This is a genomic window from Pseudomonas sp. IT-P74, assembly GCF_949768175.1.
Lineage (GTDB): Bacteria > Pseudomonadota > Gammaproteobacteria > Pseudomonadales > Pseudomonadaceae > Aquipseudomonas.
This window is the reverse complement of the sequence record NZ_CATKQD010000009.1, coordinates 1-57,671: the sequence shown is the minus strand read 5'-3', so window position 1 is coordinate 57,671 and position 57,671 is coordinate 1. Positions and strand designations below refer to the sequence as shown.

Genomic DNA, 57,671 nt, shown 5'->3' with positions numbered 1-57,671 from the left:
CAAAAACCCATCGAATTCGAACCCCGCGAAGTGCTGGCGCGGGTGCTGGACCGGCTCAAGCACAAGGGCATTTTCCCGGTGGTGGCCTTCGAGTTGGAGTTCTACCTGTTCGACAGCCGCCTGAAGGACGGCTTGCCGCAATTTCCCCGTGACGAGCTGAGCGGCGATGCGGATGATCAGCCGAACATGCACATCGAACGCTTGTCGCGATTCGCCCCGGTGCTCGATGAAATGGTCGAGACCGCGCGTGAGCAAGGCGTCGATGCCACGGTGATCACCGCCGAGCTCGGCCCGGGCCAGTTCGAAATCAACTTCGGCCATTGCGATGACGGCCTGCGCGCCGCCGACTGGGCGGCCCTGTTCTGTCGCAGCACCCGAGGCGTGGCGCTCAAGCACAACTACCGCGCCAGCTTCATGGCCAAACCCTACCTGCAGCACCCGGGCAGCGGTATGCACGTGCACGTCAGCCTGTATGACCAGGCCGGCAACAACCTGTTGGCGGCGAACGGGCAGCGGGCGTTGCGTCATGCCGTGGCCGGTTGCCTGGATGTATTGCCGCACTGCATGCCGATCTTTGCCCCGAACCACAACGCCATGCGCCGTTTGAGCGGCACGGTGAACGTCGCGTCCCGCGCCAGTTGGGGCTTCGAGGATCGCGATGCCTGCTTGCGTATTCCAGAGTCGGACATCAAGAACCTGCGCATCGAACATCGCCTGGCGGGCGCCGATGCCAACCCTTATTTGGCGTTGGCGGCGATTCTGGTAGGGCTGGAACAGGGTCTTGAAGGGGAGCGCGAGCCGATTGCACCGCTCAACGAAGACCGCGGCAGTGGCATCGATTTTCCGCTGGAAATGCTCGAAGCGGTGCAGTCCATGCAAAATCATGCATCGCTGCGCGAAGGCTTGGGGGCGGAGTTCGTGGACGTCTACTGCGAAAACAAACGTCAGGATCATCTGGCATTTCTGCATGACATCAGCGCGCGGGAGTATCGCTGGTTTCTCTAGTCTCCCTTAGAAAATATGTGGATATTGAAGGGGTTAGAAGGATTAGTAACTGGATAGTGAATAAAAATATCTTGTTACAGGCCGAAATATTCCGTAATATCCGCGCCGCGTTCACCACCACGGTTTATGCATTTTTAAATCCCAGGCGTCCATCAGCTGCCTGGGATTTTTTTTGTCTGAAATTTAGTCGGCCGCTGACTCCATCATCGGCGCTCGCTTGCCGAGCTTCATCAGCCAGTAATAACTCAACCCCGGCACCAGCAACCCGACCACCCATGCCAGATCCACTCCGTCCAGCGCCGTGGCTACCGGGCCGACGTACAGCGTGGTGTTCATGAACGGAATTTCCAGGGCAATCGCCAGCAGGAAACTGCCGCAGGCGATCCAGTTGATGCGTCCGTAGATCCCGTTCAGGTCGAAGATGTCGTCAATCCGGTACTGGCCTTTGCGCAGGCAGTAGTAGTCCACCAGATTGATCGCCGTCCACGGGATCAGGAAATAGCTCATGAAGAAGATGAAGTTGAGGAAGAAGTTGATGAAATCGTCCTGACTGATGGTGCACAGGGCCGTGGCCACCAGGCTGATCAGCAGCATGAACACACCGCGTACTCGCGGGGTCACCTTGAGTCGGGCGAAAGGCTCGATCACGGTGATGGTCGACATGAACGCGCCGTACAGGTTGAACACGTTGATCGACACCTGACCGTAGACGATGAAGGCGAACAGCAGCACCGCGCCAGCGCCGAACAGACCGGCGACATGCCCACCGACGTTGCTGGAAAAGTCGCCGATGCCGACGCTCAGGATCGCCCCGAGAATCATCATCCACGCGCCGCCGCTGACCGTGCCGGCGTAGCTGTACCAGAACACCTGGGCAGTCGGCGTGCTGCTCGGCAGGTAGCGCGAATAGTCAGCGACATAAGGCGCGTAGGACAGTTGCCAGGTCACGGCAATGCTCACCGCCACCAGGAACTTCGACAGCGAGAAGCCGGTTGGCAGCCATTGTTCGGCCGGGATCGGCAACTGCAAGGCGAGCACCGTGGCGGCCACGAACACCACCAGCGACAGAATCGACAGCAGCTTCTGCAAGCGGTGGATCAACCGATAGCCATAGAGCGCGACGACGAAGCACAACGCGCCGATCAGGTAGATATTGCCGGACATCGACAGCGGGCTGACCGACTCCAGCGCCTGGGCCGCGAGCAAGGTGTTGCTGACGAAGAAGCCCAGGTAGATCAGCATCACGAACAGCAGCGGCAGCACCGCCCCCAACACGCCGAATTGCGCCCGGCTCTGGATCATTTGCGGAATGCCCAGCTTCGGTCCCTGGGCCGAGTGGGAGGCCATGAAGATCGCCCCCAGCAACGAGCCGATGATGATCGCCAGCGCACTCCAGAACAGGTTGAGCCCCATCACCACCGGCAACACGCCGGAGGCAATGGTGGTGATGTTCATGTTGGCGCCGAACCAGATATAGAACAGCGAACCCGGCTTGCCGTGGCGTTCAGGCTCGGGGATGAAATCGATGCTTCTTTTTTCGACTTGCATGGCGATCACTCCTGAGTCCGGACGAGACGGGATTGCAGACGGGCGATGGTGCTTTGCAGCTCATGGGGCTGGTGGGCGAACAGGTCTGGGCGCTCGGGAATCAGGCTGATGTGATCTTGTTGTTGCAGGGCGCGCTGGCACTCGGTCGTGGTGAGGATTTCCAGCGCGTAGACCCAGTTGGCCATGATCAGCAGGGCCGAGTAATGCCCGGCCTCGGTGGTCGTGGTGCAGGCATCGCTGACCAGGCGCACGCGATAACCGAGGGCGAAGGCATCGAACACACTGGTCAGCACGCAGACGTCGGTCAGCACACCGCAGACGATCAGCGTGTCGACCTCCATTGCCTTGAGTCGAGCGTCGAGGTCGGTGCGGTGAAAGGCGCTGTAACGGCCCTTGTCGATGATCAATTCACCGGGCTGCGGCGTCAGCGACTCGATGATTTCCACTTGTCGGGTGCCGGCGCGGTAAGTGCCGGGGCCACCGTCGGCGGCCAGGGGTTCGCCGTAGGGCAGGTCGCTGCCGTCGGCCTGATTGATGTGGCGGGTATAGAAGACAGGCATCCGCTGACGGCGGACGGTATCGAGCAGGGCGGCGGTATGGGCGACCACTCTGTCGAGGTTTTCCAGGACGAAGCCGTCCTCCTGCTGCATGTCGATGATCAACAGCGCGTTGTTATTGTTCATTGGGCAAACCTGATCAAGGCGAAACACGATGCACCGTACGCGCCATGCAGTGGCGAGACGCGGGGTGCGTGATTGGCTGTTCGGGTGGGCTCAGTGAACTATTTGCCAGAAGCCGTTCTGCTTGGCCGCAACGCTGGCGCGCAGGCGCTTGAAATGCAGGTGCGAAGCGGTCCATCCGCCGCGCAGGTAAGCCCGCGCGGCGCCGCAGGGAAGGGCGAGTGATGGGAGACGACCAGTCATCATTGGAATCGACCCTTGTGGGAACGCCTGCTCCCACAGGACAAATGCGTACCTGTAGGAGCGAGCTTGCTCGCGAAAAACTTCGGGGCAACGCAGTCATTCAGATGGCGCGCGTTATCGTTGGCGTCCATCGCGAGCAGGCTCGCTCCTACAGTTGATGTCGCAGGGCGCCGCAATCAGCGGAACGCTGGCACCACGTGCTTGATGAACAGCTCCAGGGATTTTTTCTTCTCCGCGTGGGGCAGGCTGTTATCGCACCAGAAGCTGAATTCGTCGACCCCCAGTTCCTGGTAGTACTTGATGCGCGGAATGATTTCTTCCGGGGTGCCGATCATGGCGGTCTTGTGCAGGCTTTCCAGTTCGAACTCAGGGCGACCGGCGAACTTCTCTTCCGGGCTCGGCGCGAGGAAACCGTTAACCGGAGTGGTCTTGTTGCCGAACCAGGCATCGAAGGTGCGGTAGAACTTCGAGATCGCCTTGGCCCCGACTTCCCAGCCCTGCGGATCGTCGGCGGTGTGCACGTGGGTGTGACGCAGCACCATCAATTGCGGGCGCGGTACGCCAGGGTTGTTGTCGAGCGCGGCCTGGAATTTGTTCTTCAGGTCGAGGACTTCTTCGTCGCCTTTCATCAGCGGCGTGACCATGACGTTGCAGCCATTGGCCACGGCGAAGTTATGCGAGTCAGGGTCACGGGCGGCGATCCACATCGGTGGGTTGGGCTGCTGGATCGGCTTGGGCACGCTGGTGGAGGTGGGGAATTTCCAGATGTCGCCGTCATGGGCGTAGTCGCCGTTCCACAATGCCCGCACCACCGGAACCATTTCCCGCAACGCCTGGCCGCCGGAGGAGGCAGGCATGCCGCCGGCCATGCGGTCGAACTCGATCTGGTAGGCGCCACGGGCCAGGCCGACCTCCATGCGTCCATTGCTGATCACGTCGAGCAACGCGCATTCACCGGCCACCCGCAGCGGATGCCAGAACGGCGCGATGATGGTGCCGGCGCCGAGGTGAATGGTGGTGGTCTTGCCCGCCAGATAAGCCAGCAGCGGCATCGGGCTTGGCGAGATGGTGTACTCCATGGCGTGGTGCTCGCCGATCCACACGGTGCTGAAACCACCGGCCTCGGCCATCAGGGTCAGTTCGGTCAGGTCTTCGAACAACTGGCGGTGGCTGACGCTTTCGTCCCAACGCTCCATGTGTACGAACAGGGAAAACTTCATGACGCTTACCTCGGATCTTTTGTTATTGGCCCGTCGGCGCAGGGCATTGATGATTGTTGGTATACCATAATACTGGATAGCTGCAACTGAAATGTCAAATCAGGCCAGAACGGGCAGGGCGCCCATCTTGCCGTGGCAATACACCAGCGGGCCGGCATTCTGGTTGGGCACGATCAGGTTCTTCACCGCACCTACCATGATCGCGTGGTCACCGCCTTCATACTCGCGCCACAACTCACATTCGATGACCGCCGTGGCGTTGGCCAGAATTGGGTTGCCCAGTTCGCTCAACGTCCACTCGATCCCCAGGGCCTTGTCCTTGCCTTTGCGCGCGAAGGCATAGGCTTCGTTTTGCTGGCCGCCAGACAGCACGTGGATGGCAAAACGTTTGTTCTTGATCAACACCGGGTAGGAATCGGAGCTGTAGTTGGGGCAGAACAGCACCAGGGCCGGGTCCATCGACAGCGAGCTGAAGGCGCTGGCAGTCAGGCCGACGATTTGCCCGTCGTCATCGAGGGTGGTGATCACGGTCACTCCGGAAGGGAACGAACCCATGACTTGTTTGTAGATGGCGGCATCGATCATTGGACGGTCCTCGGATGGTGTGACGCATTTTTATGTGTTTGTAGGTCTGATGGTATACCGTAATACATCTATTGCAAGGTCTTTTTAGGTGAACCGATAAACGTATGGTTTTCGTCGGAAACTCAATGATTACGGGGCTTTCAGCTGGAAAGTGCTGGCGTGAATCGGGCAGGATGCCGGCTCAGATGCTTGTTCAAAGACCGGATCAGTCTTGTTTAAAGTTTGGAATACCATAATATGGTAGGCATCTGAGGGCGGCCAGAGAGTCCCCCCGGTTTGACTTCATACAAAGATAAGAACAGACAAACTCGAGTTCATGCACATGTCCCAGATGTCCCGGCAAGATCCGTTGATCGAGAACCATACGGTCGACTACGTTCCACTCGCAGAGCGCCACGGGAAGGCCCGCGATCTTTTCACCCTGTGGTTCAGCACCAACATCGCGCCACTGCCCATCGTCACCGGCGCCATGGTGGTCCAGGTGTTCCACCTCAATCTGTTCTGGGGCTTGCTGGCGATTGCCCTCGGGCATATGGTCGGCGGCCTGGTGATTGCGTTGGCATCGGCTCAGGGGCCGTGCATGGGCATCCCGCAGATGGTGCAGAGTCGTGGTCAGTTCGGCCGCTACGGCGCGCTGCTGATCGTGTTCTTCGCGGCGTTGATCTACATCGGTTTCTTCATTTCGAACATCGTGCTGGCCGGCAAATCGATTGTCGGCATTGCGCCGTCGGTTCCGGTACCGGCCAGCATCCTCATCGGTGCCCTCAGCGCCACGGCCATCGGGGTGATCGGTTATCGCTTCATCCATACCCTGAACCGCATCGGCACCTGGGTGATGGGCAGTGCCTTGCTCGCCGGTTTCCTCTATATCTTCGCCCATGACCTGCCGGCGGACTTCTTCACTCGCGGCGGATTCAACCTGTCGGGCTGGTTGGCCACGGTGTCGCTGGGCATCATCTGGCAGATCAGCTTCTCGCCGTACGTGTCGGACTACTCGCGCTACCTGCCAGCGGATATCGGTATCACCCGGCCATTCTTCGCCACCTACCTGGGGGCGACCCTGGGCACGATCCTGTCGTTCACCTTCGGTGCCGTGGCGGTACTGGCAACCCCGGAAGGCACCGAGGCGATGGCGGCGGTCAAACAGTCCACCGGCTGGCTGGGGCCGATCCTGATGGTGTTGTTCCTGCTCAACATCATCAGCCACAACGCCTTGAATCTGTATGGCGCGGTGCTGTCGATCATCACCTCGATCCAGACCTTCGCCAGCCAGTGGACACCGAGCATCAAGGTGCGCGTGGTGTTGTCGAGCATCGTGCTGGCGGGCTGCTGCGTGGTGGCGCTGGGTGCCTCGGCGAACTTCATTTCGCAGTTCATCGGCCTGATCCTGGCGCTGTTGCTGGTGTTGGTGCCGTGGGCCTCGATCAACCTGATCGACTTCTACCTGATCAAGCGTCGTCGCTATGACATCGCCTCGATCTTCCGTGCTGACGGCGGTATCTACGGTCGTTTCAACCTGCACGCGATCGTTGCCTACTTCATCGGCATCATCATGCAGCTGCCATTTGCCAACACGTCGTTGTACGTCGGGCCGTACGCCAATCTGGTGGAGGGCGCGGACCTGTCGTGGCTGGTAGGGCTGGTGGTGACGTGCCCGTTGTATTACTGCCTGGCTACACGCAATCAGTCGCAGGAAAGTCGTTCGGCAGCGCTCGGCTACACCGACTGAGGCAAAAACCTTTCATGTTCGTCTGAAAATGCCCGGCGCGTCGCCATAATGCTGTTCGGTTAAGGATTCTGTAGGAGCGAGCTTGCTCGCGATGGACTCAAGAGCGCCGCGTTTAGCCAGTAAATACGCGTAATCGTTAACGACCATCGCGAGCGAGCTCGCTCCTACAGTGAAGGCGATGTGCCGGGCATTTTTGTTTTCGCTGACCGCTCAGGATTGCTTGAACGCATTCAGGCCGCGTTGTACCGCCGGCCTGGCTTCGATGGTGTCGAACCAGCGCGATAGCTGTGGAAGTTGCTTCCAGTCCAGCCGATCACGAAACGCAGTGACGATGGTGAACGCCGAAATGTCGGCCATGGAGAACTGCGCACCGGCCATGAATTCGCCCGTCAAAAAACTTTCCGCGTAGGTCAGTTGCTCGATCACCCGCAGATCGATGATCGCCGCCGCCTTGTCCTGCCCCGCCTGGTGCAGAAAAAACGCGGCATGGCTGGGGGCGATGACATCGGTCACGAAAAAGAAATAGCGGTCGATCACCCGGGTGCGTGCAGGTCCTGGCTGCGCCGGTGCAAGCTTTCCGGGGGCAATGGAGTCGGCGTACTGGATGATGGCATTGGACTGGTTGATGACCAGCGCCGGTGTCGTACCGTGATCGATCAGGGTCGGGACTTTCCCGGCCGGGTTAAGCTCCAGGAAGGCCGGCCCACGATGCTCCTGTGCATACAGGTCGAGCCTGCGTGCGGTGTAGGCGATGCCTGACTCTTCCAGGGCAATCGCTGCCCGCAGGCTGTTGCCGGTGTTGGCGCCGTACAGTTCGATTTGATTGTTCATGGGCCATTGCTCTTGTCGGGACAAACAGGCAGCCGACGAACGCTGCCGATGATCTCAGTATGATGAAAATCCGCCGCACCGATATGCAAAAACAGTGATCGTCCATACCCCTGCGCGACAAGCCTTATCCCTGCACGAAAACTACTTTCACCGCGTTTGATAATAGCCTCTCGAAATGTTTTAAGAGTTTCACAAGCCAGTCAGCCAACCTTCACCTCGAACGTCCGATGCTCATGCCACTCATCGAGCGCGCCTGTTTTCGCGCCCGTGTTGAGCGTTGCTGCGTGGGCGGCAATCGGGTCCTGGCTGGCGGTGAAACCTTCAAATAACGATAAGAAACACCCAGGAGCACCCTATGTTCAAACGAGCGATTCCCACCGCAGTCCTGCTGGCCGCCGGTTCGGTGTGCGCACAGGCGGCTGACACCGCAGCCCATGGTTTTCTCGAAGACAGCAAGGCCAGTCTCTCGATGCGCACCCTGTACTTCAACAGCGACAATCGCGATGGAGGCGCGGCCCCTTCGAAAACCGAAGAGGCGGCCCAGGGTTTCGTGTTGCGCTATGAATCCGGATTTACCCAGGGCGCGGTGGGGTTCGGGCTCGATGCCCAGGCGCTGCTCGGCATCACGCTGGACAGCGGCGCGGGGCGCCACGTCGGTAGCGGCATGATTCCTTCCGACGGCGACGGCGCGGCCCCCGCCTGGAGCAGCTTCGGCCCTACGGCGAAGATGCGCCTGGCCAGGACGGAATTTCGCTACGGCACCTTGCTGCCGAAATTGCCGATCCTTCTGGCGAACGATGCCCGTGTGTTGCCGCAATCGTTTACCGGCGCGCAGGTCACCTCGAACGACATCGATGGCCTGACGTTGACCGGTGGTGTGCTGGAGCACGCGGTAGGGCGCGCCTCGACGGACCGCACAGGCCTGTCGGTGGCCGGTAGCACGCAGGACAGCAACAAGTTTTACTACGCCGGCGGTGACTACAACCTCACCAGGAATCTCAAGACCCAGTATTACTTCGCGCAGCTGGAGGATTTCTACAACCAGAATTTTCTCGGCCTGACGCACATCCTGCCAATCGACAGCGCCAGCTCTCTGACCACCGACCTGCGCTACTTCCGCACCACGTCGAGCGGCGCCAACAGCTCTGCCTCCGGCCGCGCGCAAGGCTATCGGGTATCGGGTTACACCGACGACAACGACGGTGAAATCGACAACAGCACCTGGTCAGCGATGATCACCTACACACACGGTGGTCACGCGGTATCGGTGGGGCATCAACGGGTGGGCGACGGCAGCAACTTTGTCCAGCCCAACCAGGGCAGCCTGGTGGACAAGGGGGCGGGTGGCGGCAGCGTCTACCTGCCCACCGACAAGATGATCCAGAACTTTGCCCGGGCCGGTGAGCAGACCAATTTCGGGCAATACACCTACGACTTCGCGCCCCTGGGCGTGCCGGGCCTGAAAGCCTCGATCGTGTATCTGAAGGGCACGGACATCAAGGCGCAAAACGCCAGTGACCAGTCCGAGTGGGAGCGCGACATGACCCTGGACTACGTGCTGCAATCGGGCACGTTCAAGGGGGTGGGGTTCACGCTGCGTAATGCCAAGTCCAATACTGACGCCGGGCGCAATGTGGATCAGAACCGGTTCATCATCAATTACACCTTGTCGTTGTTGTAATCACACCACAATCCCCTGTAGGAGTGAGCCTGCTCGCGAAGGCGGTATGTCAGGCGACATCGATATTGAATGTGCCGGCCTCTTCGCGAGCAGGCTCGCTCCCACTGTGATTTGGGTGGTTCGCAGATTTTGCGTACAGCCACTGGACCTGTGGGAGCGAGCCTGCTCGCGAAGGCGGTATGTCAGGCGACATCGATGTCGAATGTGCCGGCCTCTTCGCGAGCAGGCTCGCTCCCACAAATCAAGGTTGGCCGCTGCTTGCGCTCACGCGTGGTTGCTCCTTGTCCCAAAGCGCAACCAACCCACCGAAAGTCCCGACATAAGCCGTGCCATCCGGCGCCAGGGTGATCGGCGACCAGTTGTTGTCGAAGGCCTGGCCGACCCCGCTCAGTGCCTTGAATCGGGTCTGGCCGCTGGCGAAATCCAGCGCCATCAGGTACCAGGCGTTCTCGCCGTTGGCTTGCGGTTCGAGGGTGTAGAAGTACAACAGGCCGTTGCCTACCGAGAGTTTGGGGACCACCGAAGGCGAACGCTCTTTCGATTCCCAGATCCGGTCGCAGCCCGACTCATCGGTGCGAATGTCGATGCGGCTGATGCCGCCATGCACGGCCTGCCAGTCCTTTTGCGCGAAGGCGCTGGTGTAGCCGGCGTTGTTCTCGAGGATGATCGAGCGACCCCAGCCGATGGCCGAGTTGTCGGTGGCCGAGGCGTTATGGTCGAACACCGGCAGTTTGCAGATCAGGCGGTTGCCGGCGTAGTCCTGCTCGCGGCGGTAGACCAGCAGGTTGATGCGCCCGTCGCTGTTGTCGGTGATGGTGACGTAGCGCTCGCCCAGCAGGGTCGGTGTGGTGCCGCTGCCCTGATTGATCGCGCCGACCTTGCGCCTGGTGCCACGGTCGTACACTTCGCGCCAGTCTTGCACGGGCTTGCCCTCGGCATCGGCGGCAAAGCGGTACAGGGCGTGGTCGGACACCAGATAGACACCGTCGGCCGCCACCGACATGCCGTTCTGGATTTCTTCGTTGGTCAGTTGAATGCCCTGGACCTTGCCGGAGTCCGGGTTCAGGGTGCCGATGCGGCCGCGTCGAGTGATCCACCAGATCAAGCCCTGATGATCGGGCATGACCCCGGTGATGGGGTCGCATTCACCTTTGGGAAACCAGTTGGTGGGCCTCACGCAATCGTGGGGAACCTTGTCGCTCAGGTCCCAATTGCCGACTTCTTCGAACGACCACGCACCGGATTCATCCTGACGATGCACTACGCGCCGGATGTGCTGCTCGGCATCGGCGATGACCACGCGATTCTGTTCGTCGACATAGAAATAGGCGCCGGAGGTGTCGGCCATGATCTTGTCCGGGTCCAGGGTAATCAGCGCGTGGAAAGTCGACGGACGCGGCGGCAGCGGGTAGCGGGCCAGCAGTTCGAGGGTGCGTGGTTCGAGCAGTTGCAGTTCGAACTGCATCAGGTTGGCGCACAGCACCACCAGGCGACCCTGCTGATCGAAGGTATGGATCGGGCACATACCACCTGGTTTGCGGCTGCCGTCGCGGCTGCTCGTTTGCATGTCGCGGCCCAATGGACCGGGGCCCGGGTGCGAGTCGGAACTGTAGCCGTCGGAATGCATGTAGCTGCTGCCATTGCTGGCCATGTAGGGGTTGGCGGGCACGGCACCGCTCAACGGTTGCGCGACAGCGGCACTGCCGATCAGTGGCGGGGCATTACCGGAGCTGGCCAGCGGTTGCGGGTCATAGGGTTCGGAACAGGCACTGAGCAGGCCGAGCAGGGGCAGGGCAAGCAGGAGTGGAGCACGCATCGAAGCCTCGCGATCTTGTTATTGGTGTAATGCGTAATAAGCAGCAAACAGGCTGCGCAGGCATCGGCAGTTTGGACTAACCGGGGATTGATTTGCGGACTGTCGCTGCTGGCCAGCGCGGTGCATGCCGAACAGCGCGAATTGCGGGTGTACAACTGAGCGGATTACATCCTGCCGTCCGTGCCCAAGGATTTCGCCAAGGACAGCGGGATCGTTAACGATAACGCGTGTTTACTGGCTAAACGCGGCGCTCTTAAGTCCATCGTCGGAACGCCGCCCGGAGCAGGCTCGCTCCCACAGTTTGTTCTGTGTAGGGCTTATCGAAAAAACTCCCCCGGTGTTTCGCCGAACTGCTGGCGGAAGGCCGCGATAAACGCCGACGTCGAGTCGTAGCCACAGGCCAATGCGACGTCGGTCACTCGCTCGCCCTGTTCCAGTGGCGTCAGGGCGCCGAGCAGGCGCAAGCGCTGGCGCCAGGCGCGAAAGGTCAGGCCGGTGTCGCGCAGGAACAGGCGACTGAGGGTTTTCTCGGTGACGCCGAATTGGTCGCTCCAGTGGCTGAGGGTGGTCTGTTGCTCGGGGTGCGACTCCAGGCTTTGGGCGATTTGCCGCAATCGGCTGTCCTGGGGCAAGGGCAGCATCAAATCGATCTGTGGCGCCTGCGCCAACTGATCCAGAATCACCTGGGCCAACCGCCCGTGCGGCCCGCTCTGATCGTATTCCACCGGAACCTGACTGAAGGCACGGATCAACTCGCGCAACAGATCGCTGACCCCCAGCACATGACAACCCGGCGGCGCCCAGGTCGAGACGCTGCAATCGATGTACAGGCTGCGCATTTCCGTGCGCGGCGAACTGAACACCCGGTGCGGCATGCCCGCCGGTATCCACACCGCCCGCTCTGGCGGGGCGACGAAACGCCCGACGCCGGTCTGTATTTCGAGCACGCCCGCAATCGCATAGGAAAGCTGCACCCACGGATGGCTGTGGCGCCGGGTCAGGGCGCGATTGGGCAGCGATTCGGTACGGCCGTAGAGCGGTCGTGGCAGGCTGGAAATCCCGGGAACACTGCGTCGAACACTCTTGTCATGTCCTTTAGGCGGCATCGGCTGGCTCATCGGCGTTAGTCGGTAATTCCCAGTCACGTTAGAGTCGCTTTCACGTACTGGCAACCCCCGGATGATCAACCCCATGACTCGCCCCCGTCTGTTACCCGACAACTTCACCCTGACCCTGATCGGCGTCGTGACACTCGCCAGCCTGCTGCCCGCCAGCGGTCAGGTCGCGGTCGGTTTTGGCTGGTTGACCAACATCGCCATCGCGCTGCTGTTTTTCCTGCATGGCGCCAAGCTGTCCCGCGAATCGATCATTGCCGGTGCCGGGCACTGGCGCCTGCATCTGCTGGTGTTCAGCCTGACCTTCGTGCTGTTCCCGCTGCTCGGCCTGGCGCTCAAGCCGCTGCTGTCGCCGCTGATCGGCAATGACCTGTACATGGGCATGCTCTACCTGTGCGCGCTGCCCGCCACGGTGCAGTCGGCGATTGCCTTTACCTCGCTGGCACGGGGCAACATCCCGGCGGCGATTTGCAGCGCGGCGGCGTCCAGCCTGTTCGGGATTTTCCTCACGCCGTTACTGGTGACCCTGTTGCTCAATGTGCACGGCGAAGGCAGCTCGACCCTCGACGCCATCCTCAAGATCAGCGTGCAGTTGCTGCTGCCGTTCATTGCCGGGCAGATTGCGCGGCGCTGGATCGGCAACTGGGTGGCGCGCAACAAGAGCTGGTTGAAGTTCGTCGACCAGGGTTCGATTTTGCTGGTGGTCTACGGCGCGTTCAGCGAAGCGGTAATCGAAGGCCTCTGGCAGCAGATTCCGTTACTGGATCTGGTCGGGCTGGTGGTGGTCTGTTGCATCGTTCTGGCGCTGGTGTTGGTGGCTTCGACCGTGCTGGGCAAGGCATTCGGCTTCAACCAGGAAGACCGCATCACCATTCTCTTCTGCGGTTCGAAGAAAAGCCTGGCGACCGGCGTGCCGATGGCGCAGGTGTTGTTTGCCGGTAGCACCATTGGCTTGCTGATCCTGCCGCTGATGCTGTTCCACCAGATTCAACTGATGGTCTGTGCGGTGTTGGCGCAGCGCTATGCCAAGCGGCCGGAATCGATTCCGGAACTGATGGCCCAGGTCGATCCCTGATTGGCCAGCCGTGGCGGCCCGAGTGAGCCGCCACGGTTTTACCGGTCAGCGCTTGTCGGCGACCAATGGCGGGGTACGCGGCGGGATCATGCGTTTGTTGCCGGTCGACTCGAACGCCGACGCCAGGTGCAGCAGCGACGAGTCGTCATAGGCGCGCCCGGCAAACGTCAGGCCGACCGGCATGCCGATGTCCGGCATCACGCCCATCGGAACGGTGACTGTCGGCACGCCGAGGTGACGGATGGCGAGGTTGCCGTTGGCGACCCATACGCCATTGCTCCAGGCGATGTCCGCCGATTGCGGGTCGACATCGGCATTCGCCGGGCCTACATCGGCAACCGTCGGGAACAGCACTGCGTCGAGCCCCAGGCGATCCATCCAGTCTTCCAGATCGATCTTGCGGGTTTTCTCCAGCCCGCGCAGGCCGTCCGGCACCGTGCTGATCTGGTCCCATGGGGTGATGCCGCGCTCGGCCATGCGCACGTATTCGTCCATGCCGGCAGCCAGGTCGCCCTCGCGGTTGGGCAGGGTGCCCGGGTCGTGAGGAAAGATCTGCGGGCCGTCGACATCGACGAGGCGATTCAGTTTGGGATCGCCGTTCGCTTGCAGGAAATCATCGAACGCCCAAGCGGTCAGGTCCCACAGTTCATGGTGCAAAAATTCTTTGGAGACAATGCCGCGATTGAACACGGTCGGCGCGCCAGGGCGATCGCCCTCGCAATTGGAAACCAGCGGGAAATCCACTTCGAGTACTTCGGCGCCAGCGTCTTCGAGGGCCTTGCGTGCCTGCTCCCAGAGCCCGATCACCGTAGGGCGGGTGTTGATGCGCTGACCGGTCGGCCCACCGATGCCTGGGGCTTCGGAGGTGCCGGCTTCAGGGTCGGCATTGATGTACATGCGCGGGATGCCGAACTTCTTGCCTTTGAGCGCATCGCTGTTCGCAGCCAGCGCGGCATAGGATTGCGGGCGTACCTCAGACGATTTCGGGATCGGCACCCAGGGTTGCAGGCGCCACAGGTCGCCACGGGTGTCCGGGTCATCGGCCACCACCACGTCGAGCACTTCGAGCAGGTCGGCCATGGTCCGGGCGAACGGCACGACCACGTCCATGGTCGGGGTCAGCGGCCAGTTGCCGCGCACCGAGATCACCCCGCGAGAAGGGGTGTAGGCGCACAAGCCATTGTTCGAGGCCGGGCCACGACCGCTCGACCAGGTTTCCTCTGCCAGGCCGAAGGCTGCGAAGCTTGCCGCAGTGGCAGTACCCGCGCCGTTCGACGAGCCGGAGGCGAAAGGGGCGGTGAGGTAGTCAGCGTTATACGGGCTCTCGGCGCGGCCGTAGACACCGCGCTGCATCCCGCCGTTGGCCATCGGCGGCATGTTGGTCTTGCCCAGGCAGATCGCCCCGGCGGCGCGCAGGCGTTCGATGGTGAACGCATCGCGATAGGCGACCAGGTCCTTGAAAGCCGGGCTGCCGGAAGCAGCGGTGAGCCCCTTGACCAGATAACTGTCCTTGGCGGTGTAAGGGATACCGTCCAGCGCTCCCAGCGTCTGGCCCTTGGCGCGACGGGCGTCGGACGCCTGCGCTTCGGCGAGCGCCTCGGGGTTGCGAACCACGACCGCGTTCAGCGCAGTCGGCGTTTCGGGGCCGTCAAAGGCGTCGATCCGCGCAAGATAAGCCTGGACCAGTTCAACCGAGGTGGTCTGGCCGGACTCGAGCGCCGCGCGCAACTCGGCAATGGAAACTTCGGTTACTTCGATCATGCTGCCACCGCCGCTTGCAGGTGGAGGGTCCCAAACACTTCACTTTTCTCGAAATGGACTTTCATATCGTTATTCTCGTTGCACTGTGTGGCACGACAGGGTCGGGTGTTAAAAATACTGAGCACTATTTAGCATTAAACCGGGATTTTAGGAATCCGTTGTCCAATTTATCTTACAGGCGACAGAAAAAAGGCCACCACAACCCGACGTTGTGGTGGCCCGAGGGTGACTCATTATAGTGGCCCGCGCGCGCAGGCCAATGGATCAGTGAGCGCCGGCAGCCTTGTTCAGGTCGCTTTCGACCCATTCGGTGTAGACGCAGGCATCGGCGGTGGCCCAGCGCACCCGCACCGGATCACCGGCCTTGAGCGGCATGCCGGCGGCGGACAGTGCCTTGACCGTCATCGAGGTGCCGCCAGCGGTGACCACGCTGCAGGTCTGGCTCTCGCCGAGAAACAGCACTTCCACGACCCTGGCCGAGACTTCGTTCCAGCCGGCGGCCAGCGTTTCGGCAAGGGCTTGTTCAGTGCTCAGGGCCAGGGCTTTTTCCGGACGCACCATCAGCAGCACGTCCTGATCGGTTTGCAGGCCGGCGGTGAGTCGGATCGACAGCGGCTGCCCTTCGAAGGTCGCCACTGCATTGCCCTGGGCCTTGAGCTTGAGGAAGTTCGAATTGCCGAGGAACGAGGCGACAAAGGCGTTCGGCGGGTTCTGGTACAGGTCAAAGCCGCTGCCCAGGCCGACGATCTTGCCGTGGCTGAAAATCGCGATGCGCTGGGACAGGCGCATGGCTTCTTCCTGGTCGTGGGTCACGTAGACGATGGTGATGCCCAGGCGCCGATGCAGCTGACGCAGTTCATCCTGCAAGTCTTCACGCAGTTTCTTGTCCAGCGCACCGAGGGGTTCGTCCATCAGCAGGATGCGTGGCTCATAGACCAGCGCCCGGGCGATGGCGACCCGTTGCTGCTGGCCACCGGAGAGTTGCGAAGGGCGACGATGGGCAAATGGCTCAAGCTGCACCAGTTTGAGCATCGCATCGACCCGGCGCTCACGTTCGGCCGTGGCCAGTTTGCGGATGGCCAGCGGGAAGGCAATGTTGTCGCGCACCGACAGATGCGGAAACAGCGAGTAGCGCTGGAACACCATGCCGATGTCGCGTTTGTGCGGCGGCACGTTCACCAGTGACTGGCCGTTGACCAGGATCTCGCCGCTGCTCGGGGTTTCGAAGCCGGCCAGCATCGACAGCGTCGTGCTTTTGCCCGAGCCGCTGGAGCCGAGGAAGGTGAGGAATTCGCCGTCCTTGATGTCCAGCGAGATGTTATCCACGGCGGCAAAGTCGCCGTAGTGCTTGTTCAGGTTACGCAGGCTGACCAGGGGTTTGTCATTTTGCTGCGCGGAATCTTTGATCACTGCACTCATGTCGTACTCCTGGCGCTCAAGCGCTGATTTCGTTGCGCCGGCGCAGAGCGGCGGCGATCACCATGACCAGGACCGAGAGGCCGATCAGCAGCGTCGAAGCGACGGCGATCACGGGCGTCAGGTCCTGGCGCAGGGTGGTCCACATTTTCACGGGAAGGGTTTGCAGGGTCGGGCTGGCCATCATCACGCTCAGCACCACTTCATCCCACGAGACGAGGAAGGCGAAGAGGGCGCCGGCCACCATGCCCGGACGGATCGCCGGGAAGGTCACCTTGAACACCGCTTGCAGACGCGAGGCGCCGCAGATCACCGCCGCATCCTCGATCGACTGGTCGAACAGCTTCAGCGAGTTGATGATCGAGATGATGGTGAACGGCAACGCGACAATGACGTGACTGACCACGAAGGCGAACATGGTCCCGGTGTAACCCAGTTTCAGGAACAGCGCGTACACCGCCACGGCGATGATCACCAGCGGCACGATCATCGGCAGGGTGAACAGGCCGTAGAGCATTTCCCGGCCGGGGAAGCGGCCACGCACCAGGGCGAACGCGGTGGGCAGGCCCAAAGCGACGGCGAAGAACGTGGTCAGCACCGCGACTTTCAGGCTGGCCATGGCGGCGTTCATCCAGTCGGCGTTGGAGAAGAACTGGCCGTACCATTTCAGCGTCCAGCCCGGTGGCGGGAACACCAGCCACTGGGACGATCCGAACGACAGCAGCACGATGAACACGATCGGCAACAGCAGGAACAGACCGATCAGCCCGGTGGTGGCATACAGGCCGAAGCGCATGCGCCGGCTCATGGCATTGGGGGTCAGGAGCATGACGGCTTACCTCGCGTTGCTGGCGCCAACCGGGGATTCCGGCTGGAGCTTCAGGTAGAAGTAGAACAACACCAGCGTGATCACGATCAGCAACGCGGCGCCTGCGCTGGCCAGGCCCCAGTTGAGGAACGACTGCACCTGCTGAATGATGAACTCGGGCAGCATCATGTTCTGCGCGCCGCCGAGCAGCGCCGGGGTCACGTAGTAACCGAGAGACATCACGAACACCATCAGACCGCCGGAGAACAGCCCCGGCCGACACAGCGGCAGGAACACCCGGAAGAAGTTGGTCCAGGGGCTGGCGCCGCAGATGGAACCGGCCTGGAGGATCATCGGGTCGATGGCCTGCATGGTCGCCTGCAACGGCAGCACGATGAACGGGATCATGATGTAGCTCATGCCGATCACCACGCCGGTGAGGTTGTGCACCATCTCCAGCGGCTGATCGATGATGCCCATGGCCATCAACGCCTTGTTGATCACCCCCGAGGCTTGCAGCAACACCAGCCATGAGTAGGTGCGGGCGAGCAGGCTGGTCCACATCGACAGCAGCACGATGTTGAGGATCCAGCGACCCCAGCCACGGGGCACCAGGGTGATTGCCCAGGCCAGCGGAAAGCCCAGCAGCAGGCTGAACAACGTCACCAGGCCGGCCACCGAGAAGGTGTTGAGCAACACCCGGGCATAGGCCGAGTTGGCGAACAGTTGTTCATAGTTGCCCAGGCCCGGCACCGGTTCCAGCACCCCGCGCAGCAGCAGGCCAATCAACGGTGCCAGAAAGAACAGACCGAGGAACAGCAGGGCGGGCACCAGGTTGCTCGCGCCACGCCAGCGCTGTGCCAGACTCGGCGATTGCGTCATCGCAACTGCCTTGCCGGCAGCGCCAGGGGCGCTCCCGACTGACGTGGATGGACGGGATGCGGTTACCGTCATTTTCATTTGACCAGCCATTCGTTCCACCGTGTCGCGATGGCCGGACCGTTCTTGGCCCAGTACGCGAAATCAAGAGTGATCTGATCCTTTGCGTAAGCGGTCGGCAGGTTAGGGGCCAGCACCGAGTCCAGGCGCTGCACGCTGTCGACGTTGACCGGGGCGTAGGCGGTCAGGTTGGAGAAGTCCGCCTGGCCCTTGGCACTGCTGGCGTTGGCCAGGAACTTCATCGCCGCGTCCTTGTTTTTCGAACCCTTGGGAATGACCAGGATGTCGGCCATGACCAGGTTCTGCTTCCAGCTTACGCCCACCGGGGCTCCGTCTTCTTGCAGGGCATGAATCCGGCCGTTCCAGAACTGGCCCATGCTCGCCTCACCGGAGGCCAGCAGCTGCTGCGACTGCGCGCCGCCGCCCCACCAGACGATGTCTTTCTTGATGGTGTCGAGCTTTTTGAACGCGCGATCCAGGTCCAGCGGGTAGAGCTTGTCCGCCGCTACACCGTCGGCCAGCAGCGCCAGTTCCAGCACGCCAGGGCTTGGCCATTTGTAGAGGGCGCGTTTGCCGGGCCAGGTCTTGGTGTCGAACAGCGCGGACCAGTCCTGAGGCTTGCCGGCGCCAAGCTTGCCTTCGTTGTAGCCGAGGACGAAGGAGAAGAAGAACGAGCCGACGCCGTGATCGCTGACGAAGCGCGGGTCGATCTTGTCGCGTTCAATCACTTTGAAGTCGAGGGGTTCGAGCAAGCCTTCGGCGGCGGCGCGCAGGGCGAAGTCGGCTTCGACGTCGACCACGTCCCACTGCACGTTGCCGCTCTCGACCATGGCCTTGAGCTTGCCGTAGTCGGTCGGGCCATCCTGCACCACGGTGATGCCGCTGGCCTTGCTGAACGGGTCGGCCCAGGCCTGCTTCTGCGCATCCTGGGTGCTGCCGCCCCAACTGACGAAGTTGACGCTTTCAGCCGCCAGCAAGGCCTGACTGGTCACGCTCAGCAGTCCCGCAAAAAGAACCGCGGTCGCACGTTTGTTCAACACCATTTTCACGCCCTCATTGTTGTGTTTATGAGCGGGGCTTCGAGTGCCCGCCTATCGGGAGCATCAGTCCGTCGAGTCAGTGCTGACTGTCCGGTCTATGGAATATCATATTATGGTATTCCAGACTTTGTGCAAGCATTTTGCCGTACCGGCTATCAGCCAAAGGTGGATTTTGTTGCCCTGGAATTTGCCTTGAAACGCAATTCCCTTGTAGGAGCGAGCCTGCTCGCGATGAGGCTGTGTCAGTCGCTAACCATGTTGACTGTCATGCCGCCATCGCGAGCAGGCTCGCTCCTACAGGGGGCATCACTCGGTAAATGGAATACTCTCCACCACCTCCAGGTCATACCCGGTCAAGCCCGCATACTTCAGCGGCGGGCCGAGGTGGCGTAACTTGCCGACACCCAGGTTCTGCAGAATCTGCGCACCGGTGCCTACTTCCGAATAAATCCGTGACTGCGAACGGCTGAACTGCCGGGGCGGCTGGGTCAATTGCGGCACCCGCTCGAGCAACGCCTGGGAGGATTCATGATTGGCCAGCACCACCACCACGCCGTGGCCTTCGGCGGCGACACGCTGCAAGGCGGCCCACAACGTCCAGTTGCTCGGGCCGCTGTACTCGGCACCGACCAGATCGCGCAACGGGTCAATTACATGCACCCGCACCAGTGTCGGTTGCTCGCGGCGCAGATCGCCCATGACCATGGCCATGTGGACACCGCCTTCGATGCGATCCTCAAAGGTGATCAGACGAAAGGTGCCATGCACGGTCGGCAGGTCACGCTCACCGATGCGCACGATGGTGTGTTCGGTGCTCAGGCGATAGTGGATCAGGTCGGCGATGGTGCCGATCCTGATCCCGTGCTTGCGCGCGAACACTTCCAGGTCCGGGCGCCGGGCCATGGTGCCGTCATCGTTCATCACTTCGACGATCACCGAGGCGGGCGTATGGCCGGCCAGGCGCGCCAGGTCGCAGCCGGCTTCGGTATGGCCGGCGCGGGTCAGCACGCCGCCTTCGCGGGCGCGCAACGGGAAGATGTGGCCCGGTTGCACGATGTCGGCGGGGCCGGCGTTGGCGGCGACGGCGGCGGCGACGGTGCAGGCGCGATCAGCAGCAGAGATACCGGTGGTGACACCGACGGCGGCCTCGATGGACACGGTGAAGGCGGTGCTGAACACGCTGCCGTTGCTCGGCACCATCTGCTCCAGGCCCAGGCGCTTGCAATGCTCGTCGGTCAAGGTCAGGCAGATCAGGCCACGGGCTTCGCGGGCCATGAAGCTGATCGCCTCGGGCGTGCAGCAGTCGGCGGCCAGCAACAGGTCGCCTTCGTTTTCCCGGTCCTCATCGTCGACCAGCAGGACCATTTTGCCGAGGCGATAATCTTCGATGATTTCTTCGATGCTGTTGAAGGCCATGCTGGAGTCTCTGTGTTTGTTGGATTGGTAATGTGGTATACCATAATACAAAACAAAGCGAGAGGTCACTATGAAGGCGTACTGGATTGCTCATGTGGATGTCACTGACCCTGATCAATACAGCCAATACACCCGGCGGGCGCCGCAGGCGTTTGCGTTGTATGGCGGTCGGATTCTGGCGCGGGGTGGGCGTAGCGAGGCGATGGAAGGACGGTCTACGCCGCAACGCAGTGTGGTGATTGAGTTTGATTCCTATGAGCAGGCGGTGGATTGCTACCACTCGGCGTTGTATCAGGAGGCAAGGGGTCACCGCGAAGGTGTGGCTAAGGTTGAGGTGATTATTGTCGAGGGCGTGGCGCCGCTCTAACCAACCGCTTGACCCTGTAGGAGCGAGCCTGCTCGCGAAAAACGTCAGAGCAACGCGTTCGGTCAGTCAGCACGCGTCATCGTTGACGACCATCGCGAGCAGGCTCGCTCCTACAGGGGAATGGGGGATTTTTCAGCGGATGAAATGGATTTTGCCGCTATCGTCATTACCCATGTAAATGCCATAAACCCCAGCTTGGCGCTCCTCGATATAGCGCTCAAGAATCTGCCGGATCGCCGGGTAGTAAATGCTGTCCCAGGGAATGTCCTCAGGCGCGAAGAACTTGTAGTCGAGGGTTTCCGGCCCGTACTGCCCGGTGATCTCCAGCGCGATGGCGCGGAAGATGATGTACACCTCGCTGATCTGCGGCACGCTGAAAATCGAATAGGGCGAGACGATTTCCGCACGCACGCCGCTTTCTTCCCAGACCTCGCGCAAGGCCGCCTGCTCGGTGGTCTCGCCGCTTTCCATGAAGCCTGCCGGCAGGGTCCAGGTGCCCGGGCGCGGTGGAATCGCGCGCTGGCACAACAGATACTTGCCGTCCTGCTCGATGATGCAGCCGGCAATGATCTTCGGATTGATGTAATGGATGTAGCCGCAGCCGCGGCACATCAGGCGCTCGTGCGTACCGCCCGGCGGCATCTGCTGACCGAGATCAGCGCTGCCGCACTTGGGGCAAAAGCTCGGGCTGAACATGTCAGCGACCTATGCGCGGTTCTTTCAGCGCGATGGGCTGGGTGATTGCCGGGATGTCGCCGGTTTCTTCCTGCTTGCGCTTGAGGTAGTCCAGGGCCACGGCGGCGGCCGCGCGCACGTGGTCGACGCACGCCTGGTGGGCGGCCAGCGGGTCGCCGCCCTTGATCGCCTCGACCATGCGCTCCATTTCCTGGTTACTGGCGCCGCGACGGTTTTCCTGGGACACCGAGGTCGCGCGCAGGTAGCTGATGCGTGCCTGCAACTGGCGCAGCTGAGTGGCCGCGACATGGTTGCCCGAGCCTTCGAGCAGCACGTCGTAGAAACCCTGCACGGAGTCGATGACCTGTTGCAGCTCGCCGTCTTTGAGCGCCTTGCGGTTCTCTTCCAGGGCTTTTTCCAGGGCCTTGATGTCCTTGGCCTTGGCGCGCAGGGTGAACAGTTGCACGATCAGCCCTTCGAGCACGCAGCGCAGCTCGTAGATGTCCACGGCATCGGCCAGGGTAATGATCGCGACACGCGGGCCCTTGGCATCGGCGAATTCCACCAGGCCTTCGGATTCCAGGTGACGCAAGGCTTCGCGCACGGAGGTACGGCTGACGCCCAGGCGATCGCACAGATCGCGTTCGACCAGACGGTCTCCCGGCAGGAGCTGGAAGTTCATGATGGCGCTTCGCAGTTTATCCAGCACGATTTCGCGCAGGGTAACGGGGTTGCGATTGACCTTGAAGCTGTCGTCGAGTGGCAGGCGTTTCATGGGGTCCGCTCTGATTGTGGCTGTCCATGCAAAAAGAGCACTTCGATTACGGGAATCTGGGTGCCCGGTCGGATCAAACAGCCAAGGGTTAACTGGAGGCCTCGGCATCGGCTTCGGCGAAGGCTTCACGGGCGAGCCGGAAACTGTCTACGGCAGCGGGGACACCGCAATAAATGCCGACCTGAAGCAATATTTCGCGTATTTGCTCACGACTCAGGCCGTTACGCAAGGCGCCGCGCACATGCAGCTTGAGTTCATGGGGCCGGTTGAGGGCCGAGATCATCGCCAGGTTGATCATGCTGCGCTCCTTGAGCGACAAACCCTCACGACCCCAGACATGACCCCAACAATACTCGGTGACCATTTCCTGTAAGGGCCGGGTGAAGTCGTCGGCGTTTTCGATGGAGCGGTTGACGTAGGCTTCGCCCAGCACCTGGGTGCGGATCTTCAGGCCTTTTTCGTATTTTTCGTTGTTCATTTGCGTAGCTCCCGTGGGCTCAGAGGCCGCCCATCAAGGTGTATTTGAGTTCCAGGTAATCCTCGATGCCGTACTTCGACCCTTCGCGACCCAGCCCCGAGGACTTGATGCCGCCAAATGGCGCGACCTCGGTGGAAATCAGCCCTTCGTTGATCCCGACCATGCCGTACTCCAGCGCCTCGCTCATGCGCCAGGCGCGGCCCAGGTCGCGGGTGTAGCAGTAGGCGGCCAGGCCGAATTCGGTGTCATTGGCCATCTCGACGGCCTGGGCCTCGGTGTCGAAACGGAAAACGGCGGCCAACGGGCCAAAGGTTTCATCCCGGGCGACTTTCATCTGCGGGGTGACGCCGCTGAGCACGGTCGGCTGGAAGAAGCCGTTGCCCAGCGCATGACGTTCGCCGCCGCACAGCAGTTGTGCACCGTGCTCCAGCGCGTCTTGCACATGGTCTTCGACCTTGGCCACGGCACGCTCATTGATCAACGGCCCTTGGGTGACGCCATCCTCGAAACCGCTGCCGACCTTGAGCTGCGAAACCCGCTCGGCCAGGCGCGCGACAAAGGCGTCGTGGATGCCGTCCTGCACCAGGAAGCGGTTGACGCAGACGCAGGTCTGCCCGGCGTTGCGGAATTTGGCGATCAGCGCGCCATCGACGGCACGTTCCAGATCGGCGTCGTCGAAGACAATGAACGGCGCGTTGCCGCCCAGTTCCAGCGAGACTTTTTTCAGGGTCGGCGCGCACTGGGCCATCAGCAGCTTGCCGATGGCGGTGGAGCCGGTGAACGACAGTTTGCGAACCTTTGGACTGGCGGTTAGCTCCCCGCCGATGGCGATGGCATCGCCGGTAATTACGTTGAAAATCCCCGCTGGAATCCCGGCCTGTTCCGCCAGTGCCGCCATGGCCAGTGCCGAAAACGGTGTTTCCGGGGCCGGTTTGACGATGCACGGGCAACCGGCGGCCAGCGCCGGGCCGGCCTTGCGGGTGATCATCGCCGCCGGGAAGTTCCACGGTGTGATGGCCGCGACGACGCCGATCGGCTCCTTGCTGACCACGATGCGCGCATCGCCCTTGTGGCTGGGAATGGTGTCGCCGTAGATGCGCTTGGCCTCTTCGGCGAACCACTCGATGAAGCTCGCGGCGTAGAGGATTTCACCCTTGGCCTCAGTCAGTGGCTTGCCTTGTTCCAGGGTGAGGATTTCAGCCAGGGCGTCGGCGTTTTCCAGCATCAGCGCGTGCCAGTGCTTGAGGGTGTTGCTGCGTTCCTTGGCGGTCAGTGCGCGCCAGGCTGGCCAGGCTTTGTTGGCAGCCTCGATAGCCAGGCGCGCGTGCTCGGCGCCGAGGTTCGGCACCCGGCCGATGAGTTCACCGGTGGCCGGATTGAAGATGTCCTGACAGGCGCCATCCGGCGCGTCCAGCCATTGGCCATTGATGTAGGCCTGTTGGCGGAACAATAACGAGGCTGCTGGGCTCATGCCGGCTCCCAAGAAAAAAGGGTGGTTATCTGTAGGAGCGAGCCTGCTCGCGAAAAACCCGAGAACGCCAAGGGCTGTCAGGCAGCACGCGTTATCGTTCACGACCATCGCGAGCAGGCTCGCTCCCACAAGGTTTTGTGTATGGGCATCAGGCCAGTGTGGGCAGCGGCCCCAGCTTGCCTTTGTGGTAGATCATCGGTGTGACCGGTTGCGCGGGCAGGATCAGGTTCTTCACCGCGCCGACGATGATCGCGTGATCACCGCCATCGTATTCACGCCACAGCTCGCACTCGATGATCGCCGTGGCCTTGGCCAGAATCGGGTTACCCAATTCGCTCAGGTGCCACTCGATGCCTTTGGCCTTGTCCTTGCCTTTACCGGCGAAGGCATAGGCTTCGGCGGTCTGGTCGGCGGACAGCAAATGAATCGCGAACTGCTTGCTGTCGCGCAGCACCGGGTAGGTGTCGGAGCCATAATTGGGGCAGAACAGCACCAGTGCCGGGTCGATCGACAGCGCACTGAAGGCGCTGGCGGTGATGCCGACGATGCCACCTTCCGGGTCCAGGGTGGTGACCACCGTGACCCCGGAAGGGAACGAGCTCATCACGTCTTTGTAAATGCCGGGTTCGATCATTTTCCAGGACTCCTAGCGCATCACGAAGGGATCAGGCATCGGTGCCTGGGACAGGTTGATCCACACCGTTTTCAGCTCGGTGTAGGCCAGCACCGAATCGATGCCGCTTTCGCGTCCATAGCCGCTGTTCTTGAAGCCGCCGATCGGCGCCATGGCCGAGACCGCGCGGTAGGTGTTGACCCAGATGATCCCCGAACGCACGTCCCGGGCCAGGCGATGGGCGCGGCCCAGGTCGCGGGTCCAGATGCCGGCGGCGAGGCCGAACTGTGAGTCGTTGGCAATCGCCAGGGCTTCGGCTTCGTCCTTGAACCGGATGACCGAGGCCACCGGGCCAAAGACTTCTTCCTGCATGATCTTCATCGAGTTGCGGTCGCACTCGAACAGCGTCGGCTCGTAGAACCAGCCATCACCCAGATTCTCTGGACGCTTGCCGCCCAGGCGCAGACGCGCACCTTCGGCGATAGCGTCAGCCACCAGCCCTTCGACCACGGCCAGTTGCTGCGCGGTGGCCATCGGGCCCATTTCGCTGCTGTCGTCCTGCGGGTTGCCGATGCGGATGCGCTGGGCGCGTTCCACCAGACGACCGACGAACTCGTCGTAGATTTCGTCCTGCACCAGTAAGCGCGAACCGGACACACAACTCTGCCCGGAGGCGGCGTAGATCCCGGCGATGGCGCCGTTGATCGCGCTGTCGAGGTCGGCGTCGGCGAAAATGATGTTCGGCGATTTGCCCCCCAGTTCCAGCGACAGTTTGGCGAAGTTCTCCGCGCTGCTTCGCACCACATGCCGCGCCGTCGCCGCGCCGCCGGTGAAGGCGATCTTGCGGATCAGCGGATGGCGGGTGAGGGCGGCGCCGGTGCTCGGGCCGTAACCGGTGACGACGTTGACCACTCCCGGTGGAATCCCGGCTTCCAGCGCCAGGCGTGCCAGTTCGAGGATGGTCGCCGAGGCGTGTTCCGACGGCTTGATCACGATGGTGTTGCCTGCGGCGAGGGCCGGGGCGAGTTTGATCGCGGTCAGGTACAGCGGGCTGTTCCACGGAATGATAGCGGCCACCACGCCCATGGCTTCGTGCACGGTGTAGGCAAACAGGTCCGGCTTGTCCAGCGGCAGAGTGCCGCCTTCGAGCTTGTCCGCCAGGCCTGCGGTGTAGTGGAAGAACTCCGGCAGATAGCCGACCTGGCCACGGGTTTCGCGGATCAGCTTGCCGTTGTCGCGGCTTTCCAGCTGCGCCAGTTGTTCTTTGTTTTCGGCGATCAGGTCGCCCAGGCGTCGCAGCAATTTGCCGCGCGCGGTGGCGGTCAAACCGCGCCATGCCGGGCTGTCGAAAGCGGTTTGCGCGGCCTGTACGGCGCGCTCGACATCCGCTTCGTCGGCGTCGGGCAATTCGGCCCAAGGCTCGGCCAGCGCCGGGTTGAGGCTTTCGAAGGTCTTGCCGGACAGGGCATCGACCCATTCACCGCCGATGCACATCTGGAAGCGTGCGAGTGTCATGCAACGATCCCCTTGATCTGGTTTTGTTGGGAGTGCGCGGTCTGCAGAAACTCCAGCAACAGCTGGTTGACCAGGCGCGGAGACTCTACGGGCATCATATGCCGTTGCTCGGCGAGCACGGCAACGGTCGCACCGGGAATGCGTTCGGCCAGTTGCCTGGCCATTTCCGGGGTCGAACCGGGGTCCAGCTCGCCGGTGGCGATCAGCGTCGGCACCTTGATGCTGGCCAGGTCGTCGGCGCGGTACATGTCCTGGGTGGCGAACAGTTCGTAAGTGGTCAGGTAACCCTGCGGGTCATTGCCGGCCAGGGTCTGGCGAATCGCGGCGATCTGCGCCGGGTTCGCGGCCTGGTATTCACGGCTGAACCAGCGCGACAGTGCCGCTTCGGCATTGGCGTCCGGCCCGTGTTCGGCGGCCTGGCTGGTGCGGGCGATGACCCCGGCGCGCTGTTCGGCGCTACGGTTGAACACGCTGTTGAGCACCACCAGGCCTTCCAGGCGTTGCGGGTAGTGCAGGGCAAACGCCCGCGCCACCAGCCCGCCCATGGAAAAACCGATCACCGTTGCCTTGGGCAATTGCAGGTGGTCGAGCAGCTCCAGCAACTGGTCGGCATAGCCGAGCAGCGGCGTGCCGCTTTCCGGGCGCGGGCTGGCGCCATGGCCGAGCATGTCGTAGGCGATGACGCGGTATTTCGTGGCCAGGCCAACGATCTGGCCGCCCCACATTTCTTTGTTCAGGCCCACGCCGTGGATCAAGACCACGGGCTGGCCTTGGCCGGTCGCCAGGTAACTGGTGCCAGCCGGGGTGAGTTCAGCGGTGAGCCGAATCATGGAGCGCTCCTGCAATGCCTTCTTGTTGTCGTTCTGCTGGCCGGTTACTGGGCTTTTTCGGCGGCCAGTTCTTCCAGGTCGATGTAGCGGTTGCCGATGCGCGGGTGCAGGCGGCCGCCGTCGGCGCAACCCAGGACCACGACGATTTCGTCGGCACGGGGTGCGTCTTCGATCTGCATTTCCAGGGTGATGTAGTGCGAACGCAGGCCTTCGTCATCCTTGTGCATCATCGGGATCTGGATCGAAGTGCCCGGGCCGCCGCGCTTGTTGGTGAAGCTCAGGTAGCTCTTGGCCTTGACCGCTTCGCGGTAATGGTTGCCGAAGCGCAGGGTGTGGATCACCGCCGAAGCGTGCTCGATCTCGCCATCGGCGCCGACCACCGCAGCCTTGCCGTAAGCCTCGATTTTCTCGGCACCGCCAATGATGCCCACCAGACGCTCGACCATCAGCGCGCCGAGGTCGGAGCAGTTGGCGCGGATCTGTGGTTTCAGGTCTTCGACGAAACCGTTGCCCACCCAGGGATTCTTCATCACCACGGCCAGACCGACCATGGTCACGGGCTTATCGGTGGCTTTGCCGCCTTCAATAAAGGTTTCTTCGACATAGCTGACGATCTTGCGGATTTCGAAACTCATGAGCTGCTCCGTAGAGGTTTTGGGTGTTTGTGCGTCTGATGGTATACCATAATACCGGAAGCACAAGACCCTGAACGGAGTTTCTGGCTGGATGGCACGCAAAAATGTGCGTCACGGGCAGCAGCGGACAAACGGCAGGCACAGGCTTACGCCGGGCACAGGCCCGGCATGGGGGAGGAGAGAAGGGTAAGGAAGGGGATCAGCGGTGATGCGGCGTCAAGCGGTGCGTCGGGTTTGCTACCGGCTGTCCATCAGGACTTCGCCTCCTTCGTCCCCAGCACATCACGGATGTTGTCCACCACATTGCTGTCTTTGATCACATCGTTGAGCCAACCCTCGAGCGGCATGTTGCCCCATTTGATCGCCCGTTCGATCAGGTAGGGGACAGGGCTCTGGGGTTCGGTCTGCTTGAAGAACTGTGCGATGCCCGCCAGCAGGGTGAATGCCTCGTCGCGGGTTTGCGGCGTGGTGCGCAGCGGTGTGACGGGGATGTCTTGCTGGGTCTGGGTCATTGCGGCACCTGTGGGTTGTGCGCCAGCGCTTTCGGAGACGGTAGGGGTGGGAGCGACAGGGGCCGGGTTCAGTTCGATGCCGCGATCCTTGAGCAGTTTCTCGGCCAGTTGCCCGGCGCGGGACAACACGTCATGGAGCCCGGCAAAGCTTGGCGCGTCATGGCCGAACAGCCTGTCGGCAGTGCTCTGCAGTTGCTGGCAGGCCTTCAGGCTGGCGGCGATTTCGCCGGCTTTCTGGCGCAGGTGATCGGAGTCGGTCAGCACCACCGAGCGCTGGAACACCTCGGCGTTGATCTTGCCTTCATCGAGGGCGGCGCGCATGGCCTGGGGATTCTGCAAGCCAAGGTTTTCGACATGCCGGGATTCGTCATAACGCAGCAAACTGTACTGTTGGCCCTGGGTGATGGGCAGTCCGCCCACGACATCCGCCAGCGAGGTTTTCATCCATGCCAGCCGGGCTGCGCGTTCATCGACCCCATCCTCGAGGGAGGGGAAGAGGTCGGTCCAGAAATTGTCCAACAGGCGTTCGGCCAGGGTCAGGCCGAAGGTGATGCCGGTGAAATGGTACTTGTGCGCCAGGGCTTCGCTGAGCCAGGCGACGAGCATCAGGTCCTTGCTCTGTCGAGCCAGGCCCTGGGCAGCCAGGGTGAGGGTCAGATCCCAGTCGGATGACTTCAGATCGGTTTGCCAGTCACCCTGGGTCAGGTAATCGGGGTCTGCTCGCCGTGCTTCTTTCACCTGATCGAACAAGGTGGAAAAGCTCAGGTCTTCGCCGCTCCCCTCATTGATGGGCGCGGTCAGTTCGGCCAGTGAAAGGTCGTTGAGAAATTCAGACATGGGAAACTCTGATCAGACTAAAAGAACACCGCGCCCGCCGGGCAGGCACGGTGCCGAAAACGAGCCGCGTGCGCGGCCCGTCATTACCACGGTGTTATGCGAAAGCCTTGTTCGCGATGCGATCCCAGCCACCGGTGACGTTACCGCCGCCCTGACCATCTGAACGGCTCTGTTGGGTGTAGGTGGTCTTGATGCGGGCGAAGTTGAAGCTGATTTCTTCGATCGGCAGATCGCCAACCGCTTTGTCTTCGCCGTTCTGGCTGCCGCCAGCGACTGCTTTGACCGACGACACCACGACTTCTTCCAGGTTGATGGTCAGGTAGGTCACCTTGTCGCCACCGGCGCGGTTTACGTTCAGCTGGATCTTGGCGATGTGCGTGCCTTTGCAGCAGGCTTCGAACAGCTTGGCAGAAGCCTTGTCCACGGCTTTGCGGATGCTGAAGTCGCTCAACGCAACACGCTCCGACGAAGCACCGCCCGAAGAGCTGGCCGTCGCGGAAGTCGCCTGGGTTGCGCCGAACTCGTAGCCCAGTACTTCGATCCAATCCTTGTGTTTGTCGTCCAGAACTTCACCAGGAATGCCGTCGATCTGGATGTATGCGTCAAATGCCATTTCTATTTTCTCCTTACCTTCATTTAAAGGGATGTCACCTGCAAACAGGTCGCAGCCCTTCGCTTTAACCTCTTTGAATCGATCAACAGAGGTGTCTTATGCCGGCCCGGGCCTTTCGTCGAGATGACCCGGGTACCGGTATTTCTTCACAAGGCGCGCATGCTCAGTTGAGTGCCCGCACTTCGATTTCTACCCGCCGGTTAGGCTCCAGGCAGCGGATCAGCTGCGCTCTTGGCTGTTGCATATCGCACTTGACCAAGGGCTTGTTGCTGCCTTCGCCGACGGCTTCGACCAGCTCGCCGGGCACGCCTTTGCCCACCAGGTAGGTCTTGATGGTTTGTGCCCGCTGTTTGGAAACCTGCAAGTTGCCTTGGGGATCGCCGAGTTGATCGGCATGCCCGGCGATGATGATTTTTCCGATGTTGGGGGTGCTGAGCAGCTTGCCGGCAATCGCGCTGAGCTGGCTTTGGCCTTCGGTCTTCAGGCTCTGGAAATCCGCACGGGCGAAAGCGAACAGGGTGTCCGACTCCAGCGTGATGGTTTCGATCGAGCGCAACGACTGGGTCAGCAGGCTGTTGATGTAGTTGCGCGAGCTGGAGATCAGGAACGCGTTATCGAGGATCCGCGGCACGTCCGGCTGGTGGATTTGGTCGCTGTAGAAATTGATCTGGCGGCTGGCGAATTCATAGTCAGAGGCGGCGATACTGGCATTGCCGACCTGACGGGCAATCGCCGGGTACCAGTAATCCGGGATTTTCGCTTTCAGGAACCCAGGGTCGGCCTTTTCCCGTTGTGCACGGGACAGCATGACGTAGGTGTCCAGCGTCGCCTTGCCGAAACCGGCGATGGACTGCGCCCGGTTGTCGTTGGGCAGGGCCTTGGGCTCGACGCTGTCCACGCCGGTCACGGGCATCAACTCTTTGGCGTTGCGCTGATAGACCTTGAGGGTGGTCAGCAAGTACAGCGAGCGGGTCAGGTTGTCGGCCGTGGGCTTGAGCATCACGCTTTCCAGCCGGTCGAAATAGCGGCTGCGCACCAGTGGCTCTACCTTGTGGCCTTGATAGAGCCCCAGGCGCATGCGCAGCGGCACACCTTCGTCGTGGTGTTGCGCGTAGTAGTGCGCGGTCCAGAAACGCAGGCGGTCCAGGGTTTGCCAATCGGTGTACTGAGCGGGTACTGAACGGTCGTCGACGCCAGCCTGGGTCAGTTCTGCCGAGAGGCTTTGCAGGGTGTTTTTGTTGTTGACGTACGACCAGCCCAACAGGCTGCACAGCAGTACCGCGACCAGTCCGGCGCCGCCGATCCAGGTCGCCCGGCGCCGACGCTCGCGGTGGTTGGTGGTGTACAGCGCCACCAGGTGCTGGTCGGGAATGATGACTTTGCGGAACAGACTGTTGATGAACAAGGGGCGCGGTTGCGCGTGACCGTTGGCGATCTCCCGATCGCCCTCCAGGGAAAAGCGCTCCGTCACCTGCCGTGCGTGTCCGCCCATTTCCGGCTGGTCTGCGTCCAGCGCACTGGTGAAATAGAAGCCGCGCAGCAGTTCCGCACTTTGATAAGGGTTGGCGCGCAACAGGGCATCGACGAACAGTTGCAGCCGTGGTTTGAGGGCCGCCAGTTCCAGCGGGAACCGATACACCGCCGAATCCTGGCGGGTGATCTGGATGTCCTGAGTGACCAATTGCTGGCTGGCCACCTGGTGCCAGTAGCTGACCAGTTCGTCCATCGCGACGCCGAAGCGCTGGCCCCAGTCGGCCTGTTCGTAACCTTTGTGGGAGAAGGTCTTGCCCATCACTTCGCCGCGCGCGGTTTCATCGAGTTGGCGATAGAAGGGCGCGAAACCCGGCACCAGGTCGCACTTGGTGAACACCAGGTACACCGGCAGCCGCACTTCCAGCAAGGCATGGGTTTCCTGAATGCGTTCGCGCAGACGCTTGGCGATGCGCTCCTGATCTTCGAGCGAGGCTTGCAGGATGTCGTGGATGCTGACGGTGACGATCAGGCCATTGAGCGGCCGACGCTGGCGATGCTGGCGCAGCAGCTGGAGGAACGCGCGCCATTTGCCGGCCTCTTCCTGGTTGTTCATGTAGCGGCCGGCGGTGTCCAGCAGCACGGCTTCGGAGCTGAAGAACCAGTCGCAGTTGCGCGTACCACCCAGACCGGCGACTCGCACGCCCTCACGCTCGGCATAGGGGAAGTTGAGTCCCGACTGGTAGAGCATGGTGCTTTTGCCCGCTGCTGGCTGACCGACCACCAGGTACCAGGGCAGGGCATACAGCGCATCCTTGGGGTTGCTGCCCCGTGGCTTGTTGCTGTGCAAGCGCTCGATGCTCTGCAAGAGACGCTCGCGCAACAGGCTGACTTCCTCGCGATCCGCCGGGCTCGCGTTCAATACCGCCTGATCGGCATCCTCGCGCAGCAGGCCTTCGAGGTCGTGATGCCGGGACACGCCTCGATTAAGCAGCAGCACATAACCGGCGGACAACACCAGGAACACACCGATGCCGGTCAGCAGGCTGTTGAGCGAACTGAAGCCGAACGCACGCCCGATGCCCCACACCACGAAGATCGCGAGGAAAAAACACACCCCCAGGATGTAGGGTTGATAGCGCAAGAAGTAATACTTGATCTTGTTCATACAGGCTTCGAATCCAGGGCATCGACAAAACGGTCGATAACGTCACCCAGAGGGCGGTCGATTTCGGGAAAGGCGTGTGTGCGGTGGTGCTCGTCAAAGGCATCGAAAGACGCCAGCACGTCATAGCTCTGCGAACGGTCAGCGATGCCGGTCAGCAGGCGATAGGCATCACTGGTATTGCGTGAGGCAAAACAGATCAGCCGGGGCCGCATGAAGTCGTCCGCCAGCAGGCTGATCTGTGGCACGGCACGCTCCGGTGTCATTTGCGTCAGCCAGCTGACCCACAGATCAGCGGTCGGATTTTTCAAGCCCCGTTCCGCCGGCAAGGGCAGGGCGATGCCAATGGGCGTCGCGTGAACCAGGTGTCGTCTGAGGGCCTGAAGCCGGGTCAACACGGCGTTGGTGACGAACTCCGGGTAGGTGCCTTCGAGCGCGGTACTGATATCGCGCAGGTTGAAGTTCACCAGGAACTTGTCATGCACGCGCCGGAACAACTCGAAGTCCTGGCCTTGCAGCGGGCGCAGGGCCTTGATGCGGTCGAACAGCACTGAAGTGCTTTCGCCCTGGACGGCCATGTGCAGCAAGGGCCTGATCTGCCCGCTGAACAATTCGCCCAGGGTGAACGGATTGACCAGAGGCTCGGCTTCGCTGGCCTTGAGGGTCTGGAAAATGAAAAACGGATAGCGCCGCCCACTCGAATCCTTCGAGCTGATCAGCCCGCCCAGCAGCCAGTTGCCGCTGCGCGCCCGGTAACTGAAAAAGCACAGCGGCAATCCGTCGAACAGCTTGCGCCAGTCTTCGCGATGCTGCAGGGCGGCCAGCGCCCCTTGCAGCCAGCTATCGAACTCGCAGACGTCGTCGCCCGCACCTTGCAGGCTGACGAAGTCCGGGCTCGCGGGCACCTTGCCGAAGCAGCCGATCATTGGCCAAAACCCTGCTTCAAGGTTCGGCGGCTCACAGCGCTTGACCTTCTTTGGCGTTGAGCGCGCTCAAGGCCTTGACGTTGGCCAGGTCTGTCAACTTGACGCCGCCGTAGTTGCGCACGGCGAGGCTGACCGGGCCACTGCTGGTGTTCCAGCTGAAACGTTGCTGGATGCCGTCAAGATCGCTGACCCGCGCGCTGTCGTTCATGCGCAGCAGGCCCCAGCGGCCCGGGTAGTCGAACACCGTGATGCGTTCGCCGCTCAGGGTGACCACATCCAGGCGTGCGCCCGGCGTGGTGGTCGTGCCCGGCCACGAGAAGCGGCTCCAGCTGGTCTTGCCGTTGCGGTAGTGCTGCACCTGGCCGTCGAGGGTGAAGATGATGTCGGTGAGGTTGGCGGAAGGTTCGAGCATGATCTCGAAGCCGTTGTCGCGGTCCGACAGGCTGGCAATCACCTGGCCCAACGAGCTGGCCTTGTCGATGCTGTTGACCATGTTCGGGTTGACCAGCGGCGTAGCCTTGCTGTTGCTGCTCATCCCCAGGCCTTCGCCACCGGACAGGTTGCCGATTTCGTTGCGCTTGAAGTTCGGCAGCAGCCCGGATTCCGGGTCGACGAAACGCTGCAGATCCTTGACCGAGGCTTCATTGCGGCTGCCGGGTGCAATCGGGTAACGGTGCGCCATGACCTGCTCCCAGGGCTTGGCAATCTGCTGTGCCCAGGCCTTGGCAATCTGTTGGCCGGCCGGGTCTCGCAGGGTTTCCCAGGCAAACTGGATCGGCAGGCTGAACAGGCCCTGCAACGAATCGGACAGACCGCCCTGGCTGGTGTCGACGGTGGTCTCGACATAGTTGCGCACGCTGGTCACTTCACTTGGCAGCCCTTCAAGGGTTTCACTGATCAGCTGCTTGCTGCTCTTGCCAACATCCTGTGAGCGCTGGATGTTGTTCATCCGCACCTTGAGCTTGCGCAGGGCCGCGAGGTAGCGGTCCATGATCGTGCTGTCGGCACCTTCGGCGTTCTGCACCGCGAACACCCGCGATACCGGTTCGAAGCGCTTGGCCAGGCTGCCGTCGTCGACTGCTGGCAAAGGCGAAATCAGCGCGCCTGGCGAGGTGTTCTTGCCGTCGATGATCCCGGTGACGCTGCTCCAGAACCCGTCATCGGGCTTGATGCCCGCTGGCAGTGTTTCGCGGGGGGCAGGGACATCCCATTGGGTGTTGTCGTTGACAGCCGCCAGGAGAATTTTCACCGGCGAGTTCTGCACGTCGCTGAGCAGCGACAGTTGCTGGGTCGCATTGGCCATGTCGGTGAAATGACGAACGCCAATGCTGTCGATGAAGGTGTACCAGGCCTGGGTGTAGTCACGCTTGTAGCGCGTCATGAACTCACGGATGAAGTTGGCTTTCTGCACGATGCTGTCGCCGCCTTCGCCATCGAGCACCCAGTCCGATTCGTTTTGCAGGTTGCCCGACACCAGCTTGATCAGCTCGGGCTTGACGAACTGTTCCCAGCCCTGACGGGTGAAAATCGCCGGGACCGCTTCGGAGCCGTACAGCAACTGACGGCCCGGCATTGGCACCAGGTCGCTCAAGCCGACGGCCGGGAACTGTCGGCTGGATTCCAGTTGCAGACGCAGGTATTCACGGTCCACCAGCGAGCTGGAAATCATGAAGGACTTCAGGCTATTGCGGGTCTCGTTGATGAGTTGCTCGTTGCGCGACAAGGTCGGTGCCTGGCCATTCTTGAGCAATTGCACGTAGACCGGCGCGTTGTCCTCAATCACCGCTGTACTGACAGGGTTGTCGGCACTGGCGGTATTGGCCCAGGCAGCCGGCAACGCAGCCGCCACGAACTCCGGATCCGGGTGAGTGGTGGGTTGAGTCAGCATCAGGTAGAGCTTGAGCGCGTTATAGGATTCGATGATCGACGCCACTTGGCGCTCATCCAGTCGGCCCAACATTTCTTCGGACAACGACAGCCCGCCGGTGGTCGCCGACAGTTCAGCGGCATCGCTCGCCGTGGCAGGGTTGCGCAACGCTGTCAGGGCTTCGCCACGAGCCTTGTTGGCGGCGCCCTTGGCCGCACCGCTCAGCCGATTGGCCACATCGCCGGTGCTGCGCGGCACGTTATTCAAGCCGGTAGGCAGCTTCTGCCCCAGTGCCCGCGCCTTGGCAGAATTGGCCTTGGAAGGCACAGGCGCAAAGCTGTTCTGCGCATCCATGGTCTTGGCGAACTCATTGAATGCGCGCATCTGCAATTGCAGTTGCAAGGTGACAGGTTCCAGCGCCTGGGTGCGCAGTTGCTGCAAATAGGCGGCCTGCGCGGCGCGGTAGAGGTCGTCGCCACGATAGAGGCCAGCGCCGAGTTGCAGCGGCACACCTTTGGCCCGATGCTTCTCGATGGCCGAGAGTTGTTCGCGCAGCAGTTCCAGGCCCTGGCCCGAGGCGAGCAGCCCGGCACGGTCCGCAGACTGTTGCAGCTCAGTCAGTTGCTCGCGCAATGTGGCCAGCCACTGACGGTTGTTCTGGAACGACAGGGCTTGCCAGCCAATGAACGCAACCCCGGCCAGTACCGCCAGGCCCAGCAGGGCAGGGCTGGCGGAGGTGTTCTTGCCCAGGCGCGACTGATAGAGGGTCAGGTCACGGTCCGGGAAGATCACCCGACGGAACGTATCGGTGATGAAGTAGCTGCGGTCACTGATTTTCTTGCCGCTGCTTGGCTCGGGCTGCTCTTGTTCCGATTGCTCCTGCTCCGCTTGCAGGGCGAACGACTCGGCCAGGGCGTCTTCGTACACCTGAGTCAGTTGCTGGTCAGTCTGCAAGGCGCTGGTGAAATACAATCCGCGCAGCAATAGTGGCGCGCCGCTGCGACGGATCTCGGCGAAGTGCTGGAGAAACTGTTCCAGCACCCCCGAAATCTCGGTGAAATAGTTCGGGAAGTTCAGCAAGGCACTGTTGGCATCGGCACCCAAGGCAATCATCTGGGCGTCGACGTGACGACGAATATGGCCGTGCAGGTTGGCCAGCTTGGCATCCAGCACCGGGCGCAGGCCCTGGTTGCGGATCTCGGACAAGCCGAAGGTCATGCCCAGCGGTTGCTGGCGCTCGTTCAGGTCAAGGCCTTCAAACGCCTGGCTGAAGCCTGGCAGTTGATCGGTCTTGCTCAGCATCAGGTAGATCGGTGGATTGGCGTCCAGGCAATCGTTGTATTCCTCGATGCGCGACACCAGTTGCGCGGCGAGTTCGTTGCGCTCGGCCGCGCTGTTCGCCAGCAGTTCAGGCAGGCTCACCACCAATACCAGACCGTTGACCGCAGCCTTGCTGCGCTGCTTTTTCAGCATGCGCAGGAAGGCGGCGAATTCGCTGGCCGACGGGTCGTCCCGCAGGTAACGGCCGGCCGTATCGATCATCACGGCCTCGGGGCTGAAATACCAATCGCAATGCTGGGTGCCGCTTTGTGTGTCGTTGGCGCTGCTGGCAATGCTTGCGGACAGGCCGGAGCGGGTCAGCAACGAGGTCTTGCCCGCTGCCGACATGCCGATCACCAGGTACCACGGCAAATCATAAAGCGCCGACGAGCCACCGCCGCCGGCCGAACGGTCGGCGCGCAGCATGGCGATGGCGTGCTTGAGGCGTTCATGTAATACCTGGCGGTCACGGAATTCGCCGCTCGACTTCAACGAACGATCCACTTCACGCTGCACCAGATTCTCAAGGTGTTGTTCAGTCCGGATACGCTTGTACTGACGCATTACGATGATCAGCAAGTAAAAGGCGCACAGGATCGCCATCGCCTCCAGCGTATAACCGCGCAACCAGCTCACGTGCGGCGCAACGAACCAGCAAACCGCCAGGCTCGCCAGCCACAGGACGGTGACGAGGAACCAAAAACTTTTCAACGAGCGCAATAATGTCTTCATGTCTTCCTGACTCGATTACCTGACCTGTTTTCAGGCACTGAACAGCTGGCTGATTTGTTCGGACAATGCGGCCAGGTCTTTGCCCAGCAACCAGTCCAGCGTCAGGTAGACACCCGTGCAGACCAGCGCAATCAGCGCCAGGTAGAGCCAGAGGGGCACCTCATGGCGCAGCATCTGCGAGACCTGGTCGGGCAACGCCCAGTCAGGCGAGTGGGCCTTGGGCGTCTTGCGAAAACGCGCGATGTCCTGGCCCAGGGTATTGGCCAGGTAGCGCAGCTGGTCCTTTTGCCCGAGGCTGAACTTGCCTTCGAAACCCAGGGCCAGGCACAGGTGGTAAACCTCGAGCACGTCCAGGTTGTGTTTAACGTCGCCACGCAATGCATCGATTTTTTCGAAGAAGCCTTCGCCGGCCAGGTGCACGCCGAAATAGCGGAACTGCAAGGGCTGCAATTCAAATTGACTGCGCAAAGGGTTGGCTTCAACACCCGGTTCGAGGGGGCGCAACACGCTTTCATCGAGGAACGCACACAGGGCGTACTGGGTGTCTTTCACCTGTTCAACGCTGTAGTCGGCGCTGCGGGCATTGCGTTCCAGCGCCTTGAAGAAGGTGTCGACGCTCGCCTCGAAGGCGCTGACCGACGTCACCTGGCGACCCTTGCGCACGATCAGCGCCATGCTGATGAAGTCCTGCACCAGGTCTTTGAGGGTCGGTTTTTCACGGGCGGCCGCAACGGCGCCTTGCAGTACGGCTTCGGTCATTTGAGTACCGCCATCAGTTCAAGCTTGAGGTTGGTGAACGCGCTGGGCGCATAGAAAGAGATGGCCTGGGCACTCATCATTCGCTCGTACACCCGGCCATGGGGTTCGATGGAGAAGTAGTGATTGTCCAGTCGCACCGGAATCGCATTGGGCAGGCGCGTCGAATGATTGAGGGTGACCCCCGGCATGGCGCTGTTGACCACCACTTCGATGTCTTCCGGCGAGCCGACCTTGAACGCCCGTGGCACCAGTTCCAGCAGGCTCGCGCCCGGCATGTCGGCGTGCACGGAGATGTAGAAGTCCGCTTCCGCCAGCCGTGGGTCGTGCAATTGCCCTTGCCAGTACGAGGGTTTGGTCTGGGTCAGGTTGATCACCACACACTGGTTCGGCACCACGTTGTCGAGCAGCACGCGAATCATTTCGTCGAGCTTGACCAGCGAGGCCGCCGGGTCGTGGTGGTCGTACTCGGGGATGTCGTTGAGCTGGGTGTCCAGCGAAAACGTCAGCAAGCCGCCGGCGAGTTCGGCCAGGAATAGATACAAGCGCTCCGGGTGCAAACGCGGGTGTGCAAGCAGGTGCGCCAGGGCCGGGTGGGCACGGTTCACCGTGTTCAATAGCCAGAACAGGGTCACGTCGCTGGAGCCGAACTCGGCGATCTGGTCCGCGCGCTCGCGGCGACGGCCGGACAGCGCCTTGCTCTTGGATTGCAAGGCACCGAGCAAACGCTTGCCCAGGCCGATCAGGGTGTCGTGGGTGCCCAGGTGTAGCGTCGGGTGCACGAAATGTCCGTCGAGGTTGAAACCGCCGATGTTGTTGCGCGACAGCCGGGCAATCGGGCACCAGGTGTAGCCATCGAGGGTGTCGCCGTCGATCAGCATCACCACGTTCAGGCGCAGGCTGGTGATTTCGTTTTCCAGGTCGCCTTCGTTGAGGTCCGGCAAGGTGTCGAACTGCTTGCGAAAGCGCCGCCCGGTCTTCTGCTCCTGGCCGTCTTCGACGTAGTTCAGGCCGAAGGGCTCAGGCAGTTTCAGCGCGGCGTAGACCTTCAGGTCATTACCCTTGAGCAAATCCTTCAAGTCCCGGGCCGCCGGCAGCGGATCGTGCTGCGGCGCGTCGAACAGGCTGCCGTCGGGAAACACCAGTTTCAGTCGTTTGAGCTGCAGGGAACCGCTGGCGAGGGCTTCCTCGTCCACTTCCAGCAACTGCACGCCCCAGTGAAAGGGTGTGTTGCGCAGGGTCGCCTGCGCCAGCTGATGCTGGTGGAACTCATCCTGATACTGGAAATGTTGTGGCAAAAGGAACATGCCTTCGGACCACATCACCCGGCTTTGCTTACTCATTGCGCGCTTTCCAATAATGAATTCAATTTCGAGTCCACGGCTTTTTGCGCAGAGCCGACGGCTTTGTCCTGGGCCTTTTGCACCACGGCGTCCTGAACTCGTTCGGTCAGTGTCGGTTCGGCAGACGGGTCGGGCTGGGCGGTGGCTTTGGCCAGTTGTTCCTGGGTCTTGGGTTTGTCCAGGACGTCGACACCACTGACGGCGGACACGGTGTTGTTGTCCACCAGCACCCGCAGGCCGTCGGAGGAGAACCAGATGCCGTCCTTGCGCAGGGAGTTGGCGTCGAACGCGACCTTCCAGCGGCTGTTCTCGTCGGTGCGGAAAAAAGCCGCGACGCCGACATAGCCCGCCGCCTTGTTCAGCGGCCACTTGTCGACTTGCCCCATACCCGGCAATAAGGTGATTTCGCGGTTTTCCAGCAAGGTATTGCCGAGGGCCTTTTGTGGGTCGTCCCACAGCGAGTCGGCGTCCACCGAGGCAAAACGCTCCAGCGATGTCAGCTGGTACACGCGCAGCACCACCGAAAGTGGCTGGCCGGACGCATCGGGATTGAGCTGGTTGCCGCCGTCGGACGTCAGGATGATTTTCTCGTTGTCCTGGAACAGCATGTCGCCGGCCCAGGTGTTGTCGACCCGCTTGCCGACCCGGTCGGTGACGCCACAGGCGCTCAGTACCGCCATCATCGCCACCGCCGTCAGGCATTTAGCCAACGCTGTCTTTTCGGGACGCTTCCCTGAATATCTCTTGTCCATGACCACTACCTGTAAATGCCCGATCAGTTCAGGCGATAGGCGAAATCGCCGTCGCTGCCCAACTCGATGTTCAGACTCTGAATCGGTTTGTCCTGCGCCATGCGCTCCAGGACCCGCTGGGCCAGCTCCGGCATCAGGGTCTTGGACAGAATGTTGTCGATGTTGCGCGCGCCGCTGTCGACTTCAGTGCAGCGCGAGGCAATGACCTTGACCAGTGCCTCGTCATAACTCAGTACGGCCTGATGATTGCGTTCGAAGCGCTGGCGAATACGCGCAAGCTTGAGCGCGACGATGCGCTCGAGAATCGCGTCCTTGACCGGGTAGTAGGGGACGATGGTCAGGCGGCCGAGGAAGGCCGGCTTGAACACCTGGTTCAACTCGTCACGCAGCCCTTCGACGATGTCGTCCGGCGTCGGTTGCGGCTGGGCATTGAGGCACCACTGCATGATGCGGTCGGTCCCGGTGTTGGACGTGAGGATGATCACGGTATTGCGAAAGTTGATCTCGCGACCTTCGCCGTCATCCAGCACGCCTTTGTCGAACACCTGGAAAAACAGTTCGAGCACGTCCGGGTGGGCCTTTTCCACTTCATCGAGCAGCACCACGCTGTACGGCTTGCGTCGCACGGCTTCGGTCAGCACGCCGCCCTCGCCATAGCCGACATAACCCGGAGGCGAACCCTTGAGGCTGGAAACGGTGTGGGCTTCCTGGTACTCGGACATGTTGATGGTGATGACGTTACGCTCGCCGCCGTACAGGGTGTCGGCCAGCGCCAGTGCGGTTTCGGTCTTGCCGACGCCGCTCGGGCCGAGCAACAGGAACACGCCGATGGGTTTGTTCGGGTCTTCCATGCGTGCGCGGGAAATCTTGATGCGTTTGCCGATTTCGTGCAGTGCGTGGTCCTGGCCGAGCACCCGCTCGCCCAGCAGTGCCGGCAGGCGCTGCACGGTTTCGATTTCGTCGCGCAGCATCTTGCCCAACGGAATGCCGGTCCAGCCGGAGATCACTTCACCGATGGTGCCGCCATCCACCAGGGCATGCACCAGCGGTTGTTCACCCTGGACGCTGGCCAGTTCGGCGCGTACCGCGGCAATCTCCTGGGTATCCGGTGCCTGATTCTCCGGGTGGCTGAGGGCGCCGAGTTGATCCACCAGTTGCAGCTCGCGTTGCCACTGTTGTTCGAGGGCATCGCGGGTCTGCTGTTCGCTCAGCAGCTCGGTGTTGAGGGCGGTCAGGCGGCGGGCATGGTCGCTGCCTTTGGCGGCTTCCTGTTGCAGTACCGATATTTCCGCCTGCAGGTTGTCGATCTGGCGCTTGCAGTCCTCCAGCGGCCCCGGTTGCGCCGATTGCCCCAGGGCGACCCGGGCGCAGGCGGTGTCCAGCACGCTGACGGCCTTGTCCGGCAGTTGGCGCCCGGTGATGTAGCGATTGGACAGGCGCACGGCCTGCACCAGCGCTTCGTCCATCACCGTGACCTTGTGATGTTCCTGCATCTTGGCCAGCAGGCCGCGCAACATGTGGATCGCCTTGTCTTCGTCCGGCTCTTCGACCTTCACCACCTGGAAACGGCGAGCGAGGGCGGCATCCTTTTCGAAGTACTTCTTGTACTCGGCCCAGGTGGTCGCCGCGATGGTGCGCAATTCGCCGCGAGCCAGGGCCGGCTTGAGCAGGTTGGCGGCATCGTTCTGTCCGGCCTGGCCGCCTGAACCGATCAGGGTGTGGGCTTCGTCGATGAACAGAATGATCGGGTGCAGGCTGCGCTTGGTTTCTTCGATCACCGACTTGAGGCGGTTTTCGAATTCGCCTTTCACCCCGGCTCCGGCCTGCAACAAGCCCAGGTCCAGGGTGTGGATGGCAACGCCCTTGAGCACCGACGGCACGTCACCCTGAATGATGCGCAGGGCCAGTCCTTCAACCACTGCGGTTTTGCCGACGCCGGCCTCACCGGTGAGGATCGGGTTGTTCTGGCGGCGGCGGGTGAGGATGTCGACCATCTGCCGCACCTCGAACTCGCGACCGAGCACCGGGTCGATCCGGCCTTCGCGAGCACTTTGCGTGAGGTTGATGGTGTACTGATCGAGGGCCGGGGTTTTGCCGTTGCCTTTGATCGGGTTGGCGACGTCGACAGTGCCCAGCGGTTTGCTCAGGGCTGACTCGGCGCTGCTTTCCACCAACGCGTTCAGATTCACGCGCAAATCGTCGGCGTTGATTTTCTCCAGTTCGGCGGCGCCAGCGATCACCACCCGGCGCAGCTCATCGTCATCGAGCAAGGCTTGCAACAGATGGCCGGTGCGGATCTGCGCCTGGCCGAACTCGATTGAGGCCAGGACCCACGCCTGTTCGATCAGGCGGGTCAGGTGCGGCGACAGCGCCGGGGTGCGGGTATTGCCCTTTTTGAACGTCCCCAGTGCCGTCACCAACTGCGCCTGCAAGCGTTCAGGCACCACGTCGTAATGACGCAGGATGGCCGGCAGGTCGTTGTCGTGGCTATCGAGCAATTGCAACAACAGGTGCTCGATTTCGACATCGTAGTGGTGTTCCGACAGGCACAGCGCCGCGGCGCTTTCGGTGGCGGTACGGCTGGTGTCGTTCAGCTTGGCGAACAGGGACTTCAGGTTCACAGGGAGACCCCATCAAAAGGAATGTGGAAGAGCGCGCAACGGGAAGGCTCCACGTCGACGCCCGGTCGTTTGAGCCAGCCGAGCCGGCCCAGGGAAAGGTTGCCCTGGCGACCCAGGCGGGCGACGGGTACGGACTGCGGTTTGAGCTTTGGCGCCAACTGGAAGTCGAGTTCCGCACCGACGTAGAAACGCACCAGTTCCACCAGTTTTTGGTAGTCCTCGGTGCCTGGCTGGAAGCGTTGATAGTCGGCCAGTTCCAGTGGTGCCGTTTCGATGCGTACGCACGACTGGTAATCCCAGACCCGATTGCCGGCGACGGCGCTTTGCCCCAGCACCGCGTTCTTGCGACCCAGTTGCGTGCATTGGGTGGCGTCGAGTTTCAGCCAGCGACCGGCAAACGGCTTGACCTTGAACGGCAGGGAAAAATAGAAGCTGAGCATCACTTCCAGGTTCAAGGCGTTGCGCGGTTTCTGGGCGAACAGGCCGGAGAAATAGCTGAACAATTCGCGGCGCAGGGGCGAGCCTTGCCTGTCGAATTTCTGCTTCTGTGCCTCGGGACCGAAACCCACCAGGTTGAGCAGGTAGCGGTCGAAGTCCGAGGTGCCGTTGCGTTCGTACTCAATGTAGAACTTGTACTTTTGCCAGGCCTCGTAGAAGAGCGTGGTCATGCGGTGCGAAAAGATGTCGAGGAACGCGTGGGCCGCGTCATCCCGGTACTGGATGTGCCGCTCGATCAACAACTCGGTGTACGGGCGCGGCAACACGCCTGACGGCCCGACCAGCCCCATGAAGGTGACTTGCATCTCGGACAGCGGCAGGCCAGCCACGGACACCTTGCCTTCACGCTCGAACTGCAGGTCGCTGACTTCACTGGCCGGGAAGTTGAGCGACAGCTGTGAGCGAAAACGCAAAGGGTCTTCGTGCGGTCGGGTTTCCAGGTCCATGCGCCCGGTTCTGCTGTAATGCAGGCGAAGCAAGCGCACCAACTGGAAAAACTCGAATCGGTGCGGCTCAGCCCGTGCCTGGTCGATCAGACCAGGGGTTGATCGCCGGTTCGCGGTGGCCATTGGACGACTCTCTTTTCGCGCTGCAAGGTGCGAAGGGTTAATTGGGTAAAACTGTTCATCGAGCAGTACTGACCAAAGAAGTGATCGAGCACCATGCCGAACAAAAACACACCGCTACCGGTGTACTGGCTTTCATCGAAATTGAGGGTGATGCCGACGCCGCGAACGAAGTTCGGCCGCGGGTGGCCGATGCGTGCGACTACGGGTTCACTGCTGACCGAGACGATGCCGTTGATCTGTTTGCGGATCGCCGACACGTTGCGGTAGTTGTAGAGCGACAACAGCTCCAGCAGCACCTCGCGACCACGGGCCACCAGCGACATGTGGTTGAGCGACAGGTGCGAAATCAGTCGCCAGATCACGCCGTTGCCCAGCGGCACCCGGGCGGTGGCGGTGGGCTTGCGCAGGCAACGGATGTCCTGGATCACCGAGTTGCCCAGGATATGGAAATCGCCGCGTTCGCCACCGAACGGCAGCATCAGGGGCAGGTCGCGGTTGCTGCAGGTCAGGCGGATGCTCAACGTATCGTTGTTGGCCTCCATCAACCCCAGCTCACGATCCACCACCCGGATAAATACGTTCGAGCCGTCGCGCTGGCCGCTGTGCACCGCGCGGCGCCGGGCAATCCAGAAGCTTTGCCCCGGGCCCTGATCGCCACGGGGTTCGAAAAACGGATGACAGGTGCCGACCTGATCGATACCGCCGACCTTGCGCACCCGTCGTACGCGATCGATGGACACCACTTCGGCCGAGCCTTGCAGGCGCACATCCGGCGTCACCGCGTACTCGTGCTGGGCGTGGGTCAGCTTGATCGGCTCGGCCTGCTGGCGGAACAGGTTGATGATCGGCGTGCAATTGAGCTTGAAGTTATTGCGCCCGATATTTTGCGTCAGGCGCGCCAGGCGGTCGTTCAAGTCGTAGTCGGAGAAGTAGAAATTGACTTCGATTTTCTCGAGGTTCTTGCCAGCCAGAATCCGTGCAAAACCCGACAGGTCGAAGAACATGAATTTGTCGGGGAAGGTGAAGTACTCGTGCAGCAGTCGATAGCCGAGGAACGAGCGCTCGGAGTAGTCCACCAGGCCTTCGTCCAGGCCGTAACCGACGGCTTTCAACGCGTTGGCCGGCAAGACGACCTCGCGGGTGCGCCCCTGATCTTCGAAGGTCAGCGTGGCCTTGGCCAGGTTGTTGAACAGCAGTTCGTAGAGCTGCAGCATCAACGTGCTTTCGCCGTCGAGGAAGAACCGCAGGCTGTCCAGCTCCAGCTTGCCGAACATCACGTCGGAGGTCGCCACCAGGCCGATGCGCAAGCGCGCGACCAGGTCGGCGCTATGCCCATTGAACGCCGAGCGTTCCATCTCGATGAACGACGCTTGTTGCACCGCCACCTGCCATAGCTCGACCGGGTAGCAGGTGCGGAATTTACACACCACGCCATCGATCGGGTTGGCATTGAGTTCGGTATGCCGGGGCACGCGGAAGGCTTCGGTGACTTTTTCCTGCTTGCCCAGGTTGAACTCGACGATCGACATCGACGGGGTAGGGCGCAGGTAATGCGGGTACAGCACTTCGAGAAACGACTCGACGATTTCCGGTAGCTCGTCGTCGAGTTTTTTATGCACCCGCGCCGACAGGAACGAGAAGGCCTCGATCAAGCGCTCGGTATGCGGGTCTTCGCAGTTATCGCCCTCGATGAGCAACCGCGAAGCGATCTTCGGATACTGGCTCGCGAACTCCTGGCCCAAAAAGCGCAGGTGCGACAGTTCCTTTTCGTAATAGGGCAGCAGATCGTCGAGCATCAGTTGAGGTTCTGTACTTTGTATTCCTGGGTGTTGACCTGCAGCACCGCGTCGAAGGACACCTGACGGGTGACGTCTTGCAGACGCAGGACCGCGTCCACGCGAAAGGTCAGCATGCGTTGGCCGGTCTGTTGGGCGAGCAGTTGCACTTTGACGCTATGAAAGCGCCGGTCGCCGACCGTGATCGCTTTCTCCAGCTGTCGCTGGATCAGCAGGCGATCCTTCGGATCAAGCACGCTGCGACTGGTGAAGTCCGGCATGCCGTAATCGAGGATGCTGCCGCTCAGGTTGACGAACCCTTCCAGCTCGTTGGCGACCAGGGACTGGCGGGTGTTGACCAGGATTTCCAGGTCGCGAACGATGCTGGCCTTGTAATCGGCCAGCGAACACAAGCGCTGCGATGACGCTTCGATGGACTGATGTGGACGATCGTCCAGCAATCGGTCCAGCAGTGATGGCAACAGCTTGTGTTGACTGGTCATGGTGCCTCCCTGGCAATGTGCTCGATCAGCCGCGGGTCGATTGCGGCAATTCAGCGACCAGGCGCAACGAAGCGGTCAGCTCGTCCAGTTGGTAGTGCGGGCGCAGGTAGGTCACGGCCTTGTACACCCCCGGCTTGCCCGGCACTTCGAACACCTCGGCGCGGGCTTCGCGCAACGGGAACTTGGCCTTGGCTTCCTGGCTCGCGGTGTCGTCCAGCAGCACGTAGCTTGACAGCCACTTGTTGAGGAACAGTTCGACGTCCTTGCGCGAAGCGAAGCTGCCGATCTTGTCGCGCATGATCGCCTTCATGTAGTGCGCGATGCGCGAGGTGGCGAAGATGTACTGCAACTGCGCGGAAAGCCGGGCGTTGGCGTTGGCGATGTCGGTGTTGTACTGCTTCTGCTTCTGCGCCGACTGGGTGCCGAAGAACGCGGCGTAGTCGGTGCCCTTGCAGTGCACCAGTGGAATGAAACCGAGGTCAGACAGCTCTTTTTCACGGCGGTCGGTGATGGCGATCTCGGTCGGGCACTTGAGGGCGATTTCACCGTCATCGGTCTTGAACGTGTGGGTCGGCAGGCCTTCAACCAGGCCGCCACCCTCGACACCTCGGATCGCCACACACCAGCCGTAGCGGGAAAACGCATCCGTGACCCGGGTGCCCAACGCGTAGGCGGCGTTCATCCACAGGTACTTGTTGTGGTCACGGCCATCGACGCTTTCGACGAAGTTGAATTCTTCGACCGGCGTGGTATCCGGGCCGTAAGGCAGGCGGCCGAGCACGTGGGGCAGGGTCAGGCCGACATAGCGCGAGTCTTCCGAGGCGCGGAACGACTTCCACTTGGCGTATTCGACGGTGTCGAAAATCTTCGCCAGGTCCCGTGGGCCGGACATGTCGGTGAACGAATCCCAACCGAACAGCTCAGGCGAGGCCGCCGAGATGAACGGCGCGTGGGCGGCCGCGGCGACGTGGGAAATCTCTTCGAGCAGGTACATGTCTTCCGGGCTGCGGTTGAACTCGTAGTCACCCAGCAGCATGCCGAACGGTGCGCCGCCGAAGGTGCCGTATTCTTCTTCGTAGATCTTCTTGAACAGCGCGCTCTGGTCGAATTCGGAAGCGGCCTTGAGGTCGCGCACCAGGTCTTTCTTCGACGCATTGAGCAGGTGAATCTTCAGCGTGGTGCTGGTCTCGGTCTGGTCGACCTGATACTTCAGGCCGCGCCAGGACGCTTCCAGCTGCTGGAACTCACTGGCGTGCATGATCTCGTTCATCTGCTCGGAGAGCATCGCGTCGATCTCGGCGATGCGCGCATCGAGCACGGCGATCAGGTCCTTGCTCGGCGTCATTTCGCCTTCCAGGATCTGGTTGACCAGTTCGCCGATCAGGTCGCGGGTGCGGGTGCGCTCGGTCTCGGAACGGGCCACGCGGCTTTGCGAAATGATGCTGTCGAGCAACGAGGATTGCGCGGTGAAGCTGTCCACTTCGACCAGCGTGCTGTCCTGCTGAGTCACGGTTTGCTTGTCGTTCATCGTCAGGCTCCTACGCTTTGCCGTCGGTGGCCGGAACGGCGGCTTCGCGGCCGAATTCCTTGCCAAGGGTTTTCAACTTCTCGGTGTTCTGCAACACGTCCATGAGCAGCTCTTCGAGCTTGTCGTTGCCGCCCATCTTGTTGCGCAAGTCCGCCAGCTTGTTGCGCACTTCCAGCAGCTTGCGCAGCGGCTCGACCTGCTTGACCACGTTCTGCGGTTCGAAGTCTTCGAGGGCGTTGAAGTTGAGCTCGACCCCCAGCTGCGTGCCGTTCTTGGCCAGGGTGTTGTCGACGCGGTAGGTCAGGCGCGGCTTGATGCCCTTGAGCACGCCGTTGAAGTTGTCGCGGTCGATGAAAATGAACTTGCGGTCCTTGAGCTTCGGCAGCGGCTCCAGCGGGTTGCCGGCGAAATCGCCCAGCACACCGACGACAAAGGGCAGCTCTTTCTTTTCCTGAGCGTCACCGATATCCACGTCGTAGGTGATGTGGACCCGAGGCGCGCGAACGCGGTCGAGTTTGTGCTGGGTACTTTCCTTCTTCGCCATCGTGATCTCCTGTGCGAACAATTCGCTGCAAGTCGTTTGCGTGTCGGTTCAATGGGTGGCCGAGCGCGTTACATTCCTTCGATCGTCAGCAGCAGGCGCTGACGGATTTCATCGTTCATTTCCATGATGTTCTCAAGGCCCACCAACTCTTCGAAGCTGGTGTTGCCGGCGATCTGGGTGCTGCTGCGGATCACGGCCTCGTCGGGCAACTGCGAGCGAACCGGCGAGCCGATGACGCAGAAGGGCAGGTCGCCGAACTCCTTCAAACGTTCGAAACTGACGGGAAAACGCAGGCCTTCGAGCAGGCGGCTGATGCCGGGCGACTTGCTCAGGCAGTAGAACAGCACCAGGTAATGCACCACGAAGCGGTACAGCTCGGCGCTGCTGCGATTGGGGTCTTTGATGACGGTGCGAAAACGGGCCAGGTCGAACGAACTGAAACCCACCACCCAGCGCACGGGGCTGGTGATGCGAATGGATTGGCCGCTTTGGGACAGCACCTTGTCGTATTCCAGCGCAAACAGTTGCGGGGTGGTACTGAGCAGGTTGAGGGGCACTTCGAGTTCGTTGACCAGCTGGAACGGCGCTCCAGAACCGATGCGGTCGTAGAGCTCCTTGAGTTCCTTGAAATGGTGCTGGGTCTCACGCCCGCTGCTGCGTTGCGCACCCTGCAGGTACTCACCGAAAAACGCTTGCGGACGGATCAGCAAAGCAAGGGTCGCCAGATAATCCGAGGCCTGCGCCTTGAGCGCATCGGAAATGGCCCGGGTCTGGCTTCGCAGCTTGATCAGTGCTTCAACATCAAAAAACGTTTGGGTCATCGGTACTTCGTCCTTGAACACTTCACGATCGCTACCCGGATTAACCTGGGCGTGAAGAGCTACTAATTTCTCGATTGAACATCTGTTCACGAGTTGTGCTTGCTGATGTTTGACATCAGAAAATCACGTTGCAAGGGATTTTTTGGAGTGTGATGCTGGCATATAGATATTGAGTTGCCAGTAACCTCGTCTATGGCAATACCGATGTCGAGAAGTTCACATGGGGCCGAATTTTTTCTTGTTTTTGATACGGGCCGCAATACTGTCTGTGTGCCACTATGTGTAGGAAATTACTTACAAATTATTCTGAAACCCAGCAAGAGTAAGGGTTTGGTTAGTGTGTTGGATCCAATTTCTAGCTTAATTTAAATTGTAAATAGGTGAACCGGTTCACCAGCCAGATGGATTCAGTCTCGCAAGGAAACACATTCAGCGGGAAGTGAGAGGCTTTGCATTGGCGAAAGTGATGGCGTTGACACAGTCGGCAAAATCCTTCAACAAGAAAAACCGGGTTGACACCGAGTGTTGTGTGGGTGTTTCCTTTCGCACGTGCTCGGATGGCGATTTGAGAAGTGTGACGCAGTTCTATTTTTTTGAATTCTATTGGCAATTTTTTAGAATGATGGTTGTTGCAGCCACGAGTCATTTTCCGTCGTTCGTGATTGAGGAAGGCAATCACATCAGCGGTTGTTTTTCGTGGTAGTTGGTAGAGTCATGCTCTTTCAGTAGAGCATTGTCCATGAAAAGTGGGTCGGTTGTTGCGTGGAGCCGGTATTGCCGAAGATCTATTCGGTAAGGCGGTATCAGGAGAAAGGACATGGATGAAAGATTTTTACCCTGCACAGTGGCTAACCCTCGTGGATCGCGCCAACAAGCCGGTTTGATGGGTAGAGGTAATCTTCCCTTTCCCAGCGAGATTGCCTCACGGGCATTTCCTGCGCCGCCAAATTTTGCCGGTTACTACGCGACCAATGATTACAATGCGGCGATGTTTTTGGCCCATGAACTGGCCTCGCCAGACTCCGATATGTCCCCGACGGAGGCGCAAGAGTCATTACAGTTACTGCGTTCGCTAATCAGGAGTTTGTCTTCGGCGCCGGATGTTTCAGTCGAAGCGCTGAAAGAATTGCAGAAAACCGCCGAGGCCATCCCGGAAATAGGGCCTTTGATGTTCTCTCCGGCCAACTTGCCTGGCACGTTGGTCAGTGCCGGTACCAGTGTCGCTGCGTTTTCCAGATCGAAGTCGGTTATAGACTTGCTGGACCTCTCCGCGGCCGACAAGAAAAAACTGATCAAGTGGGCCAATAGTCGTGGAACAGCGAACTCAACCTCAGCAAAAAAAGCCTTCAAAGGCAGGATAAAACTGATTCGGGTTGCAGGGCAGTTGCACTTTGAAGTGCCGATTACTGCTCAGGCACAAAGTTATAAGGTGCTGGGGGCAGTTGGGCAGAAAGTTGCTCATGTTCCGGCCTATGGAACAAAGAATGCATTGAATAAGCGTGCAACTTTGCATGCCGAAGGAGCGACAGGCGGGCTCAAATTTATGACGGGGAATACGGTGGGGGTGGCATTAGCCATTGGGCCGCAGGCTTATCTCGATTATTCAAGCTCGACATCGATGGGTGAATTCTATAAAAAGTCTGTTTACACTCAGCCTACTAATCTTGCAGCGTTTGCTGGTGGCGTATTAGTGAGTTTTTTTATGGGATCTTCTCTGGTTGCAGCTCCATTGGTAATTGTGGTGTTGGCCGGTTGGGGTGCCGGTATGGCGGTTCAATATTATATGGGCAAGTCCGGCACTGATAAAAAAGCTGGTAATTTCATAGAAAAGTTGATTGATAATGCTTTTTGATCCTGCTGTAGATACCGTGAAAACTGGCCCATGGGTTGTTTTTTTAATGGTCGTGTTTTTTGGTTTGTTTGGTCCGCCAGGGGTGCCATTTTATTGGTCAATTTATTGTGTAGTAGTGGTGGTTTTGTTGCTCGTAACTCTTTTTTTGGTTGGGGCTTGTGAGCGATATGTGTTTTTCGTTGTGATGGTATTTTTTACTGGTGTCGGTGTTATGGGGTTTTTATTCTCTAGTGTGTTGTATTTGATTGTCTCGGATTTTTTCGGGGGCGGAAGTTTTAAGTCGATCGCTATTGGGTTGTCGCCCTTGTTTTTGATTTTTTTGGCAGTGGCGATTGCTGCTTATGGAGGGAAATCTTTATCCACATTTAAGCTAGTAGGTAATAGGGTTTCTTTTAAGGTAATAACTCAAGCGAAATATAGTGCGGGTTTCCTGGCGGGGCTTCTCGTTTTGGCAGGTGGGGGGACATTGAAGTTAATAGGGTCATTAAATGGTGGGGCGCTTGGGGTTTTAGCAGGTACATCCGGTTGTGTGGCGCTAATACTTTACTATCGGCATATTATTCGTGACCTTCGCGCGCTGCGATCCCTGGAGCGTACAATGCCTATCCCATTCACCTTTATGAGAATCGATGAAATTCGCGAAGCCCGCAGCCGCTGGTGGCTGGGTCGATTGTTTAAATGGATAAGTTCCCTGCGTCAGTCGACAGGTTCCTGACGGCGCCAGAGGGTATTGCGGCAGTAGTCCGAATATAGATTTCCAGGAGTTGCACATGACAATGGATCTTTCATCCCTGTTTACCGCGCAGAACCGGCGCCTGTTCAAACTGACCATGCCGCTCAAAAGTGGCCAGGAACTCCTGCTTGAGTCTTTCGTTGGGCACGAAGGCTTGTCGATGGAGTTCGGCTTCCAGCTTGACCTGTTGTCCGATGATTCTAGCGTAAAACTCAAGACCGCCATGGGGCAGTCTGCGACGATCGAGATTGAACTGTCTACGGGCGCAAGTCGCTACATCAACGGGCATGTATTGCGATTCGGCAGTAATGGCAGCGACGGCGGGATGTGTCGTTATTCGGCGCTGATCGGTTCTTGGCTCAGTTTGCTTGAGCAGCGGTTCGACTCGCAGATTTTCCAGGACCAAACGGTCGAACAAGTGATTACCAAAGTGTTCAGCCGTTATGAAGGGCTGGCCAAGTTCGAGTTTCGCATCAACCGCACGCTCAAACCCCATAGTTACATCACTCAATATCGGGAAAGTGATCGGCATTTTGTGATGCGCCTGCTGGAGCACGAAGGACTGTTCTTTTACTTCGAGCACACCGCTGATAGTCATACGTTGATCATCATGGATGACTCAACCCAGTTGCCTGCGCTGCCAGAGCAGCCGCAAGTGCGTTTTCATACGGCGTCCATTACTGAATCAGCGGACTCGATCACTCACTGGAGCGCAGAGCGGGAGTTGCAGTCGAGCAAGATAGCAGTTCAGACCTTCGACTACCGTCAGCCTCAAAACCGCCTTCCAGTAACCATGAAAAGTCTCAATCAGCAGGGCGATGTACCTGCGTTCGAGATTTACGACTTCATGGGGCAGTACACCCATGGAACGTACGACGACGGCGAAGTGCTGGTGCGCAATCGTATCGAGGCACTGGAACTCAAGGGTAAGGAGTTTTCAGGGGCGAGCAACTGCCGCGCGATGCGCCCCGGCTACACGTTCGAACTCACGCAGCACTACGAGCACGATAATGGCTCGGTCGAAGATCGACAGTTTCTGCTGATGAGCATCCAGCATCGGGGTAGTAATAATTATCTGTCCGGCGGACAGGCGGGTTATGTCAACAACTTTTTTTGCGTACGCAAGAAAATCAAGTTTCGACCTCAACTCGATACCCTGACGCCAACGATTTCCGGCCCACAAACCGCCATCGTCGTCGGCCCACCCGGCGAAGAGATCTACACCGACGAACTCGGCCGGGTAAAAGTGCAATTCCACTGGGACCGCTACGGCGAGTTCAACGACAAGAGTTCCTGCTGGGTCCGCGTCGCGCAGTCCGGTGCCAGCGGCGGTTTCGGCAGCATCCAGATTCCCCGTGTGGGCGATGAAGTCGTGGTGGTGTTCCTCGACGGCAACCCCGATCGCCCGCTGATCATGGGCAGCCTCTACAACAGCCAGAACACCCCGCCGTGGTCGCTGCCGGCGAACAAGACCCAGAGTGGGTTTTTGACGCGATCGATGAAGGGTGACGGCGGTACGGCGAACTTCTTTCGCTTCGAAGACAAGTCCGGTGCCGAGCAGATCATCGTGCATGCCGAGCGCAACATGGACACCGAGATCGAGGTCGACGAGACCCACAGTGTCGGCAGCAACCGCACGATCACGGTCGGCGGCACGCACACCGAAACGATCAAGAAAGACACGGTGATGAATGTCCAGGAAGGCTCGCTGACGATTCAGGTCGACAACCAGTTCATTCAGGTCAGTGCCAAACAGCACATCATTCTTCAGGTGGGAGACAGCAGCATCACCCTCACGCCAGACGGCATCGAGATCAAGGGCAAGGCGATCACCACGACGAGTACCGGCACGACCCAGATCACCGGTTCCGAGGTCAGGGTCAATGATTGAGGTAACGGCGCCATGACCAGAGTCAGTCTCTACGATCGTATTTCCGAAAAGCGTATTGCGCGGGAAGAAGCCGAACGCCTTGCCCAGCAGAACGCGCTCCTCGTTCAGCCTGAGCCCGAGCCGGAACCCGAACCTGTGGTGGCGCTGCAAGACACGCCCAGCAGTTTCAGCTTCGGTGGCTTCAACCTGGCATTCCCGACGGGGTTCAATTTCCGCGAGGTCCAGACCACCCTCGAGCACGAAGGCGAGCCGGTCAGCCTGATGATCAAGCGTCGAGATGTGCAACAGGGGCAGACGCTGGAGCAGCTTTTCGAGGTCGCGGTGCAGGCGTTTCGCGAGGAACACCCGGACCTGCGCATCATCCGCCAGCGCGATGTCAGCGTGGCCGGCAGTGCGGCGAAAGCCGTGGATCTGCATTTCAAGTCCGGTCATGCCGATCGCCACGCGCGCCTTGTCGGTGCCCTGGTGCCTGTTGCCGGGCGTGACGATGCGCAATGGCTGAGCATTGCTTGCGAGATTGATCCGGTCCGGCCTGCGCTCAGTCTGTGGCTGGTTGATTTTGACGGCATGCTCGATGGCCTTACCGTCCGCTGAACACCCTTTTTTTGATTCAAGGAAGTTACCCAAAATGGATTATGAGTTGCAGGAAGGCAGCATCGCGTTGCCGCAAGGTTTTCAGGACCGCACGGTGAACATGTTTGTGTTGGGGGCGAGCATTCCGGCGCCGTTGAGCATCACTATTTCCCGGGACACATTACTGCCCGGCGAAGCGCTCAAGGCCTACGTCGAGCGTCAGATCAAGATGCTCGCGTCCAAGTTGCGCGGCTATACGCTGCTGGGCAAGAAGGCCGTTGCGTTGTCGACCACGACGCCGATCGAGGGCGTGCAGATCGATGCGTATTACATGACCGATGGCCGACCTTTCTATCAGCGTCAGGCGGCGTTTCTGATCGAGCCTGGACGCGCGATCATTTTTTCCACCACAGCCCAGGCTGACTTCAGCAGCGAGCAGAATCAGAACTGGATTGACCTGCTGGCGAGCTTTCAGCCTCGCCAGCCCGGCGGCCCCCAGACCGACTCCAGCGCACAGGAGTAACGGCCATGTTCGAAGCCGCAAGGTTTGGCGATGAACTGTCGCACACCAGCGCCCTGGGCGGGTTTCTCATTGGCGCGGCGCTCGGCATCGCGCTGATTGCCACGGTTGCGATCGCGACGTTCACCTGTGGGTTTGGCGTGGCTTTGTTGGCGGGCTTGGCCGCAGGCGTCGGAGGTAGCCTGCTCACCGTAGCCGGGGAGAAGATAGGCAGTATGTTCTCCTCACCCGCGGGGACCATCGTCACCGCGTCGCCCAACGTCTTCATCAACAGTCGCAAGGCGGCCCACGTCGAAAAGAGCACGGGCGCCTGTGACAAGCATCCCGGTCCGGTAAAAGTCGCCGAAGGCTCGACCAACGTTTTCATCAACGGCACGGCGGCCGCCCGCAAGGGCGACAAATTGACCTGCGGCGCGACACTCTCCAGCGGCTCGGACAATGTCTTCATTGGTGGCGGAACCTATCGCTACCTGCCAGTGGACGATGAGATTCCAGGTTGGCTGCGAACCACAGTTGACATCCTCATGGCGGTCGCCGGTGCAGCGGGCGGTATCGCCCATGTGCTCAAGATGGGGACGCAGGCCGGTATGAAAGCCGCAATGCCCTGCGCCTTGAGGTTCACCGCCGGCTTCGTCACCGGTGAGGTTGCTGCGCGCTACGTCGCGGTACCGGTCATTGAGCGTGCGATGGGTGGTATGGTCGGCAACCCTGTGGACGCCACCACGGGCCGCAAGGTCATTACCGACGAAACCGACTTCAGTCTGCCGGGCCTGATGCCGATCCAATGGTCCCGCTTCTATGCCAGCGACCTGAGCGTCGACAGCGTGCTCGGCAAGGGCTGGGTCTTGCCCTGGGAGCAAAGCCTGCGTCGCAGTGGTGCGTTCGTTTACCTCACCGACAATCAGGGGCGCAGCGTTCCGTTCGTGGACGTGCAGCCGGGGGAGCGCATCTACAACCCCCATGAGCAGGTGCATCTGGTCTGCACTGAGGGCGGTCACTACCTGCTGCAAACCCTCGACAATACGTTTTTCTACTTCGGCGAAGTCGCGGACGACAACATCCCGGTACCGCTGCAGCGCATCGAAAACGCCCTGGGCCACTTCCTGCATTTCACCCACACCGCCGAAGGCACGCTCACCGACATCAGCGCCACCGGCGGCGTGCGGGTGCACCTGCATTACGAAAACCCGCTGGGCCGCCTGACCGATGTCAGACGCGTGGTCGACAACGAGGCCGTTGAAACCCTGGTGCAGTACCGTTACGACGACAACGGCCAGCTCGCTGAAGTCATCAACCGCAACGGCGATTCAGTGCGCCGTTTCAGCTACAGCGATGGCGTGATGACCAGCCACAGCAATGCCTTGGGCCTGAGCTGCAACTACCGCTGGGAACACCTCGACGGCCAGCAACGGGTAGTGGAGCACTGGACCAGCGATGGCGAACGTTTCCAGTTCCGCTATGACACCAAGGCGCACACCACACAAGTCACCGACGTGCTCGGGCGTGAAGCCGAGCTTCATTACAACGCCGATCATCGCGTCACCGCCAGCCGCGACTTCGGGGGCGAGCACTACGTCATCGACATCGATGACACCGGCAACATGACCGGCCTGACATTGCCCGATGGCAACAGGCTCCAGCTCAAGTACGACGAATACTCGCGCCTGCTCGAAGAGACCGACCCGCTCGGGCGCACGATCAAATACCGTTATCACCACCTGACCCCGCTGGTTACACAGGTGGACTACCCCGACGGCAGCACCTGGCAAGCCCGCTACGACGACAAGGGCAACCTCATCGCCGAAGTCGACGCCCTTGGCCACACCACCGAATACCTGAACGGCGATGACGGCCTGCCGCACACCATCATCGACGCGACCCACAAGTCCAAATACCTGTGGTGGAACACCCTGGCCCAGGTCGAACGTTTCCAGGATTGCTCGGGTAAAACCACCACCTACCGCTTCGACGAGCGCCAGCACCTGGTCGCCGTCACCGACGCGCTGGGCCAGACCACTACCCTGGAACGCAAGCCCGACGGCGAAGTGCTGCGCATCAAACACCCGGACGGCAGCGCCGAATCGTTCACCTATAACCCCCTCGGCCAGGTGCTGACGCACACCGACGGCAAGGGCCAGACCACCCGGCTGCTGCGCAACGCTCGCGGTCTGCCGAGCAGCCGTCAGGACGCCAAGGGCCAGCGCATTCGCTACGAATACGACCCGGCGCTTCGCCTGACCGCGCTGATCAACGAAAACAACGCGGCGTACCAGTTCGCCTACGATGCGTGCGACCGGTTGATCGAAGAAAAACGCATCGACAACCTGACCCGGCGCTTCAGCTACAACCTCGGCGGACATCTGACCCAGGTCGACGAAACCGGCTACGGCGAACGCGGTGAACGACCACAACGCCGCACCGAGTTCGAGCGCGACAGCATTGGCCGACTACTGGCCAAACTCAATGCCGATGCCCGTCAGGATTATGTGTATGACGACGCTGATCGCCTGCAGTCGATCCAGCGCCAGCCGACCGCGCAGGGCAAGCAAATTGGCGTCAGCGAAGAAACACTCGAATTCTCCTACGACCTGCTCGGCAGGCTGGTCCAGGAGACGACACCGCAAGGCGTCTTGTCCTACGAATACGACCCACTGAGCAACCTCACCACCCTGACGTTGCCCAC

The 57,671-nt window shown here is 60.7% G+C and carries 48 protein-coding genes (1 of these 48 running past the window's edge); 11 read left to right on the top strand and 37 right to left on the bottom strand.

Annotation, left to right across the window (positions count from 1 at the left end; translation table 11 throughout):
• Positions 1-1,005: the 3' portion of a glutamine synthetase family protein gene (locus tag ACM6J5_RS07925; RefSeq protein ID WP_095942893.1), read on the top strand. 342 nt of this gene lie to the left of the window's left edge; 1,005 of the gene's 1,347 nt are visible here — the last part of the coding sequence; the start codon falls outside the window, past its left edge; the stop codon is at positions 1,003-1,005.
• Between the two features lie 183 nt (positions 1,006-1,188).
• On the opposite strand, the gene ACM6J5_RS07920 is transcribed toward ACM6J5_RS07925, so the two are convergent.
• The 5 genes from ACM6J5_RS07920 to ACM6J5_RS07900 form a co-directional block, all read right to left on the bottom strand.
• Complete coding sequence (locus ACM6J5_RS07920; RefSeq protein ID WP_095942894.1) at positions 1,189-2,553, bottom strand: purine-cytosine permease family protein; 1,365 nt, start codon at positions 2,551-2,553, stop codon at positions 1,189-1,191.
• A 5-nt stretch (positions 2,554-2,558) separates the two neighbouring features.
• Positions 2,559-3,236, bottom strand: coding sequence for an isochorismatase family cysteine hydrolase (locus ACM6J5_RS07915; RefSeq protein WP_414928136.1), 678 nt, complete (start codon positions 3,234-3,236; stop codon positions 2,559-2,561).
• Positions 3,237-3,326: 90 nt separating this feature from the next.
• Entirely contained in the window at positions 3,327-3,476 is a 150-nt protein-coding gene (locus ACM6J5_RS07910; protein WP_414928159.1) for a hypothetical protein, read from the bottom strand.
• Positions 3,477-3,652: 176 nt separating this feature from the next.
• Positions 3,653-4,696, bottom strand: coding sequence for an LLM class flavin-dependent oxidoreductase (locus ACM6J5_RS07905; RefSeq protein WP_102701572.1), 1,044 nt, complete (start codon positions 4,694-4,696; stop codon positions 3,653-3,655).
• Between the two features lie 99 nt (positions 4,697-4,795).
• The gene (locus tag ACM6J5_RS07900; RefSeq protein ID WP_095942897.1) at positions 4,796-5,281 is read right to left on the bottom strand and encodes a flavin reductase family protein; all 486 of its coding nucleotides are present in this window, start codon (positions 5,279-5,281) and stop codon (positions 4,796-4,798) included.
• 322 nt (positions 5,282-5,603) lie between these two features.
• Here ACM6J5_RS07900 and ACM6J5_RS07895 point away from each other — a divergent pair, with 322 nt between their 5' ends.
• On the top strand, positions 5,604-7,010 hold the full coding sequence (locus ACM6J5_RS07895) for a purine-cytosine permease family protein (RefSeq protein WP_150674221.1): 1,407 nt from the start codon (positions 5,604-5,606) through the stop codon (positions 7,008-7,010).
• 210 nt (positions 7,011-7,220) lie between these two features.
• Here the strand turns inward: ACM6J5_RS07895 and ACM6J5_RS07890 are convergent, their stop codons facing one another.
• Positions 7,221-7,841, bottom strand: coding sequence for a glutathione S-transferase family protein (locus ACM6J5_RS07890; protein WP_150674222.1), 621 nt, complete (start codon positions 7,839-7,841; stop codon positions 7,221-7,223).
• A gap of 355 nt (positions 7,842-8,196) precedes the next feature.
• Here ACM6J5_RS07890 and ACM6J5_RS07885 point away from each other — a divergent pair, with 355 nt between their 5' ends.
• Positions 8,197-9,522 carry an OprD family porin gene (locus tag ACM6J5_RS07885; protein ID WP_095942900.1) on the top strand — a complete coding sequence of 442 codons (1,326 nt, stop codon included), beginning with the start codon at positions 8,197-8,199 and terminating at the stop codon, positions 9,520-9,522.
• Between the two features lie 241 nt (positions 9,523-9,763).
• On the opposite strand, the gene ACM6J5_RS07880 is transcribed toward ACM6J5_RS07885, so the two are convergent.
• Both ACM6J5_RS07880 and ACM6J5_RS07875 read right to left on the bottom strand, forming a co-directional pair.
• Positions 9,764-11,338 carry a hypothetical protein gene (locus tag ACM6J5_RS07880; RefSeq protein ID WP_414928135.1) on the bottom strand — a complete coding sequence of 525 codons (1,575 nt, stop codon included), beginning with the start codon at positions 11,336-11,338 and terminating at the stop codon, positions 9,764-9,766.
• Between the two features lie 317 nt (positions 11,339-11,655).
• Positions 11,656-12,444, bottom strand: coding sequence for an AraC family transcriptional regulator (locus tag ACM6J5_RS07875; RefSeq protein ID WP_095942903.1), 789 nt, complete (start codon positions 12,442-12,444; stop codon positions 11,656-11,658).
• A gap of 85 nt (positions 12,445-12,529) precedes the next feature.
• On the opposite strand from ACM6J5_RS07875, the gene ACM6J5_RS07870 reads away from it, so the two are divergent.
• Entirely contained in the window at positions 12,530-13,528 is a 999-nt protein-coding gene (locus ACM6J5_RS07870) for a bile acid:sodium symporter family protein (protein ID WP_095942947.1), read from the top strand.
• Positions 13,529-13,573: 45 nt separating this feature from the next.
• On the opposite strand, the gene ACM6J5_RS07865 is transcribed toward ACM6J5_RS07870, so the two are convergent.
• The 6 genes from ACM6J5_RS07865 to ribBA form a co-directional block, all read right to left on the bottom strand.
• On the bottom strand, positions 13,574-15,289 hold the full coding sequence (locus ACM6J5_RS07865) for an amidase (protein ID WP_414928134.1): 1,716 nt from the start codon (positions 15,287-15,289) through the stop codon (positions 13,574-13,576).
• Positions 15,290-15,553: 264 nt separating this feature from the next.
• Positions 15,554-16,708: an ABC transporter ATP-binding protein gene (locus ACM6J5_RS07860; RefSeq protein ID WP_150674106.1), complete on the bottom strand. Its 1,155-nt coding sequence runs from the start codon at positions 16,706-16,708 to the stop codon at positions 15,554-15,556.
• 16 nt (positions 16,709-16,724) lie between these two features.
• Positions 16,725-17,534: an ABC transporter permease gene (locus ACM6J5_RS07855; RefSeq protein WP_007976227.1), complete on the bottom strand. Its 810-nt coding sequence runs from the start codon at positions 17,532-17,534 to the stop codon at positions 16,725-16,727.
• 6 nt (positions 17,535-17,540) lie between these two features.
• Complete coding sequence (locus tag ACM6J5_RS07850) at positions 17,541-18,473, bottom strand: ABC transporter permease (RefSeq protein WP_172435314.1); 933 nt, start codon at positions 18,471-18,473, stop codon at positions 17,541-17,543.
• Positions 18,470-19,495: an ABC transporter substrate-binding protein gene (locus ACM6J5_RS07845; RefSeq protein WP_095942907.1), complete on the bottom strand. Its 1,026-nt coding sequence runs from the start codon at positions 19,493-19,495 to the stop codon at positions 18,470-18,472. The genes ACM6J5_RS07850 and ACM6J5_RS07845 overlap by 4 nt, the downstream gene beginning before the upstream one ends.
• Before the next feature lie 303 nt (positions 19,496-19,798).
• Positions 19,799-20,908 (bottom strand): bifunctional 3,4-dihydroxy-2-butanone-4-phosphate synthase/GTP cyclohydrolase II, encoded by a 1,110-nt coding sequence (gene ribBA / locus ACM6J5_RS07840; RefSeq protein ID WP_414928133.1) that lies wholly within the window; start codon positions 20,906-20,908, stop codon positions 19,799-19,801.
• 70 nt (positions 20,909-20,978) lie between these two features.
• Here ribBA and ACM6J5_RS07835 point away from each other — a divergent pair, with 70 nt between their 5' ends.
• Positions 20,979-21,275, top strand: coding sequence for a DUF1330 domain-containing protein (locus ACM6J5_RS07835; RefSeq protein ID WP_150674110.1), 297 nt, complete (start codon positions 20,979-20,981; stop codon positions 21,273-21,275).
• Positions 21,276-21,407: 132 nt separating this feature from the next.
• Here the strand turns inward: ACM6J5_RS07835 and ACM6J5_RS07830 are convergent, their stop codons facing one another.
• The 23 genes from ACM6J5_RS07830 to ACM6J5_RS07720 form a co-directional block, all read right to left on the bottom strand.
• Positions 21,408-21,971 (bottom strand): NUDIX hydrolase, encoded by a 564-nt coding sequence (locus ACM6J5_RS07830; protein WP_414928132.1) that lies wholly within the window; start codon positions 21,969-21,971, stop codon positions 21,408-21,410.
• A gap of 1 nt (position 21,972) precedes the next feature.
• On the bottom strand, positions 21,973-22,725 hold the full coding sequence (locus ACM6J5_RS07825) for a GntR family transcriptional regulator (RefSeq protein WP_046042558.1): 753 nt from the start codon (positions 22,723-22,725) through the stop codon (positions 21,973-21,975).
• Positions 22,726-22,813: 88 nt separating this feature from the next.
• Positions 22,814-23,203 carry a carboxymuconolactone decarboxylase family protein gene (locus tag ACM6J5_RS07820; RefSeq protein ID WP_007991919.1) on the bottom strand — a complete coding sequence of 130 codons (390 nt, stop codon included), beginning with the start codon at positions 23,201-23,203 and terminating at the stop codon, positions 22,814-22,816.
• A gap of 19 nt (positions 23,204-23,222) precedes the next feature.
• Positions 23,223-24,674 (bottom strand): NAD-dependent succinate-semialdehyde dehydrogenase, encoded by a 1,452-nt coding sequence (locus tag ACM6J5_RS07815; RefSeq protein WP_414928131.1) that lies wholly within the window; start codon positions 24,672-24,674, stop codon positions 23,223-23,225.
• Positions 24,675-24,822: 148 nt separating this feature from the next.
• On the bottom strand, positions 24,823-25,308 hold the full coding sequence (locus tag ACM6J5_RS07810) for a flavin reductase family protein (protein ID WP_095942912.1): 486 nt from the start codon (positions 25,306-25,308) through the stop codon (positions 24,823-24,825).
• Between the two features lie 12 nt (positions 25,309-25,320).
• Complete coding sequence (locus ACM6J5_RS07805) at positions 25,321-26,802, bottom strand: aldehyde dehydrogenase (RefSeq protein ID WP_056723954.1); 1,482 nt, start codon at positions 26,800-26,802, stop codon at positions 25,321-25,323.
• Positions 26,799-27,632, bottom strand: a complete 834-nt coding sequence (locus ACM6J5_RS07800) for an alpha/beta fold hydrolase (protein ID WP_095942913.1) — start codon at positions 27,630-27,632, stop codon at positions 26,799-26,801. The genes ACM6J5_RS07805 and ACM6J5_RS07800 overlap by 4 nt, the downstream gene beginning before the upstream one ends.
• A gap of 44 nt (positions 27,633-27,676) precedes the next feature.
• Positions 27,677-28,267, bottom strand: coding sequence for an amino acid synthesis family protein (locus ACM6J5_RS07795; protein WP_003225712.1), 591 nt, complete (start codon positions 28,265-28,267; stop codon positions 27,677-27,679).
• Positions 28,268-28,518: 251 nt separating this feature from the next.
• On the bottom strand, positions 28,519-29,616 hold the full coding sequence (tssA, locus tag ACM6J5_RS07790) for a type VI secretion system protein TssA (RefSeq protein ID WP_414928130.1): 1,098 nt from the start codon (positions 29,614-29,616) through the stop codon (positions 28,519-28,521).
• A 94-nt stretch (positions 29,617-29,710) separates the two neighbouring features.
• A complete protein-coding gene (locus ACM6J5_RS07785; RefSeq protein WP_414928129.1) occupies positions 29,711-30,229 on the bottom strand; it encodes an Hcp family type VI secretion system effector in 519 nt (172 codons plus the stop codon).
• 163 nt (positions 30,230-30,392) lie between these two features.
• Entirely contained in the window at positions 30,393-32,867 is a 2,475-nt protein-coding gene (gene tssM, locus ACM6J5_RS07780; protein WP_414928128.1) for a type VI secretion system membrane subunit TssM, read from the bottom strand.
• Positions 32,864-33,790 (bottom strand): type VI secretion system-associated protein TagF, encoded by a 927-nt coding sequence (gene tagF, locus ACM6J5_RS07775; protein WP_414928127.1) that lies wholly within the window; start codon positions 33,788-33,790, stop codon positions 32,864-32,866. The genes tssM and tagF overlap by 4 nt, the downstream gene beginning before the upstream one ends.
• Positions 33,791-33,821: 31 nt before the next feature.
• Positions 33,822-37,709, bottom strand: coding sequence for a type VI secretion protein IcmF/TssM N-terminal domain-containing protein (locus ACM6J5_RS07770; protein ID WP_414928126.1), 3,888 nt, complete (start codon positions 37,707-37,709; stop codon positions 33,822-33,824).
• Between the two features lie 30 nt (positions 37,710-37,739).
• Positions 37,740-38,468 (bottom strand): type IVB secretion system protein IcmH/DotU, encoded by a 729-nt coding sequence (gene icmH, locus ACM6J5_RS07765; RefSeq protein WP_414928125.1) that lies wholly within the window; start codon positions 38,466-38,468, stop codon positions 37,740-37,742.
• Positions 38,465-39,808 carry a type VI secretion system baseplate subunit TssK gene (gene tssK, locus ACM6J5_RS07760; protein ID WP_095942919.1) on the bottom strand — a complete coding sequence of 448 codons (1,344 nt, stop codon included), beginning with the start codon at positions 39,806-39,808 and terminating at the stop codon, positions 38,465-38,467. The genes icmH and tssK overlap by 4 nt, the downstream gene beginning before the upstream one ends.
• The gene (gene tssJ / locus ACM6J5_RS07755; protein ID WP_414928124.1) at positions 39,805-40,560 is read right to left on the bottom strand and encodes a type VI secretion system lipoprotein TssJ; all 756 of its coding nucleotides are present in this window, start codon (positions 40,558-40,560) and stop codon (positions 39,805-39,807) included. The genes tssK and tssJ overlap by 4 nt, the downstream gene beginning before the upstream one ends.
• Before the next feature lie 23 nt (positions 40,561-40,583).
• The gene (gene tssH, locus ACM6J5_RS07750) at positions 40,584-43,181 is read right to left on the bottom strand and encodes a type VI secretion system ATPase TssH (protein ID WP_414928123.1); all 2,598 of its coding nucleotides are present in this window, start codon (positions 43,179-43,181) and stop codon (positions 40,584-40,586) included.
• Complete coding sequence (gene tssG, locus ACM6J5_RS07745; protein ID WP_414928122.1) at positions 43,178-44,248, bottom strand: type VI secretion system baseplate subunit TssG; 1,071 nt, start codon at positions 44,246-44,248, stop codon at positions 43,178-43,180. Before tssG ends, tssH begins: the two co-directional genes overlap by 4 nt.
• Positions 44,212-46,044 (bottom strand): type VI secretion system baseplate subunit TssF, encoded by a 1,833-nt coding sequence (gene tssF / locus ACM6J5_RS07740; protein ID WP_414928121.1) that lies wholly within the window; start codon positions 46,042-46,044, stop codon positions 44,212-44,214. Before tssF ends, tssG begins: the two co-directional genes overlap by 37 nt.
• Complete coding sequence (gene tssE / locus ACM6J5_RS07735; protein ID WP_414928120.1) at positions 46,044-46,526, bottom strand: type VI secretion system baseplate subunit TssE; 483 nt, start codon at positions 46,524-46,526, stop codon at positions 46,044-46,046. Before tssE ends, tssF begins: the two co-directional genes overlap by 1 nt.
• Positions 46,527-46,551: 25 nt before the next feature.
• Positions 46,552-48,054 (bottom strand): type VI secretion system contractile sheath large subunit, encoded by a 1,503-nt coding sequence (gene tssC / locus ACM6J5_RS07730; protein WP_056723981.1) that lies wholly within the window; start codon positions 48,052-48,054, stop codon positions 46,552-46,554.
• Between the two features lie 10 nt (positions 48,055-48,064).
• Positions 48,065-48,598 carry a type VI secretion system contractile sheath small subunit gene (gene tssB, locus ACM6J5_RS07725; RefSeq protein WP_150674124.1) on the bottom strand — a complete coding sequence of 178 codons (534 nt, stop codon included), beginning with the start codon at positions 48,596-48,598 and terminating at the stop codon, positions 48,065-48,067.
• Positions 48,599-48,666: 68 nt separating this feature from the next.
• Positions 48,667-49,419 carry a hypothetical protein gene (locus tag ACM6J5_RS07720; protein ID WP_150674125.1) on the bottom strand — a complete coding sequence of 251 codons (753 nt, stop codon included), beginning with the start codon at positions 49,417-49,419 and terminating at the stop codon, positions 48,667-48,669.
• An 817-nt stretch (positions 49,420-50,236) separates the two neighbouring features.
• On the opposite strand from ACM6J5_RS07720, the gene ACM6J5_RS07715 reads away from it, so the two are divergent.
• The 6 genes from ACM6J5_RS07715 to ACM6J5_RS07690 all read left to right on the top strand — a co-directional run.
• Positions 50,237-51,271: a hypothetical protein gene (locus ACM6J5_RS07715; protein WP_414928119.1), complete on the top strand. Its 1,035-nt coding sequence runs from the start codon at positions 50,237-50,239 to the stop codon at positions 51,269-51,271.
• A complete protein-coding gene (locus tag ACM6J5_RS07710) occupies positions 51,261-51,986 on the top strand; it encodes a hypothetical protein (RefSeq protein WP_414928118.1) in 726 nt (241 codons plus the stop codon). Before ACM6J5_RS07715 ends, ACM6J5_RS07710 begins: the two co-directional genes overlap by 11 nt.
• Positions 51,987-52,041: 55 nt before the next feature.
• The gene (gene tssI / locus ACM6J5_RS07705) at positions 52,042-53,895 is read left to right on the top strand and encodes a type VI secretion system tip protein TssI/VgrG (RefSeq protein WP_414928117.1); all 1,854 of its coding nucleotides are present in this window, start codon (positions 52,042-52,044) and stop codon (positions 53,893-53,895) included.
• A 12-nt stretch (positions 53,896-53,907) separates the two neighbouring features.
• Entirely contained in the window at positions 53,908-54,489 is a 582-nt protein-coding gene (locus tag ACM6J5_RS07700) for a DcrB-related protein (protein ID WP_414928116.1), read from the top strand.
• Between the two features lie 34 nt (positions 54,490-54,523).
• On the top strand, positions 54,524-54,991 hold the full coding sequence (locus ACM6J5_RS07695; protein ID WP_414928115.1) for a DcrB-related protein: 468 nt from the start codon (positions 54,524-54,526) through the stop codon (positions 54,989-54,991).
• A gap of 5 nt (positions 54,992-54,996) precedes the next feature.
• The coding region (locus tag ACM6J5_RS07690; RefSeq protein ID WP_414928114.1) for a DUF6531 domain-containing protein at positions 54,997-57,671 on the top strand (2,675 nt) is incomplete at its 3' end.

Coding starts and splice junctions, on each gene's coding strand:
- ACM6J5_RS07825 (WP_046042558.1), bottom strand. CDS start 22,725: ATGAAACGCCTGCCACTCGACGACAGCTTCAAGGTCAATCGCAACCCC.
- ACM6J5_RS07710 (WP_414928118.1), top strand. CDS start 51,261: ATGCTTTTTGATCCTGCTGTAGATACCGTGAAAACTGGCCCATGGGTT.
- ACM6J5_RS07860 (WP_150674106.1), bottom strand. CDS start 16,708: ATGAGTGCAGTGATCAAAGATTCCGCGCAGCAAAATGACAAACCCCTG.
- ACM6J5_RS07715 (WP_414928119.1), top strand. CDS start 50,237: ATGGATGAAAGATTTTTACCCTGCACAGTGGCTAACCCTCGTGGATCG.
- tssJ (WP_414928124.1), bottom strand. CDS start 40,560: ATGGACAAGAGATATTCAGGGAAGCGTCCCGAAAAGACAGCGTTGGCT.
- ACM6J5_RS07785 (WP_414928129.1), bottom strand. CDS start 30,229: ATGGCATTTGACGCATACATCCAGATCGACGGCATTCCTGGTGAAGTT.
- ACM6J5_RS07820 (WP_007991919.1), bottom strand. CDS start 23,203: ATGAACAACGAAAAATACGAAAAAGGCCTGAAGATCCGCACCCAGGTG.
- ACM6J5_RS07905 (WP_102701572.1), bottom strand. CDS start 4,696: ATGAAGTTTTCCCTGTTCGTACACATGGAGCGTTGGGACGAAAGCGTC.
- ACM6J5_RS07855 (WP_007976227.1), bottom strand. CDS start 17,534: ATGCTCCTGACCCCCAATGCCATGAGCCGGCGCATGCGCTTCGGCCTG.
- ribBA (WP_414928133.1), bottom strand. CDS start 20,908: ATGGCCTTCAACAGCATCGAAGAAATCATCGAAGATTATCGCCTCGGC.
- ACM6J5_RS07920 (WP_095942894.1), bottom strand. CDS start 2,553: ATGCAAGTCGAAAAAAGAAGCATCGATTTCATCCCCGAGCCTGAACGC.
- ACM6J5_RS07865 (WP_414928134.1), bottom strand. CDS start 15,289: ATGATCGAAGTAACCGAAGTTTCCATTGCCGAGTTGCGCGCGGCGCTC.
- tssM (WP_414928128.1), bottom strand. CDS start 32,867: ATGAACAAGATCAAGTATTACTTCTTGCGCTATCAACCCTACATCCTG.
- tagF (WP_414928127.1), bottom strand. CDS start 33,790: ATGATCGGCTGCTTCGGCAAGGTGCCCGCGAGCCCGGACTTCGTCAGC.
- tssG (WP_414928122.1), bottom strand. CDS start 44,248: ATGGCCACCGCGAACCGGCGATCAACCCCTGGTCTGATCGACCAGGCA.
- tssF (WP_414928121.1), bottom strand. CDS start 46,044: ATGCTCGACGATCTGCTGCCCTATTACGAAAAGGAACTGTCGCACCTG.
- tssE (WP_414928120.1), bottom strand. CDS start 46,526: ATGACCAGTCAACACAAGCTGTTGCCATCACTGCTGGACCGATTGCTG.
- ACM6J5_RS07795 (WP_003225712.1), bottom strand. CDS start 28,267: ATGAGTTTCGAAATCCGCAAGATCGTCAGCTATGTCGAAGAAACCTTT.
- ACM6J5_RS07900 (WP_095942897.1), bottom strand. CDS start 5,281: ATGATCGATGCCGCCATCTACAAACAAGTCATGGGTTCGTTCCCTTCC.
- tssA (WP_414928130.1), bottom strand. CDS start 29,616: ATGTCTGAATTTCTCAACGACCTTTCACTGGCCGAACTGACCGCGCCC.
- tssK (WP_095942919.1), bottom strand. CDS start 39,808: ATGAGTAAGCAAAGCCGGGTGATGTGGTCCGAAGGCATGTTCCTTTTG.
- ACM6J5_RS07830 (WP_414928132.1), bottom strand. CDS start 21,971: ATGTTCAGCCCGAGCTTTTGCCCCAAGTGCGGCAGCGCTGATCTCGGT.
- ACM6J5_RS07875 (WP_095942903.1), bottom strand. CDS start 12,444: ATGCCGCCTAAAGGACATGACAAGAGTGTTCGACGCAGTGTTCCCGGG.
- ACM6J5_RS07700 (WP_414928116.1), top strand. CDS start 53,908: ATGACCAGAGTCAGTCTCTACGATCGTATTTCCGAAAAGCGTATTGCG.
- ACM6J5_RS07845 (WP_095942907.1), bottom strand. CDS start 19,495: ATGGTGTTGAACAAACGTGCGACCGCGGTTCTTTTTGCGGGACTGCTG.
- ACM6J5_RS07910 (WP_414928159.1), bottom strand. CDS start 3,476: ATGACTGGTCGTCTCCCATCACTCGCCCTTCCCTGCGGCGCCGCGCGG.
- icmH (WP_414928125.1), bottom strand. CDS start 38,468: ATGACCGAAGCCGTACTGCAAGGCGCCGTTGCGGCCGCCCGTGAAAAA.
- ACM6J5_RS07850 (WP_172435314.1), bottom strand. CDS start 18,473: ATGAAAATGACGGTAACCGCATCCCGTCCATCCACGTCAGTCGGGAGC.
- ACM6J5_RS07810 (WP_095942912.1), bottom strand. CDS start 25,308: ATGATCGAACCCGGCATTTACAAAGACGTGATGAGCTCGTTCCCTTCC.
- ACM6J5_RS07695 (WP_414928115.1), top strand. CDS start 54,524: ATGGATTATGAGTTGCAGGAAGGCAGCATCGCGTTGCCGCAAGGTTTT.
- ACM6J5_RS07720 (WP_150674125.1), bottom strand. CDS start 49,419: ATGACCCAAACGTTTTTTGATGTTGAAGCACTGATCAAGCTGCGAAGC.
- ACM6J5_RS07885 (WP_095942900.1), top strand. CDS start 8,197: ATGTTCAAACGAGCGATTCCCACCGCAGTCCTGCTGGCCGCCGGTTCG.
- tssC (WP_056723981.1), bottom strand. CDS start 48,054: ATGAACGACAAGCAAACCGTGACTCAGCAGGACAGCACGCTGGTCGAA.
- ACM6J5_RS07895 (WP_150674221.1), top strand. CDS start 5,604: ATGTCCCAGATGTCCCGGCAAGATCCGTTGATCGAGAACCATACGGTC.
- tssI (WP_414928117.1), top strand. CDS start 52,042: ATGACAATGGATCTTTCATCCCTGTTTACCGCGCAGAACCGGCGCCTG.
- ACM6J5_RS07835 (WP_150674110.1), top strand. CDS start 20,979: ATGAAGGCGTACTGGATTGCTCATGTGGATGTCACTGACCCTGATCAA.
- ACM6J5_RS07870 (WP_095942947.1), top strand. CDS start 12,530: ATGACTCGCCCCCGTCTGTTACCCGACAACTTCACCCTGACCCTGATC.
- ACM6J5_RS07770 (WP_414928126.1), bottom strand. CDS start 37,709: ATGAAGACATTATTGCGCTCGTTGAAAAGTTTTTGGTTCCTCGTCACC.
- ACM6J5_RS07915 (WP_414928136.1), bottom strand. CDS start 3,236: ATGAACAATAACAACGCGCTGTTGATCATCGACATGCAGCAGGAGGAC.
- tssB (WP_150674124.1), bottom strand. CDS start 48,598: ATGGCGAAGAAGGAAAGTACCCAGCACAAACTCGACCGCGTTCGCGCG.
- ACM6J5_RS07815 (WP_414928131.1), bottom strand. CDS start 24,674: ATGAGCCCAGCAGCCTCGTTATTGTTCCGCCAACAGGCCTACATCAAT.
- ACM6J5_RS07800 (WP_095942913.1), bottom strand. CDS start 27,632: ATGATTCGGCTCACCGCTGAACTCACCCCGGCTGGCACCAGTTACCTG.
- ACM6J5_RS07880 (WP_414928135.1), bottom strand. CDS start 11,338: ATGCGTGCTCCACTCCTGCTTGCCCTGCCCCTGCTCGGCCTGCTCAGT.
- ACM6J5_RS07890 (WP_150674222.1), bottom strand. CDS start 7,841: ATGAACAATCAAATCGAACTGTACGGCGCCAACACCGGCAACAGCCTG.
- ACM6J5_RS07805 (WP_056723954.1), bottom strand. CDS start 26,802: ATGACACTCGCACGCTTCCAGATGTGCATCGGCGGTGAATGGGTCGAT.